At 63.2% G+C, this 57,671-nt stretch carries 52 protein-coding genes (1 of these 52 running past the window's edge); 19 read left to right on the top strand and 33 right to left on the bottom strand.

Going from position 1 to position 57,671, the window contains the following annotated elements:
- Both OJJ21_RS11800 and OJJ21_RS11805 read right to left on the bottom strand, forming a co-directional pair.
- On the bottom strand, window positions 1–1,189 hold a 1,189-nt coding region (locus OJJ21_RS11800; protein ID WP_297686429.1), incomplete at its 3' end, for a DDE-type integrase/transposase/recombinase.
- Window positions 1,190–1,235: 46 nt separating this feature from the next.
- Entirely contained in the window at window positions 1,236–1,775 is a 540-nt protein-coding gene (locus OJJ21_RS11805) for a TnsA endonuclease N-terminal domain-containing protein (protein WP_297686431.1), read from the bottom strand.
- A 215-nt stretch (window positions 1,776–1,990) separates the two neighbouring features.
- Between OJJ21_RS11805 and OJJ21_RS11810 the strand changes: the two genes are divergently transcribed.
- Complete coding sequence (locus OJJ21_RS11810; RefSeq protein ID WP_297686433.1) at window positions 1,991–2,971, top strand: hypothetical protein; 981 nt, start codon at window positions 1,991–1,993, stop codon at window positions 2,969–2,971.
- A 414-nt stretch (window positions 2,972–3,385) separates the two neighbouring features.
- Here the strand turns inward: OJJ21_RS11810 and OJJ21_RS11815 are convergent, their stop codons facing one another.
- The 3 genes from OJJ21_RS11815 to OJJ21_RS11825 all read right to left on the bottom strand — a co-directional run bounded on the left by OJJ21_RS11815 (window position 3,386) and on the right by OJJ21_RS11825 (window position 6,265).
- Window positions 3,386–4,597, bottom strand: a complete 1,212-nt coding sequence (locus OJJ21_RS11815) for a pyridoxal phosphate-dependent aminotransferase (protein ID WP_297686435.1) — start codon at window positions 4,595–4,597, stop codon at window positions 3,386–3,388.
- 235 nt (window positions 4,598–4,832) lie between these two features.
- A complete protein-coding gene (locus tag OJJ21_RS11820; RefSeq protein ID WP_297686436.1) occupies window positions 4,833–5,558 on the bottom strand; it encodes an HAD-IA family hydrolase in 726 nt (241 codons plus the stop codon).
- Complete coding sequence (locus OJJ21_RS11825; RefSeq protein WP_297686438.1) at window positions 5,555–6,265, bottom strand: GntR family transcriptional regulator; 711 nt, start codon at window positions 6,263–6,265, stop codon at window positions 5,555–5,557. The genes OJJ21_RS11820 and OJJ21_RS11825 overlap by 4 nt, the downstream gene beginning before the upstream one ends.
- Before the next feature lie 81 nt (window positions 6,266–6,346).
- On the opposite strand from OJJ21_RS11825, the gene OJJ21_RS11830 reads away from it, so the two are divergent.
- Window positions 6,347–7,315 (top strand): TAXI family TRAP transporter solute-binding subunit, encoded by a 969-nt coding sequence (locus tag OJJ21_RS11830; protein ID WP_297686440.1) that lies wholly within the window; start codon window positions 6,347–6,349, stop codon window positions 7,313–7,315.
- A 70-nt stretch (window positions 7,316–7,385) separates the two neighbouring features.
- The gene (locus OJJ21_RS11835; protein WP_297686442.1) at window positions 7,386–9,296 is read left to right on the top strand and encodes a TRAP transporter fused permease subunit; all 1,911 of its coding nucleotides are present in this window, start codon (window positions 7,386–7,388) and stop codon (window positions 9,294–9,296) included.
- Window positions 9,297–9,810: 514 nt separating this feature from the next.
- On the opposite strand, the gene OJJ21_RS11840 is transcribed toward OJJ21_RS11835, so the two are convergent.
- The 6 genes from OJJ21_RS11840 to OJJ21_RS11865 form a co-directional block, all read right to left on the bottom strand.
- Window positions 9,811–10,602, bottom strand: a complete 792-nt coding sequence (locus OJJ21_RS11840) for an enoyl-CoA hydratase/isomerase family protein (protein WP_297686445.1) — start codon at window positions 10,600–10,602, stop codon at window positions 9,811–9,813.
- A gap of 23 nt (window positions 10,603–10,625) precedes the next feature.
- Window positions 10,626–12,227, bottom strand: a complete 1,602-nt coding sequence (locus OJJ21_RS11845) for an AMP-binding protein (RefSeq protein WP_297686447.1) — start codon at window positions 12,225–12,227, stop codon at window positions 10,626–10,628.
- A gap of 73 nt (window positions 12,228–12,300) precedes the next feature.
- Entirely contained in the window at window positions 12,301–13,596 is a 1,296-nt protein-coding gene (locus OJJ21_RS11850) for a TRAP transporter large permease (RefSeq protein WP_297686449.1), read from the bottom strand.
- Window positions 13,593–14,105 carry a TRAP transporter small permease gene (locus OJJ21_RS11855; RefSeq protein WP_297686451.1) on the bottom strand — a complete coding sequence of 171 codons (513 nt, stop codon included), beginning with the start codon at window positions 14,103–14,105 and terminating at the stop codon, window positions 13,593–13,595. Before OJJ21_RS11855 ends, OJJ21_RS11850 begins: the two co-directional genes overlap by 4 nt.
- Window positions 14,106–14,250: 145 nt before the next feature.
- Window positions 14,251–15,354, bottom strand: coding sequence for a TRAP transporter substrate-binding protein DctP (gene dctP, locus OJJ21_RS11860; RefSeq protein WP_297686453.1), 1,104 nt, complete (start codon window positions 15,352–15,354; stop codon window positions 14,251–14,253).
- A 122-nt stretch (window positions 15,355–15,476) separates the two neighbouring features.
- Entirely contained in the window at window positions 15,477–16,313 is an 837-nt protein-coding gene (locus OJJ21_RS11865; RefSeq protein WP_297686455.1) for a PaaI family thioesterase, read from the bottom strand.
- A gap of 124 nt (window positions 16,314–16,437) precedes the next feature.
- Between OJJ21_RS11865 and OJJ21_RS11870 the strand changes: the two genes are divergently transcribed.
- From OJJ21_RS11870 to OJJ21_RS11900, 7 genes are all read left to right on the top strand, one after another.
- A complete protein-coding gene (locus OJJ21_RS11870) occupies window positions 16,438–16,884 on the top strand; it encodes a MaoC/PaaZ C-terminal domain-containing protein (RefSeq protein ID WP_297686457.1) in 447 nt (148 codons plus the stop codon).
- A gap of 62 nt (window positions 16,885–16,946) precedes the next feature.
- Window positions 16,947–18,548: a carboxyl transferase domain-containing protein gene (locus OJJ21_RS11875; RefSeq protein ID WP_297686459.1), complete on the top strand. Its 1,602-nt coding sequence runs from the start codon at window positions 16,947–16,949 to the stop codon at window positions 18,546–18,548.
- Between the two features lie 4 nt (window positions 18,549–18,552).
- Window positions 18,553–20,502 (top strand): biotin carboxylase N-terminal domain-containing protein, encoded by a 1,950-nt coding sequence (locus tag OJJ21_RS11880; protein ID WP_297686461.1) that lies wholly within the window; start codon window positions 18,553–18,555, stop codon window positions 20,500–20,502.
- Entirely contained in the window at window positions 20,502–20,957 is a 456-nt protein-coding gene (locus OJJ21_RS11885; RefSeq protein ID WP_297686463.1) for a MaoC family dehydratase, read from the top strand. Before OJJ21_RS11880 ends, OJJ21_RS11885 begins: the two co-directional genes overlap by 1 nt.
- Window positions 20,954–21,712 (top strand): SDR family oxidoreductase, encoded by a 759-nt coding sequence (locus tag OJJ21_RS11890; RefSeq protein ID WP_297686465.1) that lies wholly within the window; start codon window positions 20,954–20,956, stop codon window positions 21,710–21,712. The genes OJJ21_RS11885 and OJJ21_RS11890 overlap by 4 nt, the downstream gene beginning before the upstream one ends.
- Before the next feature lie 90 nt (window positions 21,713–21,802).
- The gene (locus OJJ21_RS11895) at window positions 21,803–22,432 is read left to right on the top strand and encodes a TetR/AcrR family transcriptional regulator (RefSeq protein ID WP_297686722.1); all 630 of its coding nucleotides are present in this window, start codon (window positions 21,803–21,805) and stop codon (window positions 22,430–22,432) included.
- A 1-nt stretch (window position 22,433) separates the two neighbouring features.
- The gene (locus OJJ21_RS11900) at window positions 22,434–23,282 is read left to right on the top strand and encodes a CoA ester lyase (RefSeq protein ID WP_297686467.1); all 849 of its coding nucleotides are present in this window, start codon (window positions 22,434–22,436) and stop codon (window positions 23,280–23,282) included.
- A 101-nt stretch (window positions 23,283–23,383) separates the two neighbouring features.
- Here OJJ21_RS11900 and OJJ21_RS11905 read toward each other — a convergent pair whose 3' ends face one another.
- Genes OJJ21_RS11905 through OJJ21_RS11950 form a run of 10 tightly spaced genes read right to left on the bottom strand, consistent with a single transcriptional unit; the run spans window position 23,384 to window position 33,347 of the window.
- Window positions 23,384–24,052 carry an aspartate/glutamate racemase family protein gene (locus OJJ21_RS11905; RefSeq protein WP_297686469.1) on the bottom strand — a complete coding sequence of 223 codons (669 nt, stop codon included), beginning with the start codon at window positions 24,050–24,052 and terminating at the stop codon, window positions 23,384–23,386.
- A complete protein-coding gene (locus OJJ21_RS11910; protein ID WP_297686471.1) occupies window positions 24,039–24,839 on the bottom strand; it encodes an ABC transporter permease in 801 nt (266 codons plus the stop codon). The genes OJJ21_RS11905 and OJJ21_RS11910 overlap by 14 nt, the downstream gene beginning before the upstream one ends.
- Window positions 24,832–25,680 (bottom strand): ABC transporter permease, encoded by an 849-nt coding sequence (locus OJJ21_RS11915; protein WP_297686473.1) that lies wholly within the window; start codon window positions 25,678–25,680, stop codon window positions 24,832–24,834. Before OJJ21_RS11915 ends, OJJ21_RS11910 begins: the two co-directional genes overlap by 8 nt.
- Before the next feature lie 2 nt (window positions 25,681–25,682).
- The gene (locus tag OJJ21_RS11920) at window positions 25,683–26,723 is read right to left on the bottom strand and encodes an extracellular solute-binding protein (RefSeq protein ID WP_297686475.1); all 1,041 of its coding nucleotides are present in this window, start codon (window positions 26,721–26,723) and stop codon (window positions 25,683–25,685) included.
- 27 nt (window positions 26,724–26,750) lie between these two features.
- Window positions 26,751–27,860, bottom strand: a complete 1,110-nt coding sequence (locus OJJ21_RS11925; protein WP_297686477.1) for an ABC transporter ATP-binding protein — start codon at window positions 27,858–27,860, stop codon at window positions 26,751–26,753.
- Window positions 27,857–29,392: an amidohydrolase family protein gene (locus tag OJJ21_RS11930; protein WP_297686479.1), complete on the bottom strand. Its 1,536-nt coding sequence runs from the start codon at window positions 29,390–29,392 to the stop codon at window positions 27,857–27,859. Before OJJ21_RS11930 ends, OJJ21_RS11925 begins: the two co-directional genes overlap by 4 nt.
- 30 nt (window positions 29,393–29,422) lie before the next feature.
- Window positions 29,423–30,433, bottom strand: coding sequence for a 2-oxoglutarate and iron-dependent oxygenase domain-containing protein (locus tag OJJ21_RS11935; protein WP_297686481.1), 1,011 nt, complete (start codon window positions 30,431–30,433; stop codon window positions 29,423–29,425).
- Window positions 30,430–31,311 (bottom strand): polysaccharide deacetylase family protein, encoded by an 882-nt coding sequence (locus OJJ21_RS11940; RefSeq protein ID WP_297686483.1) that lies wholly within the window; start codon window positions 31,309–31,311, stop codon window positions 30,430–30,432. Before OJJ21_RS11940 ends, OJJ21_RS11935 begins: the two co-directional genes overlap by 4 nt.
- Before the next feature lie 55 nt (window positions 31,312–31,366).
- Complete coding sequence (locus OJJ21_RS11945) at window positions 31,367–32,263, bottom strand: phytanoyl-CoA dioxygenase family protein (RefSeq protein WP_297686485.1); 897 nt, start codon at window positions 32,261–32,263, stop codon at window positions 31,367–31,369.
- Window positions 32,256–33,347 (bottom strand): ring-opening amidohydrolase, encoded by a 1,092-nt coding sequence (locus OJJ21_RS11950; RefSeq protein ID WP_297686487.1) that lies wholly within the window; start codon window positions 33,345–33,347, stop codon window positions 32,256–32,258. The genes OJJ21_RS11945 and OJJ21_RS11950 overlap by 8 nt, the downstream gene beginning before the upstream one ends.
- Before the next feature lie 323 nt (window positions 33,348–33,670).
- On the opposite strand from OJJ21_RS11950, the gene OJJ21_RS11955 reads away from it, so the two are divergent.
- The 3 genes from OJJ21_RS11955 (at window position 33,671) to OJJ21_RS11965 (ending at window position 37,976) form a co-directional block, all read left to right on the top strand.
- Window positions 33,671–34,960: a Zn-dependent hydrolase gene (locus OJJ21_RS11955; RefSeq protein WP_297686489.1), complete on the top strand. Its 1,290-nt coding sequence runs from the start codon at window positions 33,671–33,673 to the stop codon at window positions 34,958–34,960.
- Window positions 34,947–35,744, top strand: a complete 798-nt coding sequence (locus OJJ21_RS11960; protein WP_297686491.1) for a GntR family transcriptional regulator — start codon at window positions 34,947–34,949, stop codon at window positions 35,742–35,744. The genes OJJ21_RS11955 and OJJ21_RS11960 overlap by 14 nt, the downstream gene beginning before the upstream one ends.
- Before the next feature lie 504 nt (window positions 35,745–36,248).
- Window positions 36,249–37,976 (top strand): Na/Pi cotransporter family protein, encoded by a 1,728-nt coding sequence (locus OJJ21_RS11965; RefSeq protein ID WP_297686492.1) that lies wholly within the window; start codon window positions 36,249–36,251, stop codon window positions 37,974–37,976.
- 2 nt (window positions 37,977–37,978) lie between these two features.
- Here the strand turns inward: OJJ21_RS11965 and OJJ21_RS11970 are convergent, their stop codons facing one another.
- From OJJ21_RS11970 to OJJ21_RS12015, 10 genes are all read right to left on the bottom strand, one after another.
- A complete protein-coding gene (locus OJJ21_RS11970) occupies window positions 37,979–38,659 on the bottom strand; it encodes a phosphatase PAP2 family protein (RefSeq protein WP_297686494.1) in 681 nt (226 codons plus the stop codon).
- A 168-nt stretch (window positions 38,660–38,827) separates the two neighbouring features.
- Window positions 38,828–40,054: an MFS transporter gene (locus tag OJJ21_RS11975; protein WP_297686496.1), complete on the bottom strand. Its 1,227-nt coding sequence runs from the start codon at window positions 40,052–40,054 to the stop codon at window positions 38,828–38,830.
- Between the two features lie 43 nt (window positions 40,055–40,097).
- Window positions 40,098–40,427 carry a DHCW motif cupin fold protein gene (locus OJJ21_RS11980; RefSeq protein ID WP_297686498.1) on the bottom strand — a complete coding sequence of 110 codons (330 nt, stop codon included), beginning with the start codon at window positions 40,425–40,427 and terminating at the stop codon, window positions 40,098–40,100.
- Window positions 40,428–40,515: 88 nt separating this feature from the next.
- Window positions 40,516–40,983, bottom strand: coding sequence for a hypothetical protein (locus OJJ21_RS11985; RefSeq protein WP_297686500.1), 468 nt, complete (start codon window positions 40,981–40,983; stop codon window positions 40,516–40,518).
- Window positions 40,984–40,985: 2 nt separating this feature from the next.
- Entirely contained in the window at window positions 40,986–42,128 is a 1,143-nt protein-coding gene (locus OJJ21_RS11990; protein ID WP_297686502.1) for an acyl-CoA dehydrogenase family protein, read from the bottom strand.
- A 2-nt stretch (window positions 42,129–42,130) separates the two neighbouring features.
- Entirely contained in the window at window positions 42,131–42,679 is a 549-nt protein-coding gene (locus OJJ21_RS11995; protein ID WP_297686504.1) for a GNAT family N-acetyltransferase, read from the bottom strand.
- Between the two features lie 7 nt (window positions 42,680–42,686).
- On the bottom strand, window positions 42,687–44,645 hold the full coding sequence (locus OJJ21_RS12000; protein ID WP_297686506.1) for an acetyl-CoA carboxylase biotin carboxylase subunit: 1,959 nt from the start codon (window positions 44,643–44,645) through the stop codon (window positions 42,687–42,689).
- 160 nt (window positions 44,646–44,805) lie between these two features.
- The gene (locus OJJ21_RS12005; protein WP_297686508.1) at window positions 44,806–45,963 is read right to left on the bottom strand and encodes an acyl-CoA dehydrogenase family protein; all 1,158 of its coding nucleotides are present in this window, start codon (window positions 45,961–45,963) and stop codon (window positions 44,806–44,808) included.
- A 133-nt stretch (window positions 45,964–46,096) separates the two neighbouring features.
- A complete protein-coding gene (locus OJJ21_RS12010) occupies window positions 46,097–47,716 on the bottom strand; it encodes a carboxyl transferase domain-containing protein (RefSeq protein ID WP_297686510.1) in 1,620 nt (539 codons plus the stop codon).
- Between the two features lie 3 nt (window positions 47,717–47,719).
- Window positions 47,720–48,592 carry an SDR family oxidoreductase gene (locus OJJ21_RS12015; protein WP_297686512.1) on the bottom strand — a complete coding sequence of 291 codons (873 nt, stop codon included), beginning with the start codon at window positions 48,590–48,592 and terminating at the stop codon, window positions 47,720–47,722.
- A gap of 189 nt (window positions 48,593–48,781) precedes the next feature.
- On the opposite strand from OJJ21_RS12015, the gene OJJ21_RS12020 reads away from it, so the two are divergent.
- Window positions 48,782–49,072, top strand: coding sequence for an SCP2 sterol-binding domain-containing protein (locus OJJ21_RS12020; protein WP_297686514.1), 291 nt, complete (start codon window positions 48,782–48,784; stop codon window positions 49,070–49,072).
- A gap of 66 nt (window positions 49,073–49,138) precedes the next feature.
- Here the strand turns inward: OJJ21_RS12020 and OJJ21_RS12025 are convergent, their stop codons facing one another.
- Entirely contained in the window at window positions 49,139–49,924 is a 786-nt protein-coding gene (locus tag OJJ21_RS12025) for an FTR1 family protein (protein WP_297686516.1), read from the bottom strand.
- A gap of 250 nt (window positions 49,925–50,174) precedes the next feature.
- Between OJJ21_RS12025 and OJJ21_RS12030 the strand changes: the two genes are divergently transcribed.
- Window positions 50,175–51,944, top strand: coding sequence for a cation:proton antiporter (locus OJJ21_RS12030; RefSeq protein WP_297686518.1), 1,770 nt, complete (start codon window positions 50,175–50,177; stop codon window positions 51,942–51,944).
- A 30-nt stretch (window positions 51,945–51,974) separates the two neighbouring features.
- On the opposite strand, the gene OJJ21_RS12035 is transcribed toward OJJ21_RS12030, so the two are convergent.
- Window positions 51,975–53,555 carry a PAS domain S-box protein gene (locus OJJ21_RS12035; protein WP_297686520.1) on the bottom strand — a complete coding sequence of 527 codons (1,581 nt, stop codon included), beginning with the start codon at window positions 53,553–53,555 and terminating at the stop codon, window positions 51,975–51,977.
- A gap of 256 nt (window positions 53,556–53,811) precedes the next feature.
- Between OJJ21_RS12035 and OJJ21_RS12040 the strand changes: the two genes are divergently transcribed.
- The 4 genes from OJJ21_RS12040 to aroC all read left to right on the top strand — a co-directional run.
- Window positions 53,812–54,207 carry a hypothetical protein gene (locus tag OJJ21_RS12040; protein ID WP_297686522.1) on the top strand — a complete coding sequence of 132 codons (396 nt, stop codon included), beginning with the start codon at window positions 53,812–53,814 and terminating at the stop codon, window positions 54,205–54,207.
- 72 nt (window positions 54,208–54,279) lie between these two features.
- Window positions 54,280–55,620, top strand: coding sequence for a hypothetical protein (locus OJJ21_RS12045; protein WP_297686524.1), 1,341 nt, complete (start codon window positions 54,280–54,282; stop codon window positions 55,618–55,620).
- 122 nt (window positions 55,621–55,742) lie between these two features.
- On the top strand, window positions 55,743–56,588 hold the full coding sequence (gene fabI / locus OJJ21_RS12050; RefSeq protein ID WP_297686526.1) for an enoyl-ACP reductase FabI: 846 nt from the start codon (window positions 55,743–55,745) through the stop codon (window positions 56,586–56,588).
- 28 nt (window positions 56,589–56,616) lie between these two features.
- A protein-coding gene (gene aroC / locus OJJ21_RS12055) for a chorismate synthase (RefSeq protein ID WP_297686528.1) crosses the window boundary here: on the top strand, window positions 56,617–57,671 show its 5' portion. 55 nt of this gene lie beyond the right edge of the window; only the first 1,055 of its 1,110 coding nucleotides appear in the window; its start codon is at window positions 56,617–56,619; the stop codon falls past the right edge of the window.

The following is a 57,671-nucleotide window of genomic DNA, read 5'->3' on the forward strand; positions in this document are numbered from 1 at the left end:
CTGGTACGCCCGTAAGCACTTCAGTATTGATAATACCGAACAGCCTCTCGACAGTTCCCTTGTACCGCGGCGTTTTTCGCGGTGCGTGCTGCATACGTATATTCAGGCGCCGGCACGCCTCCTCTACTGTGGCAGCATGCAGCTCTCCACCATTATCAACCACGATAGTTTCGGGCACGCCGTACGCATCCCACGTATTCTTGATCGATGGATAGCGCGAAACAATTTCGTGCTTAGGGAAGATGATATTTCGTAGACATCGCAGGATGACAAGTGCGCTCGGAGCCGCGAAACCCAAGTGCAGACCGACTATCATTCTCGTCGCAACATCGATAGCCAGGGTAAGAGTCGGGCGGCCGATGACAGTTCCGTATTCGTCGTCGACAACCATCAGATCGAGGACAGTATGGTCGATCTCGACGCGCTCCAGCGGGCGGTAGGGCCGGGGCCCTTGATACACCGCACGGAAGTGTTGGTCGGCAGCGGCTTTACCCTCTCGCCGGGCCTTAATTTCATAAGGATCGGCAACGCGCCGGATTTCGTCGAACACCCAGCGAAGGCTGGGGAACGGCAATTGTGATGTGCGGCCAGGCCGGTTGTTCTGCTCATCGATGGCGGAAATGAGCGCATCGTAAGTCCGCCGGCCGGTGAGTTGTTCGCGGGTGAGATAGTTCTCGTAAATGACGTCCCTGGCGATCTTGAGCACCTCAGGCGGCAGTCTACGCGTACGACGACCGCGGCGGCGGGTATTTGGGAATAGCGCCCGCATGTCTCGTCCACCGGCAACATATGTCCTGTGCCAGCGACTCACCGTCGCATAGGACGGCGGCCGCTTATCTGCGTTGTCGGTGGCGACGGATTTTACAACGGCGAGAGTCCGCTCGCGTTCCAGCTCGACGAGCTGAGCGGACGTTATGGCCTTTATGTAGGCCCAGCGGCGCTCGAACACCTTTCGCTCGGCTGGACTCAGCAGCGCAATATCTGTTCGAAGCTTCTCTTCGATCGAAGGCATGGAGACGGTCTTTAGGGCAACACGGGGCGGCGGCAGTCGGAGACGAGCAACCCCGGCGCCGATATCCAGTGCGATATCGTCGCGCTTTCTTTGCAGAACTTCGCGATTATCGAACGCCCGCAGAAACACCGTTCCTTCGGGTGTTACGTTCAACACCTCGAACAGGCGGTCAGACATCCAGAGCTTCGTATCGATTTCGATTCGCTGAACAGGCATATGCCACCTATAGCCAACGGACCATTGTGCTATCAGTGAGGTCCTTATGTTCGAAGTCGGCAGAGATTAGCCCGCGATACATGAGCCCATAGATCGTGCCGCGCGTACCGCCGTACATCTTCAATGCATCGACAAGCTGCCCGAATGGACAGCCGCCAGTTGCGAGAAGGATTGCCCGCGCAGCGGTTGCCGTTTGAGGGGCAATGGGGTGTGCTGCATATCGCAGAAGGATTTCCTTGTTGCGGAGCTGCGGCTGCTTCTGGATTGCCGATTGCTTGGCGACCACGAAGCGATATCCATGACATTCGAAAAAATCCGCCGCGGCACGGAACAGGTCTTCGTTATCTTCCAGGTCGTCGTCCGGCTTGACCTCGTATACGCACGGACCGGCGGCCTCCTCAGCGTAAATGTCGGGGGTGTACCTCCTGGTCTCGCCATTTACCTCAAGAGCGAAAGTCCCTGGCTGTTCGCGGAACCGCAGAACAAGCGGATCTGTCTCAAGCTGGATCATAAAATCCCGCTCGATCATGGATTCCCAGTGCAGCATCCGGTCGCTTTTCCGACTGACGAATCGGCCCACCGTTCGGCCTTTAGAACGAGTAACCACGCGCCGCGCCCTCTCGCCATCCATTGAAATTAAAGGCATTTTTCTATTTCCGTGCCGATGTAGAAAAATACAACGATGTAGACGCTACAACGCGAATCACCCAGAGTGCAAGTCGGATTTGGCATTTTCTAGAAGCGGCCGGTGGAGGGTGCTACATGAACCAGATGGCCGTACGTCGAAATACCGATTTAGACCGCGCAATTGCAACCATCACTCAGGTTGCGGGCAATAAGCCCGATTGGCGCACGGTTGCAATTACAGTCGAGAAAATACGCAAAGATGGGAGTTGGCGCGATCGGTACGCTTCTCCGTCCGAATGGCTTAGTGCTGCTGCCGCTGCATATGACGTGCATCCGAATACCATGCGCCGGTTTATCACCGTCACTGAATTCGTTAGGGAGAAGTTGGGCGCAAAGGCCGTGCTATTCGATCCGGCCGCTGGCGAGGGCAGCCTGCCGCGTCTTGTATTCGGTACCGTCGAACTCATTAAGCGTTTACACGACATATCGCCTGACGAAGCCGACAAGGCACTCGCGAAGCACCAGGAGCGCAAGCTCTCATTTCGGGAAATGCAAAGGTGGTACGAGAATTTCGCTCCCACTTTTGACACGGTAATCGGCAATCCGCCGTATCTCGATAATGCGTACGATTCAAAGAAAATCAGCAGTAAACGTGCCCATGCAGAGCGAAGTGGGCTGGCAGGTCTTATCCAAAGCCATATAGAAATGCTGTCGGGGAATGACACCGAGCTCGAGGCAACGAAGATTAAATTCGACTACGTTAATCCTGATGCTGTTGTCATAGGTCGCAAAGGCGGCGCGGCGACATTCGTCGATGCCTTCTCGTTGAAGCGAGTACCCGCCGGCGCGCCGCGGACGCATTTAACAAAGCTGGTGAGCGAGATTGCCTTCGCATCTACGTTCTTTCGCCGATACTGGCTTCTCCTGGATGCCCCCCCTAAGGATGTCACCGAGATTGGCGAATCCATTTCCGACCTAGCTCTTAAAAATGTTGGGATCGCTGAGTACATCAGTGGGAAGCAGGACAACTTAAACCTGCGCAGATCTCCTTCCGGCAACCCTGTCCCCGACAGGCAGGAAAAGCCCCTGGAAGAACTGGCCTCTAAGCCACTCTGACGACCGCTTCGCCTTATTGTGGCCAAGCCCATGCCCAAGGTCATGTTCAAATTTTAGCTGCACACAGGATTTACACATCGATATGAGCACGCTCGGGCTGGAAACTCTGTGGAGAGGCGTTTCAAAACGGAACCCATAAATCTTCTTGTCATCGCGAAGTATGTGAACTTCAACCTTACAGGTTTTATTCTCTTCTGAAAAATCCCAGCTAGACCACAGGGCCACCAACATTCCGCTTCAGGAATTTGGCTTTCTTGTTGTTAGCCTCAAACGGAAACTTACACGCTGGGTCGATGTCGACACCAAGTTTGACCTTGATGCCTTCCTTAAGCAGACCATGCGTATCCACGCAGAAGCAAGCAAAGTTCCAACGCCCATTAGTGGCGGCGCAATGTCAAGCGAGATTGGCGGTCCTCACCTTCGGTATCGCCTGACCATCTCTATGATCCGCCTTCCGGCCGCAGTGGCTGCAGCATGATCTTGCGAGAAATTCAGCCGCATGCTCGACCAGTGCGGCCCGAATTCCGGCCCTGGTGTAACGGTCACGCCAGCCTGCATACGCAGAAGCCGCACGAAGTCGGTAATGCCAACGTCCAGGGGCGGTACCTCGGGAAACAGGTAGCTGCCTGCTTGCGGTATCCGCACCTGCAGACCGCCGGCACGAAAGATCTCGATCAGCTCGTTGCGTATGGCCTGATGTAGACGGATTCTTTCATCGAGCCATCCAGTTGGCTCAGAAAACCATGTACGCAGCACCGCTTGGTTGTAGCCAGCGGCCCGAAGCGAGACGATTGCCTGCAGCTTTTCCATCCGTTCGATGACGGCTTGCGCCCCGAAGGCAACACCAAGGCGATAACCTGATAGCGATTCAGTCTTTGACGGCCCCATGATAGTGACAACGCGGTCCTCGGCGAGGCCGGCGGCGCGTAAATGCGAATAGCAGACGCCTTCATAGCGCAGCCTCGAATACAGCTGATCCACGATGACCGTGGCATCGAACTCGGCGGCCAGCCTGGCGATCGCCTGGATCTCGGCCGGAGCGTAGACCACGCCGGTCGGATTATTCGGATTTGAAAATAGGAACAGCCTTGCGCCCGAGATGAAGGCATCACGCAGCTGCCCCAGGTCAAGTCCGGCTGCACCTTCAGACGTCATGTAATGGATCTGCACCGGCACAATCTCGCCGCCAAAGAACTGCACGAGTTTGCGATTGGCAAAATAGTCCGGCTGAATGATGGCAACGCGGTCACCGGCGGCAACCGTCGCAGCAACGGCCAGGAACAGCGCGCCCTGTGTCCCCGGTGTCAGGATAAGCCCGTCCTCGGCCGAAACTGGCGCACCAGTGAAGTCGGCGAGCTTTCCGGCCAGGTCGGCTCGAATTGCAGCCGAGCCACGATACTCGGTATACGCCTGCTGTCCGCCGGCCGCGACCGCATCAGTAAACGTCTCGAAAGCGCCCGGCGTCGGCGTAAAGGCATCGACGTCACCATGCGAAAAGTCGACCGGGACACCCACCAGGAGGTCTCCCCGCTGTAGGTTCCCGATGTCACCGGCGACTTGCCGGACTTCCTGTCCGGGCGCGTGCTCTGTCGCCAGCGCCGCGAATTTCTCTTCAATGATTGACATATCTGCTCACCAGATTGCAGTGAATGATCGGCGGGGGGATCAGGTCCAGCCATGATGGAGGGCGCGCTTGGGTCGCTGGGGGCAGAGGCCGTTGATTCAAATGGTCGCGCTGGTGAGAGTACAGCTGAACCGTAAGTCGTTGACCTTGACGCGCCACGCGCTGACTTGATCGCGCTCTCCGGCCGATACCCCCTACGACTTTTCGTGCCGCATGACGTTGAAAGCGGAGGCGGCCTCAGGCCGCCGTGGCATTCAGTTCCGCCTTGTGCAGCTGCACGAGCTCCGCCAGCGAAGTCACGGTGACGTCCGGCATTGCATCAGTCGCCAGCGTGGCACCACTGCCGCGTTTGCCAAAGCGGCGGTTTACCCAGACTGTCGTGAGGCCGAGCTGACGGCCCGGGTTGATGTCGTGATGCTTGCTCTGCGCAACATGCAGCAGCCCGTCTTTTTGGATACCAAGTGCGGCCAGTTTCTGCAGGGCTTTTTCAAAATGTGGCAGGCCCGGCTTGTACGATCCAACATCTTCTGCCGTGACCGTGAAGGTGAATGGCACTTCAAGCAACCGCAGCGTACCAGCGAGCGACGCATTGTCGACGTTCGACAGAATCACAAGCTTGTAGTGCCGTGACAGGTACTGCAGACTCTCGACCGTGTCGGCAAAGGGGGGCCATTCCGACACCGATTTCGCAAACGCTTCGGCATGGTCGGGATTCGCGTCCCAGCCGAACTGGCCTTCGATGTCCCGCCAGGTGCGCCGCATGACGTCCGTGTACAGCAGCGCCGGCCGCACCTGCTGGTGCTTGGCCTGCATCAGCGCGAAAGATGACAGGACGAGATCGACCGGGACCGGTGAGTTCATCTCGGTAAGCCACGGGCGGACCAGCGCCTCGATCCCGGTTTCCCAATCGATCAGCGTGCCGTAACAGTCGAACGACAGCGCTTTGAAGTTTTGAATTTTCATGGTTCCTTCCCGTTTGGTGTTGAGGATTGGTTGGCTTCGATCCTGCGCAGGACATCGTGGACGCGTTCGGCCGATTCGACCGCCTGACGACCGATCAGGTCCGCCGCGCCATCGATGTCGCCGTCCTTGATCTTCTGCACGATCGCCATGTGCGAACCGACCCAGTCCGCGCTCAGGCCGACCCGCGACCACAGCGGCAAGAGGTAGCGATTGATGTTCGTATACAGGGATGCGATCTGCGCCAGCTGGCGCGGCCGGCCGGCCCGGCTGTAAAGAATTCTGTGAAAGTCCCAATGATGATGGGCCCGCTCGAGCAGGTCGGTTGCGGCCTTGGCCGCATGCAGGGCTGCTTCTGCTGCGGTGAAATCCTGGTCTGTCAATTTTGGACCGGACAAGCGTAAGGCATGCGGCTCGAGCAGACTGCGCATCTCGGCAATATCGATGAAGTTCTCCGCCGAGACCGGCGTCACCATGACCCCGCGATTGGGAATCAGAGTAGCAAGACCATCGGCCACCAGGCGGCTGAACGCCTCGCGCACTGGCACAATGCTGACGCCAAAGGTCGAGGCCACCTCGGTCTGCTTGAGTTGCGCGCCGCCAACAATGCGGCCTTCGCAAATGGCCCGCCGCAGCGTGTCGGCGATATGGTCAGGGGTCGACTGCCGACCACGCCCTGCATTCACGTCGAGTAGACCTGCATTTGTCATCTTGACAAGTTCTCCGTCCTGGGCATTTGATAGATTGTAGATTATCTACTGTCAATGATCGATTGAAAAAGGAGATCAAAAATGTTGCACGGGGTCAAGGTGATGGGGGCGATCGCGGCGCTAACCCTCTGTTTTTCCACTGCCAAGGCGGCAAATTACGAATTCACCGCCGGCGATGTCGGCGGCGTGTGGTACACGACGGCGGCCGGGCTGTCACAGCTGGTCCAGGCAGCGCACCCCGACGTCGTGCTGAAGACGGTGCCGGGTGGCGGGGTCACCAATCCCGCCAAACTGCAGGCCGGTGCCAGCCAGTTCGGCCTGGTGCAGAGCATTTTTGCAACGGCAGCGGTCAAGGGGGCGACGCCGTTTGACGGTAAGCCGAATCCCAAGATTCGCTTGGTGCTGCAGGGGCTGGCCAAGAACTATGTGCATTATGTGCAGACCAAGGGAGAGACCCGCAGCATCGCCGATGCGCTGAAGCAGCCCAAGCTGCGGATTGCCCTGCCGCGGGCGGGGTCGACCGACGAATACACTTTCCGCTTCATTATGAAGCATTACGGCACATCCTACGACGCGATCCGCGCCAATGGCGGCAAGGTCGTGAATGCCGACTACAATGACATTGTCAGCGCCTTCAAGGATGACCAGGTCGACGCCTTCTTTGTTCTGCTGGGCATCCCGGGCGCGGCGATTATCGATGCGTCGCAGGGACGCGCGGCCGCACTTGGCGCGCTGCCGGCGGAGCTGGTCGAGCATCTTTCGAGCACCTACGGCTACACGAAAGCAGCAGTCCCGGCTGCCACCTATCCCGGTCTCCAGGCGCGGGATGCCGCCACGGTCGTGACCTCGACAAGCCTGTACACCAGCAGCGACGTGCCCAACGAGGTCGTCTACAAGGTCGCCGCGGCGATCTGCAAGGACGCGTCAAAACTGCCGGACGTTCACAAAAGCATGATGGGCTTCGCCTGCAATGCCGAGGCCATGGGTGACGGATCCGTACCCCTGCATCCGGGTGCGAAAGACTACTTTGCGAAAGCCGGCGTTCGCTAACACCATTTACGGGAAAAGCGGCCTGCCGTCGCAGGGCGGCAGGCCGCTTGCAATCGGGTAAGGAAGTAAGATGCGTCAGATCAACGGGAGTGTCGGCATTGCCTTGGGGATTTGGACCGGCCTATGGGCGGCCCTCCATATCTATTGGGCTGGGTTTGGATATCCAGAGCCGCTGACCACGCGTGCCTTGCATATTCTGGCTTTTCTGCCGCCTGCCTTCCTGCTGTTCCCCGCCACCGGTAGATCATCAACGGACAAGCCGTCTGTGCTCGACTGGCTCCTGGCTGCCGCATCGCTCCTGCCGCCCGCCTATGTGTACCACTATGCCAATGAGATAAATCTGCGCATTGCGCAGCTTGATCCGGTGCTGCCCCTGCATATCGTGCTTGGTCTGGCCCTCGTGGCCCTCTTACTCGAGGCGGTCCGCCGCGCCGTGGCGCCGGCGCTCATGATCATTGCCGGCATCATGGTGGTGTACCTGTTCGTCTGCGACTACATGCCCGGCTTCTTGCAGTATCGCAGCTTTTCCACTGGCGAGATTGTCGAGGGACTCTATCTGTCCGGCAACCAAGGCGTCTTTGGCTTCATCACCGGCATTTCCGCCACGGTGGTCTCTGCCTTCATCATCTTTGGCGCCTTCATTGAGGGCACCGGCAGCGGCCGCCTGTTCATGAACCTCGGCACTCGTGCGGCCGGCCGCTATGTCGGCGGCGCGGCCAAGGTTGGCGTCGTCACCTCGGGACTGTTCGGCATGATCAGCGGCTCCAGCACCGCCAATGTCGCCAGTGTCGGCAGCTTCACCATTCCGGCCATGATCCGCCGGGGCTATACCCCGACCTTTGCCGGCGGCGTCGAGGCTGCGGCCAGCACGGGCGGGCAGATCATGCCGCCAATCATGGGGGCGGCGGCCTTCATTCTGGCTGAAACCACCCAGACGCCCTATTCCCATGTCATCGCCGCCGCCGCGCTCGGCGCCGTGCTCTACTTCTTCTCGATCTACATCAACGTGCATTATGAAGCCCGCAAACTGCGCCTGGCCGGCATGCGGGCAGATGAGCTGCCGACCTGGCGGACCGTGCTGCGCGACGCCCATCTGCTGCTGCCGCTCGTTACCTTGGTGGTACTGCTGCACGGCCATTTCTCACCCAACTTCGCCGCGTTCTGGTCGCTGGTGACGATGATCGCCGTTGCCAGTCTGCGCGCCCATACGCGCCTGGGCGTGAAGGACTTTTTGGCAATTGTTGCAAAAGCCGGCCGCGCCGTGATCACGGTGGCGCTGGCCTGCACCTGCGCCAACCTTGTCGTGACCGCCCTGACCATGACCGGTATGACGCTGTCGTTCGGGTCGCTGGTCCTGTCGGTCTCCAATGGCAATCTGGTCGTCGCCGGCACGCTGCTCATGGTTGTGTGCCTGATTCTGGGCATGGGCGTGCCGACCTCGGCGGCCTATGTCATTGCCGCCGCAATCGGCGCTCCGCTGCTGATCCAACTGGGCGTACCGGAGCTCGCAGCCCATCTGTTCGTTTTGTACTTCGCCGTGTTTGCCGAGGTGACGCCGCCAGTGGCGGTGGCATCCTATACGGCAGCCGCCATCGCCAAAGCCAATCCAATGAAAACCGGCTTGCAGGCGTTTCGTTTGGCTACCGGCGGCATCATCGTCGGCTACAATTACCTGTTCTCCCAGGCGCTGCTGCTCGAAGAGGGTTGGCTGGCGGCCGTCAGTCACTTCACCATGAACCTGGCGGGCCTGACTCTTATCGCCGGTGCAATCAGTGGCCACTTCAGCGCGACCGTCACCAAACCCGTCCGTGTCATTGCTCTGGCAACAGGCATCTCTGCGTGTCTGCTGCATGACGTGCCGATCACCTATCGAGTGATGGCTGTCGTGGCGCTGCTGGCAGCGATCTACGGGTGGCAGCGCCGGCAGGCTCGACGCAGCGATGTCCTGCCGTTAGTGGAGGAGCGCGACACCGGCCGCTAATTAGAGCACCGCGCCCAGACCACTGCTGGCCGCGCTGCCTGCCGCGACCCCGGGACGGGCCCGCCTAATTGCCACCATTCGCGGAGGACCAGTCGACCAGTTAAGCCTGCGGTGCAGGTTGGCCGGCGGGTCGGAAAACGAACCGCAGCCCAACAGTTCAGTTCCTAGCCACGTATCTCGAATAAGAATTCACTTAATGCGGCACCAGCTGTGGAACGTAGTGGACTAAGTCTGCACACAATCTTCGTCGACCTAGTATCCAACCATAAAAAAGAAGCCAAGCGTAGGTTGGTGGCGCCGTGCTCAGTTGCGACGCCAGAAGTCGGGGAACCCCATCAGAAATTGTTCTGGTGGGGAAAATCCTCAAAGCCTGCCGGAAGTCCCAACAGGCAGTCGTCCACCGGTCGAACTCTGGGAGGAAGCGTCGAACTCTCGGTGCCAAGAACCCGATATCAAAACCCGTTAGCTTGGCAGCCAGTTACATCTCCCTTCGCGAGGAGAAGGGCGCACTTGCTCAACCGAATTTCGGCGGACGTTTGGCGTGGAAGGCAGCGATGCCTTCGGTCCAGTCGGCGCTGCCGATCAGCAGGCTCAGGGCTTCCAGACCGAAGCGGCGGGCGCTGCGCAGATCGGCATCTTCCGACAGGTAGACAGCGGCCTTACTCTGGGCGATCGCCCGCGGGCTCAATGCCTTGAGTCGCTCAGCCAGTGCCAGGGCCTCCTGCAGCAACGCCTCCGGTTCGGTCATGGCATAGAGCAGTCCGCGCCGCTCGGCCTCCTCGGCCGAGACATGGCTGGCAAGTAGGATCCATTCCAGCGCCTTGGTGCGGCCCACATGGCGGACCAGTTTCTGCACGCCACCGGCGCCGGCGATGGCACCGAGTTTGACCTCGGGCAGGCCGATGCGCGCCGTCTTCGACATGATGCGGAAATCGCAGGACAGTGCAAGCTCGCCACCGCCGCCCAGCGCAAAGCCGTTGATCGCGGCTATCACTGGATAGGGCTGTTCCTCGAGGCTGTCAAAAACCCGGGCGATGCGATCGAGATAGGTGTCCCGCAATATGAAGCCAGCGTCGCGGCCGAGCTGGTCTTCGATGAAGTAATCCAAATGCGCACCGCAGCAGAAGGCGCGGCCGCTGCCGGTGATGATCAACGCGCGCACGCCCGAACCCTTGAGTTGGACAATGGCTCCTTCCAGGCCATCCAGCAGGGCATGCGTCAGGGTGTTCATTTCGGAGCCACGGGTCAGGGTGATCTGCGCCACACCCTCGGCCGGCCAGGTCAGTTCCAGCGCTTCATTCTTCATCGGATTCCTTCCTTCGACACGGCTCAGCGCGTCACCTTGATGCCAGCCATCTCACGATCCCAGAGCTTGCCCATATTCTCGGACGCCCATTGGCGCAGCTTGTATTTCTCGATCTTTTCCGAAGCCGTCTTGGGCAGCTCGTCGAGGACATGCAGATACCGCGGCACCATGAAATATGGCATGTTGGCGTCGCAGAAGGCGATGATCTCGGCGAAATCGACCTTCGCATCCGGATTGGCGACGAGGCAGACCAGCACATCGTCCTCGCCGAGTTCCGAGGACACAGCCACTGCCGCGGCCTCGCGCAGCGCCGGATGCCGTGAGATGATCATCTCCAGTTCATAGGCTGAGATATTCTCGCCGCGGCGCCGGATCGCGTCCTTCTTGCGATCGACGAAGTAGAGATAGCCATCCTTGTCGAGATAGCCGCGATCGCCGGTATGGAACCAGAGGCTCGACATGGTGCCCAGGGTTTCCACCGGCATTTCAAAATAGCCCTGCATCATGATACCCGGCGCGCGGGGGCGTACGGCGATCTCGCCGACTTCGCCCGGTGGGAGGAACCCGTCCTCGTCGTCGAGAATCGCCACTTCGGTATAGGGATGGCCACGGCCCGCGGATCCGGCCTTTTCCGCCGGCTCGTCCGGTCCGTGGAGCGTCACCGCGAAGGTTTCAGTCTGGGCGAACAGGCTGGTGAGCTTGATGCCCATGTCGCGGAAGGGTTTGCCCGCCTCATAGTCGAGGGCTGGAACCACCATGCACTGGCGCAGCTTGAGACGGCTGCGATCCAGCTGGCCCAGCTCCTTCATCACGATATTGGCCATGGCGCCGAGCGCATTGGCCTGGGTAGCGCCGCTGTCCACCACTTCCTGCCAGAAGCGCGAGGCCGAGAAGCGCCGCGAAACCACCAGCGTCGCGCCGCAGAGAAATGCCGGCATCATCGAATACCAGAGGGCATTGCCGTGGAACAATGGCAGACAGGTATAGAGGATGTCGGCGGAGGTATAGCCATAGACGTTGACAAGCTGGTCGCCAACGCTCAGCCCTTGGGAATGCGGCGCGATCACGCCCTTCGACGGGCCCGTCGTGCCGGAAGTATACATCAGAAACATCGGGTCCCGGTGCGACACCTCCACGGCGGGCGGCGTATCGGGCGACTCCTCCAGCGCGGCGAAAGGTATGATAGGGAGTTCGGTCACCGCGGCCGCATCGCCTCGGGCGGGGCTGGGCACAACGATAACGGTGTGAATCGCCTTGCTCTTCAGCAGGTAGGCTTCGGCACGGGGCAGCAGTTCCGCCTCGACGATCAGGACGCTGACCCTGGAATGGCCGAGTAAATAGCCAAGCAGCTCACCCTTGGCCGCAGTATTGAACGGCACCGCCACGGCGCCGAGCTTGCCGAGGCCGAAGACCGACCACAGGAATTCCGGGCAGTTGCCCAGCAGCAGGCCGACATGGTCGCCCTTCTTCACCTTTGCCTCGTCGCGCAGGCCATTGGCAATCCGGCTGGCCTGACGGTCGGCAAAGGCATAGCTGTAGCTCTTGCCTTCGAAGGAGAGGAGGGTCTTTTCGCCGAACGCGGCGGCGTTCCTGACCAGAACCTCGCCGAGGGTGCTCCGAACCACGCCGTAGGGCGCGTTTGTGTGTACTCCCACCATCTACCCGTTACCTTCTTTCGACGGTCTGACTTGTCGGCCGTTACAGCGGCCAGAGAATGATCTCGGGCACCATCACCAGCAGGATGGTCAGGCCGATTTCCAGCAGCACGAAGGGAATGCATCCGATGAATACATCCCGCAGCGGCAGATCCGGCACGGCACCCTTGACGACGAAGACATTGAGTCCGACGGGTGGCGTGATCAGGCCGATCTCGACTGCTTTAACAACCAAGATGCCGAACAGGATCGGATCGATGCCGGCGTGCTGGATAATGGGAAACACGATCGGCATCGTCAGCAGCACCATCGAGAAACCGTCGATGAAGGCGCCGAGAAACAGGAACGGCACGAGGATCAGAAGCACGAGCGCCTGCGGCGGCAGATCGAAGCCGGCCGTCCACTGTGCAATCTCCATCGGCAGCCGACTCGTCGTGAGTGCCATGCTGAATATTCCGGCGCCGATGATCAGGCCGAAAACGGCGCAGGTAACCGAACCGCTCTGCCGAAGTCCATCCCAGAGGATGGACACGCGCTTGGGCCGGAACACCGTCAGGAGAATGGCCATGAAGGCGCCCACGGCCGCCGCTTCATTGGGCGTGGCGATGCCGAGATAGATGGAACCGATGACCAGAACGAACAGCAGCGCGGCTTCCCAGGTCATCAGCAGGCTTTTGAAGCGATCGGCGATCGTAACGCCGCTGCGCCGCGGCTTCCCACCCACGCTGCGAGGGCTCAGATATCCCACGACCGTGATGCCGATGATATAGGCGACGGCCGTCAGGATGCCGGGAATCAGCGCGCCGATGAAAAGCTGCACCACCGACGTGCCGGTTGCCAGGCCGTAGATGACCAGAATGCTGCTCGGCGGGATCAGCACGCCAAGCGTACCGCCGGCCGCCACGCAGGCCGCGGCAAGGCGGTTGCTGTAACCGGCCGCACGCATCTCCGGGATCGCCACATTGGCGATCGACGAGGCGGTGGCGATGCTCGAGCCACTGACCGTCGAGAACACGGCGCAGGCAAAGACGGACGCCGTGGCAAGGCCGCCGCGCAGGCCGCTGGTCATGATATTGGCGGCCTCGAAGGCACGGCGCGACATGCCGGTAACGAAGGCCATCTGGCTCATGAACATGAACAATGGCACGACGATCCAGGCGAAGTTCGCGATATACGAATAGGGGAAAGTCGCCAGGACATATTCGAAGCCGGACGGGCCACGGGCGATGAAGATGCCCAGGAAGCCGCTCGCCATCAGCGCGAAGGCGATGGGCATGCCCAGCAGGAGAAGCACTAGCAGGGCGCAAATGATGATGATTCCCAGTTCGATCGGCGTCACTGGCCCACTCCCTTGATTTCGGCATCCTCTCCGGCCGGCGCAGGCAGTCCGTGGAAGATCAGACGCAGCGCGTCACACACAAGCTGCAGCCACAAAATGGCGAGGCCGAAAGTGACGATGATGCGGGACGGCCAGACCGGGAAGATGATCGCCCCAAAGGTCATTTCGCCGCGCATGGTCGACGTCCACGCCTCTTTGCCTGTGAACCAGACCAGCAGGCCGATCGCCGCCGCCGACAGCAGCGTCACCAGCGCCTCCTGCACGCGGCGCACCGATGGCGGCAGATGCACGACGATGATCTCGACGGAGAAGTTCGCCTTGCCGGCCTGGACCGAGGCCAAGCCTAGGTAAACCAGCGCCACCAGCAGCAATGTGCTGAATTCGGTCGCACCTGGGATCGGCGCGTTCAGCAGCGTCCGCAGCGCGATATCCAAAATAACGATGACAGTGATGACCAGGGTGGTGAAACCGGACAAACCACCCAGGAAGTCGCTGATCTTTTCGATCAATCGGAAAACGTGCCGCATACAGGAGACCCACCCACCCGGACCGCTGATCGCTCAGTAACAAATGCTGACTATCTGCTCCTTGCCGGGCCTGATGGCGAACGGAAGGAGAAGGCCCGGCTGATGCGCCGGGCCAACTTCGAAGGAATTACTTCTTTTTCTTGGCGTAACGCTCGAGGCCCGGCAGGTAATTGTGATTGCCTACATGCTCCGACACAAGCTGACGGTACTGGTCGAGGAAAGCCGAACCATCGATTCCCCGCTGATTTGCGGCCATTAGCCATTTATCCCACAGGGGTTTTGCCACGGCGTCACGGACGCGCGCCTTCTCCTCCACACTCATCAGCACGACCTGCGTCTTACCTGCGGCGATCACCGCATCCACTGCTTTGTCGACCATGCCGTCCATGATTGCCGCGTAATGGTCGGGGACCTTCGCAGCCACCTCTTCCATCACCTTCTGCACGTTCGGCGGCAGCTTCTTCCAAGTATCGAGATTGATGGACGTGCTGGACACGGCATAGACGCCCATGCCGCCGCCATCGGACACATACGGGGCAAAGTCATGCAGACCGACCGAAATGCTGGTCAGGAAAGGTGCAGACGAAAAACCATCGATAACCTGCCGCTGGAGCGCGCCGACGGCGTCGCCAAATCCCATCGACACCGGCACCGCGCCCAGAATCTTGAGGCCATCCGCGATGCTCATGACGGAGCGGATGCGCATGCCCTTGAGATCCTCGACCTTCCTGATCGGCTTCGTCGACCAGATCGTGTTCTCGGAGAAGCCGAGCGCATAGAGCAGCTTGACGTTCTGGTTGGCATATTCCTTCTGCAGCGCGGGCGATTTCTGAGCCAGCTGGTTGAAGGCATAGGTCACAGCGACCGAGTCGTCGGTGATATACGGCAGCGTGACGTTGCTCAGCACGTAATCCGTCGGCTGAAAGGCCGCGGGCACGCTCATCCCCATATCCACCGCGCGCCGGGACATTCCGGGATAGATTTCCGGCCCACCGAACATGGCGCCGCCCAGAAAGGTGTCGAACTTGACCGCACCGTTGGTCCGCTTCTCCACCTCTTTCATGAACCAGGTATCGACCTGGACCAGAGGGTCATTGGCGCCGAAATAGGTGGCGTAGCTCAGGGTTTCTGCGCTGTGCGCTGTACCGGCGCCCGCCAGCAGCATTCCGGCCACGGCCAGCGACGCCGCAACCCGCTTTTTCAGACTCCATGCCCTCTTGGTGCTCGACATCGGGGTTTCCTTCCCATTTCCCGGCCCCCGATCCCATATCGGGTGGCTCTATTTTCTAACAGTCGTAAGTTAGTATATGTCGATTCCGCTGGCTTGCAAGCACAATTACCGCCTGAATAAGCCTAGAGGCAAAGAAACGTGCAGGCCGCGCGGGCAATAACGCGCCCAACCTCCTGCGTCGAGGTCACCCGCACCGAAGCCACCGAAGCACCCAAGTGATCAATCTCGGCCTGCGCCAGCGTGTCGGCCGTACCGGCAAAGCGCAGAAAGCTGAAATGCGCCGTGGTCAACCGGGCCGGCCGGCCGCTGCGTTCCTTCGCCACGGCCTCGCCGGCCGCGCGCTGCAGATGGGCCGCGACCGCCCCACCATGCAGCGACGGCAGCGAGCCATTGCCCACCAGGCCGGGACGGAACGGCATGCGCAGGCCGTCGGGCTGCGAGACAAATTCCATTAGCCCGCGATAATTCGGCGCCGTCGACATTGCCGCCACGGCGCCATGGCCCCGCCGCGGCTCCAGCTTGGGGAGGCGACGGCGGATAAACTCGCCGGTGGCGCAGGCCAGCAGCGTTTCCGACCCGGTTTCGCGCGCTTCGGCGCGCATCATCACCATGCCGGCTTCGGGCTCTCCGCCGACATGCACCGCCTGCGCGGCGACATAGCAGCCGGTTTCCGGCGCCGGATCCCGCAGATAGTCGATCCGCAGATCGACCGTCGCCGTGCTCTCGCGATAACCCATGGCTGCCATCGCCCCGATCCCGCAGACACTGTCGAGCACGGTGGCCAGCGGCCCAACGCCGATCCAGGCTTCGCCGGCCTCGGCGAGGAAAGGCGCATAGGGCAGTTCCAGCACCACCCGCTGGTCGGCCGAACGCCTGTAGCGCACGCCGATCTCGTCATCATGGGCAATCGGCCCGCCAAGGACCTGGGCCAGCCCCTGATCGATCGGAATCATCTGCATCGGCCTCTTTCCTCCCGGCTCGACCCAACGTCTGGATGTTCTTCAGGTGGTTGTTGCAGACCACCCGAGCATTCGCTATTCTAACTAACACTTGTTCTATATTTTGTCGAGAAGGGATACCGGTATGGGCCTTGCCTACGAGGAATATCGCCTTGGCCAGACCTGGACGACCCAGCGCCGCACGGTGACCGAAGCCGATGTGGTGATGTTCTGCGGCGTGTCAGGGGACTTTAACCCGCTGCATTCCGACGAGGAGCATTGCCGCGAAACCCGTTTCGGCACTCGGATTGCCCATGGCCCGCTTGGCATGTCGATGGCGATCGGCCTGATGTCCCAGCTCAACCTGATCAACGGCACCGCGCTGGGCCTCCTCAATCTCAACTGGGATTTCCGCGGTCCGATTCGTCTGGGCGACACCATTCATGCCCGCGTCACCACCGATGCCCTGCGCCCCACCAAGGCCGGCGACGGAATCGTTACCCTGCGCTTCAACGTCATCAACCAGAAGGACGAGACGGTGCAGGAAGGCACAGCCACGCTGCTGATGAAGTCCGCGTCGAAGGCCGGATAATCGGGCGACAGAATTTCGAGGACCGAGGCCGCCCCGCAAATGCCAGAAGTACAGGACAGGCAATGACCGTTTTGCATAGTTCCATCGATCCGCGCGATACAGGCTTTCTCGCGCGACAGGAAGCATATCAGCAGTTGATCGACCGGTTGCGCGAACGGCTGGACTGGGCGCTGGCCGGCGGCGGCGAGCGCATGGTCGAACGCCATCATGCGCGCAAAAAGCTGCTGGCGCGCGATCGCATTGACCTGCTGATCGACCCTGGCACGGCGTTTCTCGAACTCACGCCCCTGGCGGCATGGGGCATGTATGACGGCCAGTTGCCCAGCGCCGGCCTCATCACCGGCATCGGCACTGTGCGCGGCACCGCCTGCATGATCATCGCCAATGACGCCACGGTGAAGGGCGGCAGCTTCTATCGCGAGACGGTGAAGAAGCATATCCGCGCCCAGGAAATCGCCATGGAGAACCGGCTGCCGGTGCTTTACCTGGTCGATTGCGGCGGCGCCAACCTCAACCAGATGGAAGAGGTGTTCTACGACGAGAACCATTTCGGTGGCACCTTCTATCGCCAGTGCCGCATGTCGGCCGAGGGCCAGCCCCAGCTTGCGGTGGTATTCGGCGAATGCACCGCCGGCGGTGCCTACATCCCCGCGCTCTGCGACGAGTTCGTGATGGTCGACGGCAATGCCTCGATCCATCTGGGCGGGCCGCAGATCGTGCGTGCTGCCATCTCCGAAGTGGTCGACCGCATGGATCTGGGCGGTGCTGCGCTGCATACCTTCAAATCCGGCGTCAACGATCATATTGCGCCCGACGAGCGTTCCGCCCTCGGCCGCCTGCGCGACATGGTCGGTGCGCTGAACTATGCGCAGCCTTTCGAGCACCATCCGAAGGCGCCACGTCCACCGCTGTTTGACCCGGCCGAGATTCCGGGCATCGTTGGCACCGATCTCAGCCGCCCCTTCGATCAGCGCGAGGTTATCGCCCGCCTGGTGGACGGCAGTGCCTTCCACGAATTCAAGCCCGACTGGGGCGACACCCTGGTCTGCGGCTTCGCGCATATCGAGGGTTTCCCCGTCGGCATCATCGCCAATAACGGCGTGCTGTTCGCGGAAGCCTGCCTGAAGGGCACCCATTTCATCGAATTGTGCGACCAGCGCGGCACGCCACTACTGTTCCTGCAGAACACCACCGGCTTTATGGTCGGCAGCGAGGCGGAGATCGGCGGCATTTCGAAACATTCCGCCAAGCTGGTCTATGCCATGAGCAACAGCCGGGTGCCGCGTTACACGATGATCACCGGCAGTTCCTATGGCGCCGGCAACTACGGCATGTCGGGCCGCGGCTTCCGTCCTCGTTTCCTCTTCATGTGGCCCAATGCCCGGTTGGGCGGCATGAATCCGGATGTCGGCAGTACCGTGCTGATGGATCTGCGTCGCGCCTCGATCAACAAGGAAACGGTGAACGAGGAAGAACTGGCCCAGTACGAAGCTAAGATTCGCCGCATGTTCGACGAAAAGTCGGATCCCTATTTCTGCACCGCGCGGCTGTTCGATGACGGCATCATCGACCCACGTGACACCCGCCGAATTCTGGGGATCTGCCTTGCACTGGGCAACATGCGCCCAACGCCGCGCCCGACTCGGCCGGTGTACAGGATGTGATGACATGACCGCGTTTCTGACCGCACCATTTCCGATCCGTACCGTTCTGATCGCCAACCGGGGCGAGATCGCCTGCCGCGTCATCGCCACCTGCCGGCGCCTCGGCCTGCGCACAGTCGCCGTCTATTCCGATGCCGATGCGAACGCCCTGCATGTCCGACTTGCCGACCAGGCCTGCCGCCTTGGCCCGCCGGCGGCCTCCGAAAGCTATCTCAACATCCCGGTAATCATTGCCGCCGCCCGCGCCAGCGGCGCCGATGCGGTGCATCCCGGCTACGGCTTCTTGTCGGAGAATGCCGGTTTCGTCCGCGCCTGCGCCGAGGCCGGGCTGATCTTCATCGGGCCTTCGGCCGAGGCGGTGCAAGCGATGGGATCGAAAATCGAGGCACGCCGCATCGCAGAAGCCGCTGGCGTGCCGGTGGTGCCGGGCTTCGACGGCGTTGGCGCCTCCACCGAAGAGCTGATCGCGGCGGCCGAACGCATCGGCTATCCCGTGATGGTCAAGGCCAGCGCCGGTGGCGGCGGCCGCGGCATGCGCCGCGTCGAAACGGCTGAGGCATTGCCGCCCGCGCTGGCCAGTGCCCGCGCCGAGGCCGGTTCTGCCTTTGGCGATGACACTGTCTTTCTGGAGAAACTGATCCAGTCGCCGCGCCACCTGGAAGTCCAGGTGTTCGGTGACGGCAAGGGCGGCGCCCTGCATTTCCACGAGCGCGACTGCTCGGTGCAGCGGAACCACCAGAAAGTCATCGAGGAAGCCCCCGCGCCCAATCTGCCGGAGGCGGTGCGCGAGAAACTGTTCTCGAGCGCGCTCAAGCTTGCCCGTGCCATCAACTATGCCGGCGCCGGCACCGTCGAGTTCATCATGGAAGGCGGCGGAAGCGAGCCGTATTTCCTCGAGATGAATACCCGTCTGCAGGTTGAGCATCCGGTTACGGAATGTATCTGCGGCGTCGACCTGGTAGAGTTCCAGCTGCGCCAGGCCGCGGGCCTGGCCCTGCCGCTGACGCAGGAGCAGATCGTACCGCGCGGGCATGCCATCGAGGTCCGCATCAATGCCGAGCGGCCCGATGAAGGCTTCCTGCCGGCCACCGGCCGTTTCCTCGATGTCGTGCCGCCGCGCGGCCTGCGTTTCGACACCGGCGTCGCCGCCGAATCCGAGGTCGGCACTTATTATGATTCCATGCTGGCGAAGCTGATCTCGCATGGCGCCGATCGCGAGACTGCACGACAGCGGCTGATCGCCGGCCTCGAGCAGCTGGCGATGCCCGGCTTATCCGTGAACCAGGCTTTCCTCGCCGATTGCCTGCGCGCCCCGGCCTTTGCCGCAGGCAATGCCACGACGGCCTTCCTCGGCGAGACTTTCCCCGATGGCTGGCGGCCGGATTCCAAGAAACTCCTGGCGTTGCGCGCGCAGGCGGCGACCGCCCTGCTCGACCAACCCTCGGAGAATCCGCTGCTGCGCACCGATGGCTTCCGCGCCACCGGTCCCCGGCGACCGGGTGCTGCGCCGCTGGCGGTCGACGACGATTACGGCCAGGCCGATCTGACGCTGCTATTCGGCGCCGAACGGTCGGCGCTGTCCGGCGGGGAGATTGTTACACTCGGCAGCCGCGATGCGGCCGTCTGGCACTCAGACGGCGTGATTCATGCCACGGCAGACGGACTTTCCGTCAGCCTCTCAGCGCGGTCGCTGGCCGAAGCCCGGGTCAATGCCCGCGCCGAAGGCCAGGCCGCCGGGCAGATCGTGGCGCCGCTCACCGGACTGATCACCGGCGTCCATGTCGCGCCGGGCGATGTAGTGAAATCCGGCGACCAGCTGCTGGTCATGGAAGCTATGAAACTGGTGCACACACTGGTGGCGCCGTTCGACGGCAAAATCATCAAGGTCGCCTGCGCCACCGGCGAAACCAAAAGCGCGAAGACAGTGTTGATCGAAATGGAGGAGAACCCCTGATGGCTGGACTTTGGTACGAGAAATTCGAGGAAGGCATGGTGTTCAACCATGAATGGACCCGAACCATCACCGAAGCCGATAACCGGTGGTTCTCTCTGCTCACCATGAACACCCAGCCGCTACATATCGATGCGCATGCCGCGGCTAAGTCGGTCTGGGGTCGGCCGCTGGTGAATTCGCTGTTCACCCTTGGCTGCATGGTGGGAATGACAGTCAACGACACCACGTTCGGCACCACGATTGCGAATCTCGGCATGACCGATGTCCGCTTTCCGCATCCGCTGTTCGAGGGCGACACCATTCGCATGCGCACTACCGTGCTGGGCAAGCGCGAAAGCAAGTCCCGCCCGAATGACGGTATCGTCACTTTACGCCACGAATGCTTCAACCAGGACGGCATCCTGTGCGGTGTGTGTGATCGCGCCGCCCTGATGATGAAGCAACCAAAGTCGTGACAGAACTGTCCGACCAACGCGTCCTGGTGGCCGGAGGAACGGCCGGCATTGGTCTGGCAATCGCCCGCCGCGCCATCGCCGCCGGCGCGCGCGTCGTCATCGCCGGCCGTGATCCCCAGCGGGGCGCCGCAGCCCTCGAGCAGCTGGGCAACCTGCAGGCTTCCTTCATCCGCGGCGATGCCGGCGATCCTGCGGAATGCACCGCCATGGTCGCGGCGGCGGCGGAAAGCTTGGGCGGCATCGACGCCCTCTTCTGCTGCAGCGGCGGCAATCCGATGCCGTGCCTGCTGAAGGACATTCCCCTGGACAAGGTCATGGGTATTATCAACCGGTCGCTGGCGCCGACGATCCTGCCGGCGCGGGCGGTCCTGCCCACCATGACGCAACAGGGCCATGGCGCAATCGTCTGCATTGCCTCCGATGCCGGCAAACTTGCCACGCCAGGTGAGGTGGCGATCGGCGCGGCGATGGCCGCCATCATCATGTTCTGCCGGGCCATGGCGTATGAGGCAAAGCGCCAGGGTATCCGCGTGAACTGCATCACTCCCTCCATTGTCGAGGGCACCGAGCTGCACGACAGTCTGATGAGCGATTCCTTCGCGGGGCGACTGTTTTCCAAAGCCAAGACGCTGGCCCATCTGGGCGTCGTCCAGGCCGAGGACATTGCCGAAGCGGCACTTTTCCTAGCCGGTCCCGGCGCCGCCCGCATCACCGGCCAGACCCTGTCGGTGACCGGAGGCATCTCGGCAATCTGAGGGCAACCGCCGATAGCCAGAGCGCCCAAACTTCGCTAGAAAAGAAGTGAGGTTATGGAATTTCACAGTAAGGGACCGAAGGCCGTGAGCATGAACGCGGACCGGGCAACCGAACGGGCTGCCGGTGGCGGCCGCCAGCGTGTCAAGGCCGAGGCAGCGCGCGCCGAGATCCTGGCCACGGCGGCCCGCATGATGCGGCGGGCAGGTTACTCCGAGATGTCGCTGCGCGATCTGGCTGCCGAGGTCAACATGAAGGCCGGCAGCCTGTACTACCATTTCACCTCGAAAGACGAGCTGGCCGCCGAGGTGATGCGCATCGGCGTTGAGGCGATCGAGGCCGTGGTGCGCAAGGGCCTCGCCGATGCGGCTGATCACTCGCCGGCGGAACGGCTGTCCATCGCCATCAGGATTCATCTGGAAACCCTGCTCGAGAAGAGTGACTTTGTCTCCTCACATATCCGTTGCTATCCCTTCGTGCCGGAGACGGTGCGCGAGCAGCTACGCGACGTGCGTCGCAGTTACGACCAGCTATGGGTGGAACTGATCCGCGACTTCCTCGGTGCCGGCGTTCCCAATGAAACCGTGCGCTACCTTCGCTTCGTGCTCATCGGAGCGCTGAACGGTTCGGTCGAATGGTTCAATCCCAACCGGGATTCCATTTCCGACTACGCGCGCATGATCGAGAAACTGCTGACCAATCCGTCATTCATAGGCCGCTGACGTGTCCTGCCGTTCCTATTTGTTCGTTCCCACCGACAGTTCCCGAAAAATGACGCGTGCGGCGGAGAGCGGGGCCGATGCCCTGATCCTCGATCTCGAAGATGCCGTGGCGCCCGCCAACAAGGTAGCAGCCCGCACGGAAGCTGCGCGTTTCCTGGCTGAGCCCGTGCCGATGAAACGCTTCGTGCGGGTGAATGCTCTGGCGACCGGACTGACCGAGGAAGATGTCGCCGCAACCATTGCCGCAGCTCCTGACTGTTATGTTCTACCCAAATGCGAGGGACCGGACGATATTGAAACCCTTTCGGGCCTGATCGCAAAGCTGGGTGGCGGTGATGGCATCGGCATCATGTCGATTGGAACGGAGACGGTCCGCGGCCTGCGCCGGCTGATGCGCGAGGACTGGCGTCATCCGCGCCTGACCGCCTTCGCCTGGGGCGGCGAGGATCTCTCTGCGGATATGGGCGCGGAACGCAACCGAGATGCGGCGGGGGCCTATCTAGGCCCGTTCTTAATGGCGCGCGACCACACCCTGCTGGCGGCACTCGAAGCCGGTGCGGAGGCTGTGGATGCGGTCTTCACCGATTTCCGCGACGAAGCTGGACTGATGCGGGAAGCCCGTCTGGCCAAGACACTGGGATTCAGCGGCAAGATGGCGATCCACCCGGCGCAGGTGCCGGTCATTCATGCCGCATTCCGGCCGGAACCGGCCGAAGTCGACTGGGCGAAAGCCGTGATTGCAGCTTTGGAAGCCACCGGCGAAGGTGTTGCCAGCCTAAACGGTATGATGCTCGATCGTCCGCATCTCATCCGGGCGCGCAAAATCCTCGAATGCGAAGCGAGATCCTGAACTCGCGAAACCACTGCAAGCTTTGTCGATGCGTTTTTATTGAAGCGCCTCCCAGCCCCATCACACTTCATGGTCTGAAGAATGCCGATCCAGCGAGACCGTCAATCACCCAAACTCTGGATGAGACCCGCTTCGACACTGTCGATGACAGCAGTGTCTGCCGGCACATTCAGCCTGGCCGCCAGACCACCAAGGCCCGCCCCACCGATGACGACGACATCGGCACCATCATGATGCCGGCACTCCCAAACCGCCCGATTTAAAGCTTGGATCGCGAGATCAGGCTGTTCGGCGATGATGGTACCGGTCGTATCGATGGTGCGAATGCCGGCCAGAACCATCTCATCATTCCGCAAAAGCGGTGCCACCATCGACGGCAGCAGATCACGCCATTGCGTGCCGGCGGTCACGATCCCCAGTCGCCGGCCACGGCGGCCCGCCGCCAGCAATGAGGCGCCGAGCAGACTGCAAACCGGAATTTCCAGCATCTGCCGTACCGCCGCGACCCCAAGCTCGGCAAAGCACCCCATGACTATCGCGTCGAAGGCCTTGCCCTGGCCAATGCACAGGTCACGCACGGCTGCGATGGCGGCCGCCTCGCCGGCCCGCATGGTCTCCATATCGCCCAGATAGGCCGGCCCACCTGCAGCGGTCACCACCTGGACAACAGCCCGACCGGTCAAAACGATGTCAGCAACATCGGCCAGCCGCTGGCTGACGGCAGCGGAACTGTTCGGATTGATCACGAGCAGACGTTTAGCGCGGGACATGGCCCAGCATGCGGCGATCCAGCACCAGGATAACCACCAGGGTGATGGCAACGATGATGCCCGAGACCGAGGCCACGCGTACATCAAGGTTGGAGTCGAGCAGGATCCACAGGTTCACCGGCAGGGTCTCGACCCGCGGATCCGACAGCATCAGCGAGACCGGCACATGGTCGATGGAGCTCAGGAAGGCGATCACGGCGCCGCCTAGCAGGCCGGGCCGGATCAGCGGCAGCGTGACATTGAAGAAAGTGAAAATCCGGCTCGCCCCCAGGCTGGCCGAACAATCGAGCAGAACCGGATTAAGCTGCTGCACCGCAGCCGAAACCATGCGGATAACAAAGGGCGTGACGATCACAGTATGGCCGACGGCCAGACTCCACAGCGCCGGCCGCATACCCAGCAGCGACAGCAGCAGCAGTAGCGCCAGGCCAAGCGACATGGCCGGAAAGACCATCGGGGACATGAACAGCGAGTCGAGCGCCACCGCCCAGGCCGACCTGCGCCCAGCGACGGCCAACGCCGCCAGAGTGCCGAGCGTGGTGGAGGCCAGCGTCGAGATCAGTGCCACCTGCAGGCTGATCCAAGCCGAAGCAGCGATCTGCGGCGAGTTCTCGAACAGTTCGATATACCAGCGCACCGACCAGGAGCGCGGCGGAAACCGCAGCAGGAAATCCCCGGTAAAAGACATTACTAGGATCACCAGTGTGGGCGCGACCAGCAGGATCACCGATGCAGCTGCCAGAAGTCCAACGACAGTCTCGTAACTGAGGTTTCGCAGTTTAAGCATCCATGCCCCGTAGATACTTGCGCGAGTAACGATTCATCGCGAACACGATGACCAGGATAGAGATGGCGAAGACAATGGAGAGTGCTGCCGCAGCATTCCATTTCTGAACACCGATCGCCTGCTGATAGATCAGCAACGGCATGAAGATCTGGCGCCCGCCGCCGACCAGAGTCTGGCTGACAAAAGCGGTGGATGATCCGGCGAAGGTGAGCAGGAAGCCGGCGATGGCGCCGGGCAGCGACAGTGGCAGGATCACGGTGCGGAAAACATAGAACCGGCTGGCGCCCAGGCCTTCGGCCGCCTTCACCAGGTTGTCGTTGATGCGTGCCAGCGAGGCGTTTATGGGCAAGGCCATCAGCGGCAGGAAAATCTGCACCAGCGCCACGATCAGGCCGGTGCGGGTGTAGAGCATACGCAGCGGCTCCTCGATCCAGCCGATGCTCATCAGCGAAATATTGATGACGCCTTCGCGACCCAGGATGATCATCCAGGCAAAGGTGCGCACCACCGTGTTGGTCAGCATCGGCAGTAGAATCAGGAATACGATGATGGCGCGCCCGCGCGGACCGCAGCGCATGAACAGCAGGCCGATCGGATAGGCCGCCAGCATGGTGGCAAAAGACACCTGCAGGCCCAGCACCAGGGTGTCGAACAGGATCCCCAGGTTGAAGCCATTGGTCAGCGCCGCGACATAATGCACAAGAGTAAAATTGAAACCGCTGGTCGATGCCGACAGGCTGATAATGACCAGGATGACCACCGGCACCAGGTAGGCGACGGTGAAAAGCAGCGCGAGCGGCGCAGCCGAGAGATATCCCGATACTGCACCGCCCGCCCGCATGATCAGACCCGGATTTCCCGATTGAACCGTTCGACCCAGCTCGGGCGGCTGGCAATAAACTTGGTCCAGTCGAGGAAAATGCCACGCTTCAATACATCGCCAACAGTGGCGCCGACATCGCGATTGAAGCCGGTCAGGGCGACTTTTGGATTGGCCGGCATCATGATCCAGGGCGCCGCCTCCAGCTGCGCCTGTACGACGGGGTCGATTAGCAGATCGACCACTTTCTGAGCCAGCTCGGGGTTGCGGGAATTCTTGATCGCCGCGGCGGTCACCGTCTGCAGCGGCAGGCCGCTGGACGGCACGGCAAAAGCGATATCGGCGCCGCGTGCCTTCAGGGCGGCGACATTGTTGAAGAAGTTCGGCGCGATATCGACCTGACCCTGGCTCAGCGCCGTGGTCAATGCGCCCGGATTGGGCGGAATGGCACCGACATTGGCCACCAGTTCCTTGAGCGCGGCAAAGCCCGGCTCGACATTGGTTTCCGAGCCGCCGCGCAGCTTGGCCACCTCGATCAGGAAAGTGGTGCCCAGCGTGGAAGCCGGGCCGACAATGCCGACGCGACCTTTATATTCAGGGTTCCATAGGTCGTTCCACGAGGTCGGCGGGGTTTTGATCTTTTTCGGGTTATAAGCAATCCCGATGGAGGTCAGCGCCATTGCCGGGCCGAAACCGTCCGGGTCGCGCAGATTGGCCGGCATGTCGGCATAGTTTGGACTGCCGCTCTCCAGGAATTTCTCAAGCAGCCCATCTTGCTTGGCCGTAATGATCGGCCCGTTGTCCCAGATCGCGACATCGAAAGGCGGATTGTTACGCGAGGCCTGGATGCGGCCGATCAGGTCGGTGTTCAGCATCGGCGAAAAGGCCGACGTGGCGCCGAACTTCTGCCGGATCTGCGGTCCAACAACGGCTTTGAAGCCCTCATCTACGCTGCCGGGGTAAGTGGCGATGAAGACCTCTTTCGACTGCGCCATGGCGGGAAAGGCCCCGGCCATGGCACTGCCGGCGAGTATGCCAAGCATGGTACGGCGATCGATCTGCATGTGATGTCCCCTTTTTTGCCTGTCTGGTTAATGGTCTGCGGAGGTGGATTGAGTGCCGGCGGAGTAGATCGTGCAGGCGGCCGGATCGCGGATCGCCATATGGATCAGCTCGCCTGCCGTGTTGCGGATGCCGCCGCGCTGATGCGGCTGGGTGAACTTGAGCACGGTGCCGGTCGCGGTTTCGGCCTCGATCACATCCATGGAACCGAGTGGCAGTACCTGGCGCACGGTGGCTGTGAACAAACCGCCGTCAGCGTCCGTCAGGCGCAGGTTTTCCGGCCGGACCGACAGATAGACGGCGCTGCCCGGCGCGTGCTCCTTGTCGCTGGGCACCGCGCAGGCCGCACCGGTGTCGAGTTCAAGGCCGACACTGCCGCCGTCGCGGCTACGCAGGGTGGCACGAAGCAGGTTGGCATGGCCGAGAAACTGGTTGACGAACAGCGTGCGCGGCCGGTCATACAGATCGGCCGGACTGCCCAGCTGCTCGATACGGCCCTGGTTCAGCACAACGACCTGGTCGGCCATCGACAGTGCCTCTTCCTGGTCATGGGTCACCAGGATCGAAGTCACACCGGTCCGCTGCAGCAGCGCCTTCACTTCGATCTGCATGTCGAGCCGCAGGCTCTTGTCCAGCGCTGAGAAAGGTTCATCCAGCAGCACGATCTTGGGTTCGACCGCCAGCGCACGCGCCAGTGCGATGCGCTGCTGCTGGCCTCCCGACAGCTCGCCAGGCAGGCGATTGCCGAATTTCTCCATCTGCACGAGCCGCAACATCTCGGCGGTGCGCTCGGCCACAACAGCGGTGGGTTTGCCGCGGGCGCGCAAGCCGTAGCCGACATTCCGGGTGACGCTCATATGCGGAAACAGCGCATAATTCTGGAACACGATGCCGATGCTTCGCTCGGCCGCTGCCATATCGTCGATGGACACGCCATCCACCAGGATCGATCCGGCCGTCTGGCGGATGAATCCCGCAATGACTCGCAGCAACGTGGTCTTGCCGCAGCCCGATGGCCCCAGCAGCGCCGTGAGGCTGCCCGGCGGAATGTCGAGTGAAATCTCGGTCAGCGCAGGCACGCCCGCATAGGCATGCGAGACGCGCGACACAGTGAGCTGGTGACCCCGCGCCACCGTCATGGCACACCCCCGGTGGCGGCAATGTTGTTGCCTGTCACCATCGCCGCGTAATAGTCATGCGCGATCGGGCAGCTCAGGGATTTGAGATAGACCGCCTCGATGGCGTGCTTGAACGGCGCCGTATCGACCTGCGACGACATCAGCTGGTCGATCAGTTCAGCATGGGCGCTCTGCGCCTCGCGCAGGACCGCTGTCTCATCAATCGTGGTCAGGCGGCCGTCACGCATGACGATCCGGCCATCAACCACGGCCAGGGCGATATTGCTGCCACGCTCACTATAGACGATCTGCCGCACGGGGTCGTTCAGTGGCGTAAAGGTGGTGGAGTCGAGCCGATACCCGACTAGATCAGCCTTCATGCCAACGGCAATACGGCCGATCTCATTGCCCATGCCGAGCGCTGCCGCGCCGCCTTCGGTGGAGGCGCGAAGGATTTCCGCCGCAGTCAACCACTGCTTCATGTCCGGGCTGGCCAGATTTGGCAACACCGCGCCTATGCCCATAGCGTTCAGCATATTGACGCCGAATGGCAGGCCGACACCGTCGGTACCCATGCTGACATTGATCCCGGCATCCAGGCAGGCGCGCACCGGCGCGATGCCGGCGCCGATGATGGCGTTGCTCCAGGGATTGTACTGCACGGTGGCGCCGAGGTCGGCAATCAGGGCGATGTCGCGCTTCGACAGCCAGACGCCATGGATCAGCGTGGTATCTGGCTTGATGAAGCCGATCTCTGCCATATGGGCGACCATCGACTTGCCGTAGAATTCATGACCCGTCACGATCTGCATGCGGGTTTCCTGGCAATGCGTCATCACCGGCAGGGCCAGATCGTCAGCCAGCCGGCGGCAGCGCCGCAGGAAATCGTCGGTGCAGCGATGCGGTGCCGATGGTGCCACCAGCACGCCGACGCGCGACGAGGCAGGATGATGGCTGTCGGCCAGATCGGTCACCAGATCCAGCAGGGTGTCGGCCTGCGGTCGCGGCAGTGCGCGCAACTCGGCCAGCAGGTCCGCCGGGAAGCATTCGTCGAGATAGGGATAGCTGTCGACCACGGCGCGGTCGATCATGCTGAAGCCTACTAGCGCGCGCACGCCGGCATCCGAATAGGCCTGCAGTGCGGCATCCACATGCTCGCGCGAAAAGGTCTGGCCCAGCGACAGGTCGTCCACCAGGGTGGTGGCGCCGGTGCGCAACGATTCGATGGCGCCGATCATGGTGCGCAGATACATCTGCCGCGGCGTGATCTGCACCGGACGGCGCGGCCGGATCAATGCCATGGCCACTTCCATGGTCAGGTTTTCCAAGCAGCCCTTCAGGTAGTGGTCCCAGGAATGCAGATGGCCGTTGACCAGGCCGGGAGCCAGCAGCAGGCGCGTCGCATCAACAAACGTGTCGGCGGCCGTGGCCGGCGCCGTGCCAGCCGGTTCGATGGCAGCGATGCGGCCATCCCTGATCACCAGGTCGGCGGGCCGGGCCGCACTGCGACTGTCCGGCAATACCTGCGCTCCTGAAAGTACCGTCACCGTCACTGCGTCAATCCTCCGGGCATGGCATTCCCATCACGAGGCGATGGCTTCTATCTTCACATTGTTGGCCTTGGCGAATTTCATGCGCTTGTGGTCGCCCGAAGTGATGGGCGCATAGCGTGCCGCACCGCCGTCGGGCTGGCAGCCCGGGATACATTCGATCACCGCGTCGTAGTTGGGCTGGTGGAAGAAGGCGATCGACAGGCGCCGTGAACCGAGACGGCGATCGACCGGCGGGTTGACCACGCGATGCAGCGTCGACACCCAGCGGTCGTTGGTCCATTGCGCCATCAGGTCGCCGATGTTGATCATAAATCCGCCGGGCGGAATCGCCGCATCGATCCAGTCGCCGTCCCGAGTGCGGACCTGCAGGCCGCCGGGAGAATCGTCCCCGCGCAGGATCGTCAGCGCGCCGTAGTCGGAATGTGCCCCGGCCCGCAATTGGCCGGGCTGCGGTGGCGTCGGCTGGTCGGGATAGTTCTGCGCCCGCAGCAGGCTGATGCATTTGTCGGTCTTGTCGGCAAACCAGGATTCCGGCAAATCAAGCGCCACTGCGAAGATGCGCATGATGTCGTCGGCCAGCCGGTGCATGGTGCGGAAATACGATATCCAGGCTGTCCGCAGGTCCTCGGGCCGCTCGGGCCAGATATTGGGCACAAAATGCGGATAAGATTTCGGCCCTGCGTAATCCGGATCGGCCGGCAGGTCGACCGGACCGATGGCGAAGGTTTCCTTCAGGTCGAAGGGCGCCGATACATCGAGGCTGTAGGCAAGCGATTCGCGACCGACGGCGTTGTAGCCGCGGCTCGCCTCCGGTGACGGCCGCTTGACCAAGTCCTTTTCATCGAAGGAAAGATCGAAGAAACGATAGGCTGCATCATAGGCGGATTTGTAGGCGCTGTCCGGAACGCCGTGACCGGTGAGGGCGAAAAAGCCGATGCTCTCGTTGGCGGTTGCAATGGCAGCAGCGACCTGGGCCTTGTCTGCGGCTGATCCGTTCAGGAAGCCCGAGATGTCCACCGTGGGAATGCTCTGCCTGTTCATGCGGATTCCTCCATGACGGGGCGCGCCTGCGTGGGGAACTGTTCGGCCCAGAGTGTCGCCAGATCGATGCGGCGCGGCACCCAGATCTGGTCGCCGTAGCTGTCGAGCAACTGCAGAATTCGGCGAAAAGCAGCGAAACGCGCCGGACGGCCGATGATGCGCAGATGGAAGCCGATATTGAGCAGCTTCGGACAGCCGGCAGCGCCTTCGGCCAGCAGCACCTCGATGGCGTCCTTCACATAGGCCACCATCTCGTCGGCAAGCACGAAGCCGTTCGGATGGAAGAACTTCATGTCATTGGTGTCGAAGGTGTAGGGCACCACCAGCAACGGCCGCGCCGGCTGCGTCGCATCCCAGTAGGGCAGATCGTCATCCAGCCCGTTGCTGGTGTAGGTGAAGCCCAGTTCGCGCAGAATGTCGCGCGTCCAACGGCTTTCGCTGCCGCGGCAGAAAAATCCGACCGGCCGTTCGCCCGTGGCCAGCCGGATCACTTCGACGCAGCGCTTCAGGTCGGCGCGTTCGGCGTCCGGGCTGTCGTAGTGGGCATGCGGCAGCCAGCGCCAGCCGTGACAGGCCGCTTCATGGCCGGCGGCCACGATGCGACGCGCAATCTCGGGCGAACGCTCGACCGCACGGCCGCACATGTAGAAGGTGGCAGGCCGACCATGCGCTTTCAGCGCATCCAGTACCCGCCAGATGCCGGCGCGCATGCCATAGGCGAAGATCTGCTCGGTACCCTGATCCCAGCGGCCTTCCGGCACCACGCTGGCCACTTCGGAGATGCGCTCGCTGCTGGCATCGCCATCGCCGGTGGCCAGCTCGGCACCTTCCTCGAAATTTACCACTAGCGAGACAGCCAGCTGAGCATCGTTCGGCAACCGTAAAACCGGCGGCTCCGACCCATAACCATGAAGATCGCGTGCGCTCACCGGTTCACCCGTTCTTTGCAGTATCGGCGCGGAAAAAGCGCTTGGTGAACTGCTGCTGCAGGTCGTAGATCATGCCCTTGGTCTGGCGCGGATAAGGCATGCGGATCGGCGTATCCGACAGGCGCGGCCACTGGCTGGACTTGCCGCGCACCATGCGGCTTTCGTACTCATCCCAGTCTACGCCATAGAACAGTGGCCAGGCGTCGGCGGCGGCGTATTCAAAAAACAGGATGCGGCGCGATCCCGCACTGGTGTTGTGGCCGGAACCGTGGATGACCAGCGGGTGATGGATCGACATCGCGCCCGGCGGACCGAGCAGGGTTTCCGCCGCTGTCGTATCGATCTTCTCCGCGTCCGTATCGATGGCGCCAAAAAAATAGCCGCCGTGATGATGGTCACGCAGCCCCGTCAGGTGGGTGCCGGTCAGCAAATGCAGCGGGCCGTTCTCCGTCGTGCAGGCATCGATGGCGATCGATACGAAGGCCATGGACGGATTGGTGTGCGGCACGAAGGCCCAGTCCTGGTGCCATTCCAGCGGCGAGCCCACAGATGGCATCTTCACGTTGATCTTGGAATGATGCAGTCGGATATCGGGACCGATCAGCTCTTCGACGATATCGAGGATTTCCGGCGCCCGCGCCAGTTCGGCAAAGAAGGGGTTGATCTCGTGCGGTCGCTTGATGCGCTGGATCACGGGCTGGCCGTTCAGCTTCTCCGGTTCGAAATCGAAATGGGCATCGCCCGGGCTACGGCCCTCGCCGTCAGCCATCAGTGCGTCGGCGGCCTCGCGCATACGCGCAACCGTTGCGGCCGAGAGCTGATCCTGCAGGATCAGGCAGCCATTGGTCTCGAACGCCTGGCGAAAGCCGCTGGTGTTTTTTGCAATCGCAGCTTCAGGCATTGCTTGCCTCCCTGGAGAAAACCACCAGCACGCCGCCCCCTTCAGGACCCTGGTGCTCGGCGCCGCCGGCGCAGAAGACGCGCGTATTGCCGAGCAGGCTGGACAGCATGCCGCCGACGGCGGCGCGCACATGGCGCGGTGGCTGGATATCGCTGTCGCGCCAGATCACGTGGCGACGGCCGCGGATGACCTCGGCAGCCGGCGGATCGCCCTTGAACAGCACGCCATCAATCCGCGTGCTCTCCGTGACCGCCAGTTGCGGATCCGGTGTGAAACCTAGCCGGCGCAGCAGACCGGTGGCCGATTTCAAGTCGATCAGGTCCTGTAACGCGGTGGCACCGACGCGATGCGGCCCGATCCAGCCCGACGCATGGCCGAACACGATGATATCGCAACGCATGTCGGTATTACCTGGCGTCACGATGGCGCGGCTGGTCTGCAACCGGCCGTCCTCTAGCGAGGCATCGTTCAGACCGGCCATGTCGACCTCGCCGAGGGCCGCAGCCACGCCGATGGCGCAGGCCGCCCGGGTTAGCGGTTTGGAGGCATGCGGCCGTATGGCGCGAACTTCCACCTTGCGGCCCATCGCATCGGCGATGGCGGCATCGGTGAGCAGAGCTGCCTTGATTTGTACGAAGGCGACGTCAGCCGCTGTCATGCCAGCGTCCTGCATGGCTGTCTCAACTGCTTCGGCCGTTGCCCTCACCTGCCCCAGCGTGCCGATCTCTTCCGGCGCCAGCAGACGGGTGCGCGCATGACCGACGGCCAGCGCACGCGTATCGTCAGTCTGCGCATCCTGGACGTCGCGCCGCTGCACGACGATGTAATGCGGCGACAGCACACCCTCGCAGCCACCCGAGGCGATCAGCACTGGTGCCGCGCCGTAGCGGGAGAAAATGCCCTGCAACGTCATTGCGGCGACATCGCGGCTGAAGTCGTTGTCCTGGCCGTTGCCTTCCGTCTTCACGTAAATGCAGACCACGGCGACCGGATCGATCCGGCCTTCGGCAATGGCGGCAATGAGCGCCGACATATCCGACGGCGCAGTCATCCCGAAACTGAACACTTCGCCCAAACGCGGCATCACAGCTCTCCGAAGGAAGTCCTCCATCCGGTCGAATTGCAACCGCCGTGCCAGAGCCCGGGCGAGACTGCGGAATATCGGGAAGTGGCTGATTTACGGGAGTATTCGGATAATGCGGCTGGCGGCGCGGATCTGTCGGCCAAAACCTGCCCAGCCCAATATGTGCACATTCATTCGGTGAATGTGCACATATTTGCGACACAGATTCTGCCGCCGAATGCGCCAGCCTCCCAAATCACGGAGAAAAAAGCGTGCCGCGGTCGGCATGGAGATTGCAACGCCCAGTGTATGAAAACGCCGCCTCAGGACGCGAGTGAAGAAACATGAGCACCAGCGGATTGGACGCCGATCTCACGGCGGAGATCGACCTTGCGGCAACGCTGTTCGACAGCCTGCGCGACAGATCGCGCAGCCGGCTCGGCGTCACCCGCGCCTCCTATGGCGAGGGCGAGCAGATGGCTCACGATCTGATGAGCCAGCTGGGAGAGACCCTGGATCTGGAGCGGCGCATTGATGCAGCTGGCAATCTGTACCTGACGCTGCCCGGCCGCGACCGCAGCCTGCCGGTCATCATGACCGGTTCTCACCTTGATTCAGTGCCAGAAGGCGGCAATTACGACGGCGCCGCCGGAGTGGTCGCCGGTATGGCGACGCTGGCGCGCTGGCGCCGCGCCGGTCGGCAGCCGCACCGCGACATTACCGTGATGGGCGTGCGTGCCGAGGAGCTTTCCTGGTTCCCCGCCCCATATATCGGGAGCCGCGCCGCTTTCGGCCTGTTGGAACCCGAGGCCCTCGACGCCTGCCGCCGGCCGGATACCGGAAAGACCCTGGCCGAGCATATGGTGCTGGCCGGTTTCGCGCCCGACCGCATCCGTGCCGGCGAGGCACAGATCGCCGTTGATCGGGTGCACTGCTTCCTCGAACTGCATATCGAGCAGGGACCCGTGCTGGTGCAGCGCGCGTTGCCAGTCGGCATCGTCACCGGCATCCGCGGCAACCTGCGCTATCGCCATTGCCACATCGCCGGGCGTTATGGCCATGCCGGGGCAGAGCCGCGCGAGAGCCGTCAGGATGCCTTGCTGGCCGGCGTGGACTTCATCCACCGCCTGGAATCTCTGTGGCTGGAGCATGAACGCGATGGCAAGGATCTGGTCTGCACGGTGGGGCAGTTCCATACCGACACGGCCGTACATACCATGACCAAAATCCCGGGCGAACTGTGGTTCACCATGGATCTCCGTAGCGAGGACAACGATGTGCTGCTCGCCATCGACCGCCGCCTGCGAATCCATGCCGACGAGATCAGCCAGCAACGACGCGTCCGGATGGACCTTGGTGACTACACCAATGCGCTACCGGGCCCAATCGATCCGGCCCACTTGCAGAGGCTGACACAGCTGGCTAAGACCTTGGGGATTCCAGCCATGACGATGGCCAGCGGCGCCGGTCATGATGCGGCCGTCTTCGGCAACAGGGGCATTCCGACCGCCATGATCTTCATCCGCAACGAGCATGGCAGCCACAATCCCGATGAGGCGATGGAGATGGCGGATTTCGCCCAGGGCCTGAAGCTCCTGGTGGCCGCCGTGGAGGATATTGATGCCGCCCTCTAAAACGAAAGGCGCTGCGACTAAGCCACGGAAAAAGGGCGACGTCGATACTGATGAAGCGATCTACAACGCCATTCGGCAAGCCATGCTGATGGGCAAGCTGCCGGCCGGGCTCAACCTGCAGGAGCCGACGCTGGCACGGGCGCTGGGCGTCAGCCGCGAACGCGTGCGTAAGGCGCTGCACCGCCTGGCGCATGAACGCTGGCTCGACATGATTCCCAATCGCGGCACCTTCGTGCCAACGCCAACCATCGAGGAACTGCACAATATTTATGAGGCACGGAAGATTCTGGAGGTCGGCATCGCCCGAAAGCTGGCGACACGTCGCGCTTTCATCGATACCGAGCGTCTGAACCAGCACGTCGCATCGGAAAAGAAAGCGATCAAGACAGACGACCGTGGGCGGTTATTCAGACTATCGGCCGAATTCCATTTCCTGCTGGCCGAACTGAGCGGCAACGACCAGCTCATCGACATGCTGCGCGGACTTCTGACCCGATCATCGCTGCATTTCTCGCTCTTCGCACCCAAACGCCTGCATAACTGCGCCGGCCCGCATGAGCATGAGGATATCGCTGATGCCATCCTGGAGGGTGACACCACTCGAGCCGCGAAGCTAATGCTGGACCATCTGGTCGGACTTGAAACAATGCTGTCGGTGCGCGATCGCGTCGACAACTTCACCAGCCTGGAGGATGTCTTCCGGTGTACGGCAGTGGGCCGCGGCAGGACATCCCTGGCTACCGGCAAAAAGCAAGGCGGAAGATCGGACGGTAAGAAGTCCTAATCGGATGCTCCCCTAAGGATGTCGCCGAGATTGGCGAATCCATTTCCGACCTAGATTTTAAAAAATGTTGGGATCGCTGAGTACCTCAGTGGGAAGCAGGACAACTTGAACCTGCTCAGATCTCCTTCCGGCAACCCCTGTCCCCGACAGGCAGGAAAAAGCCTCAAGAACTGGCCTCTAAACCACTCTGACGATCAGCTTCGCCTTATTGTGGCCAAGCCCAAGGCCTAGGTCATGTTCAAATCTTAACTGCACACAGGATCAGTGTTAGCTGCACTGTGTTCACTTAATGCCTCACGCGACACCCCTCATTAGCCACATTTAAACCCTTGGGCTTTATGTCATATGGGTGTAATGAATCTGTCATAATTGAGTTTTAAACTTGAAAGCCCCTCAGAAAATGCCTGTTTTCCGCGATCCTGACCCCGACCCCGACGGTACCCCGGACGCGTCCGCGCCCCCCGCCAGCTTTTTCCTGGCGCGCCATGACCGGGGGGCCGCGCGATGACCAGCAGTGCAGGCGCGACCGAACTCCTTCTCCATCTCGTCGCCGGCGTGGCGCTCCTGCTCTGGGGCGTGCGCATGGTGCGCACCGGCATGACACGCGCCTTCGGCGCGCCGCTGCGGCGCTATCTCGGCCAGGCGATGCGCAACCGTTTCCAGGCCTTCCTCGCCGGCGTCGGCGTCACCGCCCTGCTGCAGTCGAGCACGGCCACGGCGATGATCGTGTCGTCGTTTGCCGGCCGCGGCCTGATCGTCGGCGGCGCCGCCATCGCCGTGCTGCTGGGTGCCGGCATCGGTACATCGATCACCGCGCAGTATCTCTCGCTCGACCTGCACTGGCTCGGGCCGCTCTGCATCATTCTCGGCGTGATCGGCTTCTTCGCCTCGGAAAGCGGCCTGCCGCGCCATGTCGGCCGGCTTCTCATCGGTATCGGCCTGATGCTGCTGTCGCTGGAGATGATCATCGGCGCCTCGGCGCCTCTGCGCGACGCGCCGGGTCTCGCCGTGGTACTGCATCCGCTGGAACGCGAGCCCGTGCTCGGCGTGCTGCTGTTCGCGCTGCTCACCTGGCTGAGCCATGCCAGCCTCGCCACCGTGCTGCTGGCCGCCTCGCTGGCCAAGGCCGGCACCGTGGATGCGACGCTCGCCGTCGCCCTGGTGGTCGGTGCCAATCTCGGCACCGCGATCTCGCCGCTGGTGGCCAGCTCCGGTCAGCCGCCGGCGGCGCGGCGCGCCCAGCTCGCCAACCTGATCACCCGGGTGATCGCCACCCTGGTGGCGATTCCGTTCCTGAGCCAGATTCCGCAGCTGCTGGCCTGGGCCGGCGAAGATGGCGCGCGCATGGCGGTGAACGCGCATACCGCCTTCAACATCGCCATCGCGCTGGCCTTCCTGCCGTTTGTCACACTGCTCGACAGGCTGGCGCGGCGCCTGCTGCCCGATCTGCCGGCAACCGAGGCTGCCGGCAAGCCGCGCTATCTTGACAAGTCGGCGCTGGAAACGCCGACCGTGGCGCTCGCGGCCGCCGCGCGCGAAACCCTGCGCCTGAGCGATGCCGTGTCGCGCATGCTGGACGACACCATGACGGTGTTCACCCGCGACGATTCCAAACTGGCCAAGGCGGTGGAACAGGCCGACGATGCGGTGGATGGCCTCTACGAGGCGATCAAGCTCTACCTCACCGAACTCTCCAAACATGGCCTGGATGAAGCGGAAAGCCGCCGCTATGTCGACGTGCTGACCTTCACCACCAACCTGGAGCATATCGGCGACATCATCGACAAGAACCTGATGGAGCTGGCGCAGAAGAAGATCAAGAACAAGCTGGCCTTCTCGAAGGAGGGCCTGGCCGAACTGACCGACTTCCACCATCGCGTCGCCGCCAACCTGCAGATGGCCTGCAACCTGTTCATGTCGGGCGATGTGAAAATGGCGCGCCAGCTGCTGCAGGAAAAGGCCGATCTGCGCCTGGCCGAGCAGCAGGCGGCGGAGAACCACTACCAGCGCATCCGCGACGGCCGCGCCGAAAGCATCGAGACCAGCGCGATCCATCTCGACCTGATCCGCGATCTCAAGCGCATCAACAGCCATCTGACGGCTGTCGCCTATCCGATCCTGGAACAGGCCGGCGAACTGACGGCGACCCGGCTGCGCGCCGACGAGCGGCCCGACCGCTCCTCGCAGCGGATGGCCCAAACCAGCAAGACCGATCGCACCAGCCTGGCCTGAACCTACAGGGACAACCGTCTGGCCAGGAGCGGTGCACTCCTGGCCCAGGCGGCCTGCACGGCCTCGCTGACCATCAGCGCCAGGAACAGGCTGATAAAAATATCCGACAGGAAATGGTGATGCGCCATCATGCGCTGCACCGCCACCACCAGCGCCAGGCCGAAGAAGACCGCGCGCAGTTCAGGCCTCAGCCGCGACAGCACCGCCGCCATGGCGAAAGCCGTGAAGGCATGCGAGGACGGCAGGGAGGTGAACGGCTCGCCGCTGAACGGATCGGCGAAGCCATGACTGCCATCCTCCATCAGCTCCAACGGACGCAGCCGCGCCACGGTTTGCTTCAGCAGGAAAACCAGCAGATGGCCGACCGCCAGCGTGCCGGTGATCAGCGCCCCCGCGTGTAACAGTGTCCAGCCATGCCGGCCGGTGCGCTGCCGATGCACCATCCAGCCGCCGAGCAGGAGGCCGGGAATGCCAAAGGCAAGGTAATATTCACCGCGGCCCAGCTGCGAGACCGCCTCCAGCAGCGCGCCTGAATCGGTGACTCCCGTGCTCGACAGCCGCAGCGCCAGCGGCAGGTCGACATAGCGGATCAGCAGCAGCGCGACGACGCTGACCACCGCGATCTCGATGCCATACGGGCGCAGGAGCGCTGCAGCCGCCGCTGCAAGGCTTCGTTTCGTCACGCTGCATTCCTTCCGGCTCAATGCGCAGGCAGGGCATTGGCCCGTGCCCCCCCCTCTAGCAGATTGGGAGCAGGTGGCCGATGTCATCCGCGTAACATCGTGTTTCGGAATATGTCAGCGCTCTGTGGCAGGCCTGTGACAAGGCAACTGCAGCTGAGACGGCGCCGGTCAGGCCGCGCTGACCGCCGTCCGGCGCTGCCCGCTCTGCCGCGTCAGCAGCCACAGCGCGATCAGCACATTGACCAGGTTGAAGGCAATGCCGTTCAGCAGGGCGGCCTGATAGGAGCCGGTGAGATCGTAGATCTTGCCCGACATCCAGCCGCCGAGCGCCATGCCGGCCAGCGTGGACGAAATCGCCAGGCTGACACGGAAACCCGCCTGGTTTGCCGGAAACAGCTCGCGCACGATGAAGGCATAGCTCGGCACGATGCCGCCCTGCACCAGGCCGAAAATCGCCGAAATGACATAAAGCGACATCAGTCCGTCGAACGGCAGGTAGAGCGCCAGCGCCAGCATCTGCAGGGTCGACCCGAGCAGCAGCGTCTTCAGCCCGCCGATGCGGTCGAGAATGTAGCCCGAGGCCAGCCGGCTGATGATGCCGAAGCCGAGCATCAGCGACAGCATTTCGGCACCGCGCGCCGGGCCGTAGCCGAGATCGACGCAATAGGCGACGATATGCACCTGGGGCATCGACATGGCGACGCAGCAGCCCAGCCCCATGATGACGATACAGGCCTGGATGACATTCGGATGCAGGCCGAGCGGTCGCACAAAGCCGGCGGCAGCGGCCGCCTCGGTGGCGGGTTTCAGCAGCGGCGGTTTCGGCCGCAGGATCAGCGCCAGCGGCAGCATGGTGATCAGGCAGAACAGGCCCGTGTAGAGATGCGTCTGGCGCCAGCCGATCTCGGCGATGAAATGCTCCAGCACCGGCGGCCAGAGCGTGCCGGCGACATAGTTGCCGGAGGCGCAGAGCGCGATCGCCAGGCCGCGCCGCTTCTCGAACCACAGCGAGGTATCGGCCAGCAAAGGCGCGAACAGCGCCGCGCTGCCCAGCATGCCGATGGCGACGCCGGAGACGATGGCGAAGATCCAGAAGGTCGGCGAATAGGCGGCGACTGCGTAGCCGATCGACATGACCACTGTGGCGATCAGCAGCGGCGTCATGATGCCGCGCTTGTCGGCCAGCCGGCCCATCAGCACGGTACCGAAGACGAAGCCGATCATGGTCAGCGTATACGGCAGCGCGGCCTCGGCACGGGCGATGCCGAATTCGGCCTGCACCGCCGGCACGACGACCACCGGCGACCACATGCCGACGCCGCCGATGGTGCCGATCACCATGGCGGCCACCAGCCTGATCCAGGCATATCCGGAATCGACACGGCTCTCGGTCACGGGCAGTCCTCCGGGGTGGCGGGTCTTTTCTTGTTTTTACAGTTTAGTCGACAATGAACAGGCTGGCACCGGTCGCGGTACGCGAGCGATGCGGCTCGGCATTGTCGGCCACTTGATACGATTGCCCGGCTTTCATGACGAATTCGCGGCCATCTTCGAGTTCGGTGACCAGCTCGCCGTCCAGCACGAACAGGATATGACCCTTTACGCACCAGTGGTCGGCCAGGTAACCCGGCGTGTAATCGACGCGGCGCACCCGGATGCCGCCAAAGGTCTGCGTGCGCCAGGTGGCGCTGCCGGTCTCGCCCTTGTGATGGGTCGGCTCGATTGTCGACCAGTCGGTGGTGCCGAAGGGAATGTTGCTCATCTGCATGGCGATACGGGCTCCTGAAATCCATCCGCTTCTAGGCCCGGATTCCACGCAAATCCAGCGCGGAATTGTCAGGCGACAATGTGGCTGCTTAATGCGCCCCGAAAACCGCACCGCCGATAGTGATGGCACCGACCAGCAGCAGGATCAGGTGCAGCCGCCAGGCCCAGGCAAAGCTCGCATCAGAATCGCGCGCGGCCCAGCGCCGGAAGGCACGATGCAGCCACAGCGGTTCGAGGACAAAGAGCACGAAAACAAACAGCAGCCACAGCACCGCCATCGCCTGCATCCACCAGTAGGTCGCAAGAGACTGCATGGTGAAGCGATGCCACAGATCAAGTCGCCACAGCAGCCAGAAGCCGCTGGCCCCGGCGATGACCACGGCCCAGCGCGCGATCTCGCCGAACGGTTTCTCCAGGCTTTCAAACAGCGCCAGCCGCGCCCCGGCCGGCAGGCGGCGTGCCTGCGGCAGCACCACGAAGGTCACGAAGGCGATACCGCCGAACCACACGACAATCGACAGCACATGCAGCAGGCGGGCAAGCAGCAGATCGTCCATCGCTACCAGCCGAGCTGGCGGCTGGCGAGATCCTTCATGATTTCCTCGGCGCCGCCACCGATGGCATTGACCTTGACCTCGCGATAGATGCGCTCGACCCTTAGCCCCCGCATGAAGCCGGCGCCGCCGAAAATCTGCACGGCCTCGGAGGCGCAAAACGCCATGGTCTGCGTCGCCTGGTTCTTCAGCAGGCAGAGCGCGGCAATCGGGCTTTCGCCGTTGTCCAATGACCATGCTATGCGCTCCAGAAACGCCTGGCTCGCCTCGATGCGCTGTGCCATGTCGACCAGCTTGTGGCGGATCACCTGGTGGCGGATCAGCGGTTTGCCGAAAGTCTCGCGCTGTTTGGCATAGTCCAGCGCATCCTCGTAGGCCACCTGGGCGAAGCCGATGGCCGAGGCGGCCAGCCCGAGCCGCTCGTCGTTGAAATTCAGCATGATGCCGCGGAAGCCGGCATTCTCCTCGCCGATCAGGTTCTCGGCCGGCACGCGGCAGTCGTCGAAATGCAGCGTCGCGGTATCGGAGGCCCACCAGCCCATCTTTTTCAGCGGCGTGCGGGTGAAGCCCGGCGTGTCGCGCTCGACCAGCAGCAGCGAAACGCCAGCCATGCCCGGCCCGCCGGTACGCACCGCCACCGTGTAGTAATCGGCGCGCATGCCCGAGGTGATGAAGGTCTTCTCGCCGCGCAGGATGTAGTCGTTGCCGTCACGCTTCGCCGTGGTCTTCAGGTTGGCGACATCGGAGCCGCCACCGGGTTCGGTGATCGCCAGCGCCGCGATCTTCTCGCCGCTCAGCACGCCGGGCAGCACCTTGCGCTTCAGATGCTCCGATCCCAGCCTGGCGATCGGCGGGCAGCCGATGGTGTGGCTCATCAGCGAGGCGGCAACACCGCCCGAGCCACCGCGCGCCAGTTCCTGGCCGACAATGATGCCGTAGAAATGGTCTGCCGGCACGCCGCCGAATTCCTCTGGAAAATTCAGCTGCAGCAGGCCGATGCCGGCCGCCTTCCTGTACAGCTCGCGGGGAAACTCGCCGGCCTCGTCCCACCGGTCGGCAAAGGGCGCGATCTCTTTCGCCACGAAACGGCGCAGCTGCTCGCGGAAGGCCTCGTGATCCGGCGTGTAATACGGTGAGGCGCCGAGCATGCTCAGCTCCCGCTCTGCGGTTCGGTTTTTGGGGGCCGCAGCCGCGCCATCATGATGATGTCGTCGTATTCGCCATCCAGCTTGCGGGCGCGGCTTTTCACACCTTCGGTGACAAAGCCGAATTTGCGATAGAGCTTCACGGCGGATTCATTGCTGGCATAGACCTGCAGCTCGACCCGCTCGATACCGACACGGCCCGCCGTGTCGAACACCGTCTGCAGCATGAGCCGCCCCAGGCCCTGGCCACGCCAGGCGGCATCGAGCCCCATGCCGACGGTGCCGACATGGGCAAAGCCGTTGCGATGCGGCGTCTGCGGCTGCACATGGATGTTGCACCAGCCGACGACCTGCCCCTGCGGATCGACCGCAACGATAAACGGCAGGCCGCGCTGCAGCATGGCCTTGAGATAGAATTTCACCTCCGGCAGTGCCGGCGCCTCGGTGAAGGCGAGATAGCGCCGCTCGGCCGCCACGCGATTCAGGCAGGCGCGATAGCCCTCGGCATCGGCTTCGGTGATCGGGCGCAGGCTGGCTGCCGGTTTGTCACTCATCGCACACTCACTCGGCCGCAGCGGCCGGCGTCAGCGTGGCCAGCAGCTGGCGCGTCGCCACCTGGTCGCCCACCCTGACCGGCAGGGCATCCACGGTGGCATCCGCCCGCGCCACCATTTCATGCTGCATCTTCATCGCTTCCATGATCACCAGGCGCTGACCTTTCCTGACCTGATCGCCGACGGCGGCCAGCACGGCGACGATCCTGCCGTTCATTGGTGCGCGCAACTCGCGTTCGGCGGCGCCCTCGGCTTCCGCCGGCGGCGCCCAGGTCAGGTCGCGGCAGCTAAGATCGCGCGCGCCGCAGGCCAGATGCAGGTCATCGCCAGCAAAGGCATAAACCACATCCCGCGCGATGCCGCCAGCGGCAACCCGCAGATGGTTTTCGCACCGCATGGTCACGACATACTCGCCATCACCGATGCGATAGCGATCCACCCCGGCCACTGCGACCGTGTGTTTTACGGCTGTGCCGCCGATGCCAAGCCTGACGGGCCAGTTGAAGCTGCCGCCGGAATACCAGCTGCGCGCCGGATCGTGACCGAACCGCGCGGCACCCTGTTCGAACCACAGCAGCGCGGCGATGCCCTGCAGCAGCGGATCGGCCGCCGGCGCGGCCACCTGCGCGAAATGCTGCGGGATGAAAGCCGTGGTCGCTTGACCGGCCGCAAAGTCTTCATGAGACAGAAGATCGATCAGGAAACCGCGATTGGTCTCGATACCCAGCGCCACGGTGGTTTCCAGCCCGGCAACCAGCTTGCGGCGGGCGTCTTCACGCGTCGCGCCATGGGCAACGATCTTGGCGATCATCGGGTCGTAATGGGGCGTCACTGCCTGGTCGCGGGAATGCAGGCCATGATCGACACGCAGACCGTCCGGCGGCTGCCACAGCGCCAGCCGGCCCGATTGCGGCAGGAAGTTGTTGTGCGGCGCCTCGGCATAGAGCCGTACCTCGATGGCATGGCCGTCGAACTGCACATCGTCCTGCACCAGCGGCAGGCGCTCGCCGGCGGCGACGCGAATCTGCAGCGCCACCAGGTCCAGCCCGGTGATGGCTTCGGTCACCGGATGCTCGACCTGCAGGCGGGTATTCATCTCGAGGAAATAGAAACGGCCGTCGGCATCGAGCAGGAATTCCACCGTGCCGGCGCCGACATAGCCGATCGCCTTCGCCGCCGCGACGGCGGCCGCGCCCATCTTCGCCCGCAGGTCTTCATCCACGGCCGGCGACGGCGCCTCCTCGATCACCTTCTGGTGCCGGCGCTGCACGCTGCAGTCGCGCTCGCCCAGATGGATCGTGTGGCCGGCATGATCGGCAAAGATTTGAATCTCGACATGACGGCCGGCGGTGATCGCCTTTTCCAGGATCAGTTCGCCGGAGCCGAAGGCATTCTCCGCCTCGGCGCGCGCCGTGCGAATCGCATCATTCAGATCGGCTGTGTCGCGCACCAGCCGCATGCCACGCCCGCCACCACCCGCCGCCGCCTTCACCATCACCGGCAGGCCGATCTTTTCCGCCTGTTTCGCCAGCGCGGCATCCGACTGGTCAGGACCCTGGTAGCCAGGCACGCAGGGTACGTTGGCGGCGATCATGCGCTGCTTGGCGGCCGCCTTGTTGCCCATGGCGGCAATCGCAGCGGCCGGCGGGCCGATGAAGACCAGCCCGGCCCCGGCGCAGGCCGTGGCAAAGTCCGCATTCTCCGACAGGAAGCCATAGCCCGGATGCACCGCATCGGCGCCGACGATTTTCGCGGCTGCGATGACCGCATCGATGCTGAGGTAGCTCTGCTTCGAATCAGAAGGGCCGATGCAGATCGCACGGTCAGCCAGCTGCGTGTGCAAGGCGCCGGCATCGGCCTCGGAATACACCGCCACGGTGCGATAGCCGAGCGCGCGCGCCGAGCGGATCACCCGGCAGGCGATCTCGCCGCGATTGGCGATCAGGATGGTGGTGAAGGGTTTCACTATACTTCACCCAACCAAAGACCGTCACCCTCGGGCTTGTCCCGAGGGTCCATCCCAACTATCCGCGCATCGGCCAATAGACCTGCTTGGGCAGATGGATCCTCGGCACAAGGCCGAGGATGACGGTTTATGTGAAACGGTCTATCCATCCTCTCGATGCCTATTTCCGCTTGCCCGGCAGGGTGCCCATGTATTTCGAGATGATGCCGAGCATCACCTCGTCGGCACCGCCGCCGATGGAGGCGAGGCGGCTGTCGCGATAGGCGCGGCTGATCGGTGTCTCGTTCATGAAACCCATGCCGCCGAAATACTGCAGGCAGGCATCGGTGATCTCGCGGGCCAGCCGGCCGGCTTTCAGCTTGGCCATCGAAGCCAGCATGGTGACGTCTTCGCCTTTGAGCATGAGATCTGCCGCGCGATAGCTGATCGAGCGCAGCAGCTCGACTTCGGTGCGCAGCTCGGCAAGGCGGAAATGCACCACCTGGTTGTCGAGGATGGATTGCCCGAAGGCCTTGCGCTGGCGGGTGTAGTCGATCGTTTCGTCGATATGGCGGTCGAAGGCCATGAGTGACGAAAAGGCGCACCACAGCCGTTCCTCCTGGAACTGCTGCATCTGGTAGACGAAACCGTGACCTTCCTGGCCGATCAGGTAGCGCTGCGGAATGCGCGCGTCGTCGATATAGACCTGCGCGGTATCCGAACTGCGCATGCCCATCTTGTCGAGCTTGCGGGCGATCTGCACGCCTCGGGTTTTCATCGGCAGGCAGAACAGCGATTTGTTCTGGTGCACCGGCCCGTCGCCGGTATTGGCCAGCAGGCACATCCAGTCGGCCTGGGTGCCGTTGGTGGTCCACATCTTGCCGCCGTTGATGACGTAGTCGCCGCCGTCCTTCTTCGCCGTGGTCTTGATGCCGGCCACATCCGAGCCGGCGCCGACTTCCGACACGCCGAGGCAGACCACCTGGTCGCCGGCAATGGCGGGCGCGAGAAACTCTTTCCGCAGTTCATCCGAGCCGAACCGCGACAGCGCCGGCGTGCCCATATCGGTCTGCACGCCGAGCGCCATCGGCACGCCGCCGCAATTGATATGGCCGAGCGCCTCGATCATTACCATCTGGTAGGAGTAATCGAGGCCGAGGCCGCCGTATTCCACCGGCTTGTTGATGCCGAGGAAACCGAGCGTGCCCATCTTCTTGAACAGGTCGTGGGCCGGGAAGATGCCATCGCGTTCCCAGTCATCGACATGCGGATTGATTTCCGCGTCGATGAACTTGATCAGGTTGCGGCGCAGGCCGTCATGTTCCTGGGTGAATTCCATTTTATGATCCTCCCTTTATTCGTTCCGAAGACCGTCACCCTCGGGCTTGTCCCGAGGGTCCATCCCAACCATCCGTGCGACGGAATCGACAGATGGATGCTCGGAACAAGTCCGAGCATGACGGTTAAAACGCCTACATCCTCGCAATGCCGAACGCATTCTCCTTGGTCACGCGGGCATCCGCCTCGCGGCAGACCGACAGACACAGTGCGAGCACGCGGCGGCTGTCGCGCGGATCGATCAGCCCGTCATCCCACAGCCGCGCGGTGGCGAAATAAGCCGTGCTCTCCGCCTCCATCTTCGCCACCACCTTGGCTTTCATCTTGTCGAGTGCGGCCATGTCCGGCTCGGCACCGGCGCGACGGAATTTCTCTTCCGCCACGATGGCCAGCACGCCGGCGGCCTGGTCCGGACCCATCACGGCGATGCGGTTGTTGGGCCAGGCGAAAATGAAGCGCGGATCATAGGCACGGCCGCACATGCCGTAATTGCCGGCGCCGAAGCTGGCACCGATATGCAGGGTCAGTTTCGGCACGCGCGCATTGGTCACTGCCTGGATCATCTTAGAGCCGTGCTTGACGATACCGCCGCGCTCGGCCTCCTTGCCCACCATGTAACCGGTGGTGTTCTGCAGGAAGACCAGCGGCATGTCGGCCTGGTCGCAGAGCTGGATGAACTGCGCGGCTTTCACCGCACCTTCGGTATCGATCGGCCCGTTATTGCCGATCAGGCCGACCGCCTCGCCCTCAATGCCGGCCTGCATGCAGACGGTGTGGCTGCCATACGTCGGCTTGAAATCGGTCAGGTCGCTGGCATCCGCCAGCCGCGCCATCACCTCGCGCACGTCATAAGGCTTGCGGTAATCCACCGGCACGATGCCGCAGAGTTCGTCGATGTCGTATTCCGGCGCCGTCCACGACTTCTTCTGTAGCTGCGGCCCGCGCTCGTTCCACGGCAGACGCGTCATGATCTCGCGTGCGATGCGCAACCCGTCAGCGTCGTCCTCGGCCATGAATTCGGCCACGCCGGACACGGTCGTGTGCATCTCGGCGCCGCCAAGCTCCTCGTCGGTGGCGATCTCGCCGGTGGCGGATTTCAGCAGCGGCGGCCCGGCGAGGAAGATTTTCGCACGGCCCTTCACCACCACCACATAATCGCTCATGCCCGGGATATAGGCGCCACCCGCCGTGCTGGAGCCATGCACCACGGTGATCTGCGGAATGCCCGCCGCCGAGAGCCGCGCCTGGTTGGCGAAGCCGCGTCCGCCATCGACGAAAATCTCAGCCTGATAGTTCAGATTGGCGCCGCCGGATTCGACCAGGTTGACCACCGGCAGCTTGTTGCGGAAGGCAATCTCCTGCGCGCGGAGAGACTTGCGCAGACCCATCGGCGCGATGGTGCCGCCCTTGATGCCGCTGTCAGACGCCGTGATCAGGCAGCGGATACCGGCAATGCTGCCAATACCGGCGATGAAACCGCCGCCCATGATATTCTCGGCACCGTCGTCATCGTGCATCTGGTAACCGCAGAGCGTCGAGATTTCCAGAAACGCCGCGCCGCGATCCAGCAGATGGGCGATGCGGTCGCGCGGCGTGATCTGGCCGCGCTTCTCGAATACCGGGCGGCGCGCATTCGAGGTGTCGCGCACGCGCTGCTCCAGCGCACGGAAGCCTTCCACCAGCGCCAGCATATCGGCGCGGTTCTGCCGGTAGGTGTCGGAGCCGGTCTCGATCTGCGAACGCCAGACAGCCATGCGCTAGTCCTCCAGCACTTTCGGCGTCACGGCGCGGTGGAAACCGTCGAACGGCTTCGGCGCATTGTTGTGTTTGGGCAGCGGATAATGCCGGCGCGCATTCGGCACGGCGGCATCCACACGCAGGGTCGTGCCGCTGATGAAGCTGGCGCCCGGCGAGAGCAGGAAAACGATGGCTGCCGAGACTTCTGCCTCGTTGCCCAGCCTTTGCATCGGCACATGGTTGCGCATGTCGCGAATGAGCGGCTTCATCCAGTCGGGGTAGGTGTCCATGCCGCTGGAGGCGATCCAGCCCGGCGCCACGGCATTGACCCGCACGCCGGAAACGCCCCACTCCGTGGCCGCCGTTTCGGTGAAATTCACCATGCCGGCGCGTGCCGCACCGGAATGGCCCATATTCGGCATGCCCATCCACATATCGGCGACGATATTGACGATACTGCCGCCATGATCGGCCATCCACTGGGTGTAGCATTCGCGCGCCACCAGGAAGCCGCCGGTGAGATTGTTGCGCACCACCGCATCCCAGCCCTTCTGGCTGATCTGGCTCAGGGGCGCGGGAAACTGCCCGCCGGCATTGTTCACCAGGCCGTCGATACGGCCGAAACGCTGGAGCGCCGCCTTCACCGTCTCGGCGACGCGCTCCTCCTCGCGGATATCGCAACTTAAGGCTTCGACCTCCGCGCCCGGATTATCGGTGCGCAGTTCTTCCGCCACTGCCTGCAGCTTGTCGATCTTGCGGCCGACCAGCACCAGCCTGGCGCCCAGCGCGGCCAGTTCATGGGCGGTGCAGCGGCCGATGCCGGAGCCGCCGCCGGTGACCATGACGACCTGGCCGGCGAAAACGGCATCACGGAAGACCGAGCGATAGGGCATCGGACTGTTTCTCTCCCTGTACGGTTCTGTGGTGAACCGCTGCGTTATTTTTATCGTGCCTGAACGCTACTTGACGCTAACGTAAGCGTCAATATAGGGTGCGAAAAACCCGCATGGCGCATGACGTTACGTCAATTCGCCCTGCCCGCAGCAATACCAAACGCAGCAATAACAAATCCGGAGCCCGAGATGTCGCTCGAACAGATCACCCAGCAGATGAGCCAGCGTGTGAAGCCCGGCGCGGTCGACGCGACGGTGAAGTTCGATTTCGGCGATGACGGCCTGATCTTCGTCGACGGCAATGCCGGCACGGTCACCAACGAAGATGGCGACGCCGACTGCACCATCACCATCTCGATGGCCAATTTCACCGCGCTGGCCAGCGGCGACCTCGACCCCACCACCGCCTTCATGATGGGCAAGCTGAAGGTGAAGGGCAATATGGGCGTGGCGATGAAGCTGCAGTCCATTCTCGGCTGAGCCCGATCCACCGCATGTGAAAAGGCCGGGCGGCAGCGATGCCGTCCGGCCTTTTTATTGCCGGCCTCAGGCCGCGGCGTCGCGGCGCGCCCGGCCCTGCGTCGCGGCAAACAGCAGTGCGCCGGCCAGCAGCGCCGCCTGCAGGCCGAGCGCCTGCAGGGTCGGATTGAAGCCGGCCTGCACCGCCCAGGCCGGCAGGCCGACATCGTCGTAAGGCAGCCAGCCGAGTTCCTGGACTTCCAGCAGGGCGCCGCCGATGAAGCGCAGGCCGAGCAGGAACAGGATGCCAGACGTTACGGCGAAGACCGGGCGCAGCGGCAGACGCAGCGCCAGTTTCGTCATCGCCAGGTAAATCAGCGCCAGCAGCAGGGCGGCCGCCGTCAGGCCCGGCAGCATGCCCGACACGCCGGTTTCCGCCTCGGCGGCCACCGCATGCAGGAACAGGATGGTCTCGGCGCCTTCGCGGAACACGGCCAGAAAAGCGATCCCCGCCAGCAGCCAGGGCCCGTCGGCCTGCAGGGCGCGGTTGGTCTGCTGCTGCAGGCGGCGCTTCCAGCCTTCCGGGTCGCGACGCAGCCAGAGCCAGCCGCTGACATACAGCAGCAGCACCGCCGCCACCGACATCACGACGGCTTCGGTCAGATCGTCATGGGCGCCGCCGAAATAGCGGTAGAAGATCCAGGCCGCCACCAGGCTGGCCAGCAGGGCGGCAACGCTGCCCCAGAGCAGGGCGCCGCGGCGATGGCCCTCGCCCGCGCGCTGCAGAAAGGCCGCAAGGGCGGCGATGACCAGCAGGGCTTCCAACCCTTCGCGCAGCAGAATGAAGAATGAGTCGACAGCGACCGACAGCATGACGGCGGCTCTCCTTTGTTTGCTTCAGGCGGGGCGGGGTCGACGCTATTGCGAAGCTTTCGCAACCACAAGACCGACACCGGTGACAAATCGCCGCGCCGCGCGCCGGATTTTGACCCTTGTCACGCCCAGCCTGCCGGCAGCCTGTCTTCACGGTCATAGCATGGCGCTGCGACGGCATGCGGGCCGGCAGCTTTGCCAGTGCCGGCAACCATTTGACCTCCGGGCCGCTGCAGGGCAAAGGTCAGATATGGAGCATAACGAGGCGATTCCCTATCTCCGCGAACTGGTGGTGTTTCTGGTCGCCGCCGGCATTGTCGTGCCGGTCTTCCACCGCCTGCGCGTCAGCCCGGTGCTGGGTTTCCTGATGGTCGGGCTGGCGATCGGGCCCTTCGGCCTCGCCCTGTTCGCCGATACGCTGCCCGCCCTGGCCTATGTCACCATCGGCGACATCGACGGCGTGCGGCTGATCGCCGAATTCGGCGTGATGTTCCTGCTCTTCACCATCGGCCTTGAACTGTCGCTCGATCGGTTATGGCAGTTGCGCCGGCTGGTCTTTGGTCTCGGCCTCGGGCAGATTCTGCTGACCGGGACGGCCATCGCCGGCATCGCCATGCTGTTCGGCAATGCCGCGCCGGCCGCCATCGTGCTGGGCTGCTGCCTGGCGCTCAGCTCCACCGCCATCGTCATGCAGCTGCTGGTCGAGACGCGGCGCAGCGCCACGCCGATGGGCCGCGCCAGTTTCGCCATGCTGCTGATGCAGGATCTGGCCGTGGTGCCGATCCTGCTGCTGCTCGGTTTCCTCGCCGCCGCCCAGCCCGGCGCGGATGGCAATGCCACGCTGCTGCCGCAGCTGGGCGAGACGCTGCTCGGCGCCGCCCTGGCCATCGGCGGCATCGTGCTGTTCGGCCGCTATTTGCTGGCGCCGCTCTATCGCCTGGTCGGCGCGGCGAAAAGCCCCGAACTCTTCATGGCACTGACCCTGCTGGTGGTGATCGCCATGGCAGCGGCCACCGGAATAGCCGGCCTGTCGATGGCGCTCGGTGCCTTTCTCGCCGGCCTGCTGCTGGCGGAAAGCGAATATCGTCACGCCGTCGAGGTCAGCATCGAGCCGTTCAAGGGCCTGCTGCTCGGGCTGTTCTTCCTGTCGGTCGGCATGGGCATCGATCTGCGCGTGGCGCTGGATCATGCCGGCTGGGTGCTGGTTTCGGTGATCGGCCTGTTCGTGCTCAAGGGCGGTATCATCGGCCTGCTGGCGCTGCTGTTCGGCCAGGGCCGCGCCGTGGCGCTGGAAATGGCGCTGCTGCTCGGCCAGGGCGGCGAATTCGCCTTCGTGGTCGTCGGCCTGGCCGAACGGCTCGGCCTGCTGCAGCTCGACGTCGCGCAGTTCATGCTGCTGGTGGTGTCGCTGTCGATGGCGCTGACACCGCTGACCGCGCAGCTCGGGCGCCGGCTGGCGCAGGCGATCGGCCATCGCACGGCCACGCGCGATCACGGCATTGCCGGACGCGATGACGAAGACCTGGAAGGCCATGTGCTGATCTGCGGCTTCGGCCGCGTCGGGCAAACGGTGGCGCGCGTGCTGGATAGTGAAAACATCCCCTGGGCGGCGCTCGACCACGATGCCATGACCGTGGCCCGCGAACGCGACGCCGGCCGTCCGGTGCATTACGGCGATGCCAGCCACGGCGAATTGCTGGGCAAGCTGGGGGCCGCGCGGGCCCAGGTCCTGGTGGTGACGCTGGACGATCCCGTGGCGGCCGGCCGTCTGGTCAGTGCGGCCCGCAGCGCGTGGCCGGCCCTGCCGGTTCTGGCGCGTGCCCGCGATATCCCGCATGCCGACCAGTTGCGCGGCCTTGGTGCCAGCGATGTGGTGGCCGAGGCCGAGGAAGCCTCGCTGCAGCTCGGCGCCATGGCGCTGGAACAGACCGGCCTGCCGGATGAAGCCGTGCGGCAGCGCATGGAGCGCATCCGTACCGCCGCCGTCAAACGCGCCGTCCGCGGCGGCCGTCCGGGCTGAGAGAGATCGGCCGCCGGCGCGGCGGCCGCGTTACGGCGCCCCGGTCGCAGCCGCAGGGAAAGCGATCATCCGGTCGGCCGGCAGCATGACGTTGACCGTGGTGCCCTTGCCGGGCGTGCTGGCGATGCCGACCGCGCCGCCATGCATTTCCACCAGCGAGCGCACGATGGCGAGTCCGAGGCCGGCGCCCTGGAATTGCCGCTTGTAGACATTGTCGATCTGCGCGAAGGGCTGCATCAGGCGCGGAATATCGGCGGCGGCGATGCCGATGCCGGTATCGGACACCCACAGGCGCAGGCCGGTGCGCGGCTCGGCCTGCAGGCCGCAGGTGATGCATCCGCCCGGCTGAGTGAACTTCACGGCATTGGACAGCAGGTTGAACATGATCTGGCGCACCGCGCGCTCATCGCCGCAGAAAGCCGGAACGTTCTCGGCGATATCGAAATCCAGCCTCAGTCCTGCTGCCGTTGCCTCGCGACGGATCACGCTGACCACATCGTTGATCACGTCGCGCAGGTCGAAACTGGATTCGTTCAGCGTGAACTTGCCCGACTCGATGCGCGACAGGTCGAGCAGGTCGTTGATGATTCCGAGCAGATGCTGGCCGCTGGCATGGATATCGGCCGAATAGGAGCGCACCAGCGATTCATTGGTGACATTGACGATGCCGGATTTCATCGCGTCGGAAAAACCGATGATGGCATTCAGCGGCGTGCGTAATTCATGGCTCATATTGGCCAGAAACATGCTTTTGGCGCGATTGGCGGCTTCCGCCTCGTCCTTGGCCCGCTGCAGGTAGCGCGCCATTTCGATCCGGTCGGTCTCGTCGGCATTCGTGCCGATCAGCTTGCGCGGCCGGCCGTCTTCATGGCGCTGCACCACCGACTGCACGCGGATATGGCGGATGCGGCCGTTTGGCAGCACCACCCGATGCTCGGTCTCGAAGCTGCCATGGCCGTCGAGCGCGGCCTTGTAGCGCGTCATCACCATGTCGCGATCCTCGGGATGGATGCGCGCCATCCAGGCATTGGCCGAGTTGTCCGGTATCAGCGGATCGCGGCCCCACAATTCCCAGACCCGCGCATCGGCGATGAATTCGCGGCTTTCGAAATCGTAGGACCAGATGCCGATCTGGCTGGCCTGGATGGCAAGCCGGAGATATTCGGCCAGCTCCTCAAGCTCGGCTTCATGCTGCTTGTGCGCGGTGATGTCGGTGATCTGCACGACGATATTCGCCATCGTGCCGCTGGCGCTGCGCGCGGCCGACCAGACCACAGCAGCCCAGAGATAGCTGCCGTCCTTTCGCCGGTAGCGCTTCTCGGCATGGTGCCGTTCCGTCTGGTTGTCGTTCAGCAGCCGATAGGCGTTTTCGGAATCGGCAATGTCATCGGGATGGGTCAGCGCGCGGAAATCGAGGTCATAGAATTCTTCGGGCGTGTAGCCAAGCAGGTCGCAGAGCGCCCGGTTGACGCGCAGGCAGCGGCCCTGCGGCGTCGCCAGCGCCATGCCGCTCGGCGAATGTTCGATGATGCTGTTCAGCGTCGCTTCGCTGTCGCTGCCAGGCTGCAAACCGGCGCGCCACTGCTGGCGGTCTCCAACTCCGATATCCACGGCCCGATCCTCTTTGCCTTTTCACCAACGTTACTAATGCAAAAACCCAGCTTGGCCGTCATATCCAATTGATTATGCGGGGTTATCTTTCAGTAATGCGTGACCGGCATGCCCGCCTCCGCTTTCCCGGTTGCATGGCATCCACCATGGGTCGGGCGATCTGCATAGGAAATTTAGCCGTATTTTGTTCTCTTTATGTATTGACATTGCCCGCGGAGATCCGCTATCCTTCCTGCAACACTGACCCGAGATAGCCATGCAGCCTCCGCCCGCCGGCATGCCGGAGAACCCGTCCGGGCCCGCCCCCACCCTGCCGCGCTCCGAACCGTTATGGCGCTGGATCGCCGGCGTGATGTTCGCCGTCATGGGCATCATCCTGCTGGTCTGCCTGGAATTCGTGATCGGCGTCGGCGCCCAGACGCTGACCAGGGGCACCGGCTATGAGAAGCCGGTCTATTACAGCCTGCGCATTGCCGCTTATCTGCTGCTGTTCGGCATGGCCGTCTGGCTCGTGCGCCAGTTCGTGGCCCCGGAGCGGCGCCGGAAATACTGGATCGGGCTGGGCATCGCGACCGCCATCATGATCAGCCCGGCCGGCCTATCCCTCTTCGCCATGGCCCTCCTGGGCGGCGTCGCCCTCTTCATCAACTGACTGATTTACGTAACTTTTATACTGAAAAGACTATTTGGAACAAAACAAGATCATACGAGAGGGGCTTTGCCAATGGTCTATAAGCCCCGCCCCTCCCGTCGCGAACAGCGGGCCGTGCTCGACCAGGCGCGCGATCGTCTTGCTGCCGGCGACATCGATGGCTACTGGGCGACCCTGGAAAAACAGGACGCCTATGCCGGCCTGGCCAGGGATGCGGCCGGCAATCGCGGCGAACTGGGCGAAACTGCCAATGCACGGCTGGAGCGTTTCGCCCGCGACCGGCGCGGCCGGCCGCTGACCGACAGCGAACGCGACGACATCCGCAACGCGGTGGCGGCCGCCGATCTGGCACAGCGCGACCGCAACCTGCAGGAGCGCGGCGATCATCGCATCACCGGCCAGCAGAGCGTGGAGTATCACGCCGCGGTTTTCGAAACGCGCGGCATTCCGAAGGAAGCCTATTTCCCGACGCTGCTGCAGCCCGATATGGGCGGCGCCTGGGGCCTGCCCGCCAATGTCGTGCTGCCTGATATCGCCGTGCCGACCGGCTTGCCGCTGACCGATATTTCCGACTGGGCACAGCAGGACTGGAAACCGGTCAGCGATCGCCGTTTCCGCGATGCGGTTAACGAGAATGCCGAGACCCTGCCCAGCCAGGGCCTGATGGAAACGGAAGGCTTTCACGGCAATGCGACGACGGAAACGCCGCTGCAGTCTGCGCAGGCAACGTCTTTTGCCGCGCAGTTCGCGACGCTGCCGCCGACACCGCAGCGCTGGCTTGATTTCACCCTGGCCAAAGCGCCGGGCGATCTGAGCGAGTCCGATCTGCATGCCCTGCAGGCGCATGATGCCTATCTGAAGCCGCAGCACCGCCGGCATGACGATGCCTTTCGACTGGTCGGCGATACCTACCGCCATCTCTATGGCGATGCGCCGCAGGAGGCCGATGCCACCGGCCGGCCGCTGCGCAGTCCGCGGCGGCAGAACCTGCCGGAAACATCGGCGATGAGCGCTGCCGAACGTCGGCGCGGCGAACAGCTGGCCAGCCTCGGCGCCCGGCTCGACCGCTGGCAGCAGGATCTCGGCGGCGACGCTGCGGCACGCCATCGCGTCACCGGCTGGCTGCAGCGCGGCCTCAACGACCTGCTCTGGCCCGGTGCGCCGGCACCCGATGCGGTGGATGCGCGGCGCCGGCCGTATCGCGGCGGGCCGCTGCTGGTCGACGGCCTGTTCGGTCCGCTGACTGCCGGTGCGCTGGATGCGGCCGAAGCCGGCCTTGGCCTTGCGCCGCTGGAACAGGGCATTGCCCGCATCGCGGCGGTCGATCAGGGCTGGACGGCCGATACCGGACCGGAGACTGCACCGGGTCCCGTGCCGGACATTGAACTGGCGCCGATTTTCTTTGCGCCATAATGGCTTAACCGACTTGGCCTGAACCGGGCTTTCAGTTACTCTCCCGCCCCAGTGTTTCGTGCCAGGAGCGCCGGCAAGGCTGCGCCGGCCGTTTCGCCAGCTACAGCCTTCAGAGGGATTTCATGTCGCAACCGCAACCGCTCATGCATGGCAAGCGTGGCCTGATCATGGGCGTCGCCAATGACCGTTCGCTCGCCTGGGGCATCGCCAAGGCGCTGCACGACCATGGCGCCGAACTGGCCTTCACCTATCAGGGCGAGGCGCTGGAAAAGCGCGTCAGGCCGCTGGCCGCCGGTATCGGCGCACAGCATGTGCTGGAATGCGACGTCACCAATGCCGCCTCGATCGATACCACCTTCGCCACGCTGGAGAAGGCCTGGGGCAAGCTGGATTTCCTGGTCCATGCCATCGGCTTTTCCGACAAGAACGAGCTGAAGGGCCGCTATATCGACACCAGCCCGGAAAATTTCGCACTGACCATGAATGTCAGCTGCTACAGCTTCACGGCTGTCATGCAGCGCGCAGAAAAGCTGATGACCGATGGCGGCGCCGCCATCACGCTCACCTATTACGGCGCCGAGCGCGTGATGCCGCATTACAACGTGATGGGCGTGGCGAAAGCCGCCCTTGAGGCTTCCGTGCGCTATCTCGCCGCCGATCTCGGCCGCAAGAACATTCGCATCAATGCCATCTCGGCCGGTCCGATCAAGACGCTGGCCGCCAGTGGCATCGGCGATTTCCGCTATATCCTGAAATGGAACGAGCTGAACGCGCCGCTGCGCCGCAATGTCAGCATCGAGCAGGTCGGCGGCGCCGGTCTGTACCTGCTGAGCGAGCTGGGCTCCGGCGTCACCGGCGAAGTGCATCATGTCGACAGTGGCTATCACAGCGTCGGCATGGTCGCGGTCGATCAGGCCGCGCAGGTCGCCGACCTGCTGCTCTCGCTCGGCAGCAAGAAGGCCGAGTAAGCCTGCGCCATGTCTGACAATAGCCCCCATGTCTGATAACAGCTTTGGCCGGCTGTTCCGCGTCACCACCTGGGGCGAGAGTCACGGCCCGGCGCTGGGCTGCGTGATCGACGGCGCGCCGCCGCGCGTGGCGCTGTCCGAGGCCGATATCCAGGACTGGATGGACAAGCGCAAGCCAGGCACCTCGCGCTTCGTCACCCAGCGCCAGGAGCCCGACTCTGTGAAGATCCTGTCCGGCACTTTCGAGGGACAGACGACCGGCACGCCGATCATGCTGATGATCGAGAATGTCGACCAGCGCTCGAAGGACTACGGCGAGATCAAAGACAAGTTCCGTCCCGGTCATGCCGACTACACCTACTGGAGCAAATACGGCATCCGCGACTATCGCGGCGGCGGCCGCAGCTCGGCGCGCGAAACCGCGTCCCGCGTCGCCGCCGGCGCCGTGGCGCGCCAGGTGCTGAAAACCCTGCTCGGCCCGCAGGTGATGATCCGCGGCGCGTTGGTGCAGATCGGCGAAAAGAAAATCGACGGCAGCACCTGGAGCTGGGACAGCGTGACGCAGAATCCCTTCTGGTGCCCCGATCCGAAAACGGCGCTGGAGTGGGAAGATTATCTCGACGGCATCCGCAAGGCCGGCTCGTCCGTCGGTGCCGTGGTGGAACTGCGTGCCTCCGGCATTCCCGCCGGCCTGGGCGAGCCGATCTACGGCAAGCTGGACGCCGATCTCGCTGCGGCGATGATGAGCATCAATGCCGTGAAGGGCGTCGAGATCGGCGCCGGCTTTGCCGCTGCTGCGCTGTCAGGTGAAGCCAATGCCGACGAGATGCGCCTGAGAGACGGCGGTGCGGCATTCCTGTCCAACCAGGCCGGCGGCATTCTCGGCGGCATTTCCACCGGCCAGGACATCGTCGTGCGTTTCGCGGTGAAGCCGACTTCCTCGATCCTCAGCCCGCGCGCCACCATCGACCGCTTCGGCACTGAAACCGAGATCATGACCAAGGGCCGCCACGACCCTTGCGTCGGCATTCGCGCCGTGCCGGTCGGCGAGGCCATGCTGGCCCTGGTGCTGGCCGACCATCT

It is taken from the genome of Ferrovibrio sp. (genome assembly GCF_025869515.1).
Classification (GTDB): domain Bacteria; phylum Pseudomonadota; class Alphaproteobacteria; order Ferrovibrionales; family Ferrovibrionaceae; genus Ferrovibrio.

What these genes read in the sequence shown, in the direction of transcription:
- OJJ21_RS11805 (WP_297686431.1), bottom strand. Translation starts at nt 1,775, where the DNA reads ATGCTGCACTGGGAATCCATGATCGAGCGGGATTTTATGATCCAGCTT.
- OJJ21_RS11810 (WP_297686433.1), top strand. Translation starts at nt 1,991, where the DNA reads ATGAACCAGATGGCCGTACGTCGAAATACCGATTTAGACCGCGCAATT.
- OJJ21_RS11815 (WP_297686435.1), bottom strand. Translation starts at nt 4,597, where the DNA reads ATGTCAATCATTGAAGAGAAATTCGCGGCGCTGGCGACAGAGCACGCG.
- OJJ21_RS11820 (WP_297686436.1), bottom strand. Translation starts at nt 5,558, where the DNA reads ATGAAAATTCAAAACTTCAAAGCGCTGTCGTTCGACTGTTACGGCACG.
- OJJ21_RS11825 (WP_297686438.1), bottom strand. Translation starts at nt 6,265, where the DNA reads ATGACAAATGCAGGTCTACTCGACGTGAATGCAGGGCGTGGTCGGCAG.
- OJJ21_RS11830 (WP_297686440.1), top strand. Translation starts at nt 6,347, where the DNA reads ATGTTGCACGGGGTCAAGGTGATGGGGGCGATCGCGGCGCTAACCCTC.
- OJJ21_RS11835 (WP_297686442.1), top strand. Translation starts at nt 7,386, where the DNA reads ATGCGTCAGATCAACGGGAGTGTCGGCATTGCCTTGGGGATTTGGACC.
- OJJ21_RS11840 (WP_297686445.1), bottom strand. Translation starts at nt 10,602, where the DNA reads ATGAAGAATGAAGCGCTGGAACTGACCTGGCCGGCCGAGGGTGTGGCG.
- dctP (WP_297686453.1), bottom strand. Translation starts at nt 15,354, where the DNA reads ATGTCGAGCACCAAGAGGGCATGGAGTCTGAAAAAGCGGGTTGCGGCG.
- OJJ21_RS11865 (WP_297686455.1), bottom strand. Translation starts at nt 16,313, where the DNA reads ATGCAGATGATTCCGATCGATCAGGGGCTGGCCCAGGTCCTTGGCGGG.
- OJJ21_RS11870 (WP_297686457.1), top strand. Translation starts at nt 16,438, where the DNA reads ATGGGCCTTGCCTACGAGGAATATCGCCTTGGCCAGACCTGGACGACC.
- OJJ21_RS11875 (WP_297686459.1), top strand. Translation starts at nt 16,947, where the DNA reads ATGACCGTTTTGCATAGTTCCATCGATCCGCGCGATACAGGCTTTCTC.
- OJJ21_RS11880 (WP_297686461.1), top strand. Translation starts at nt 18,553, where the DNA reads ATGACCGCGTTTCTGACCGCACCATTTCCGATCCGTACCGTTCTGATC.
- OJJ21_RS11885 (WP_297686463.1), top strand. Translation starts at nt 20,502, where the DNA reads ATGGCTGGACTTTGGTACGAGAAATTCGAGGAAGGCATGGTGTTCAAC.
- OJJ21_RS11895 (WP_297686722.1), top strand. Translation starts at nt 21,803, where the DNA reads ATGAACGCGGACCGGGCAACCGAACGGGCTGCCGGTGGCGGCCGCCAG.
- OJJ21_RS11905 (WP_297686469.1), bottom strand. Translation starts at nt 24,052, where the DNA reads ATGTCCCGCGCTAAACGTCTGCTCGTGATCAATCCGAACAGTTCCGCT.
- OJJ21_RS11910 (WP_297686471.1), bottom strand. Translation starts at nt 24,839, where the DNA reads ATGCTTAAACTGCGAAACCTCAGTTACGAGACTGTCGTTGGACTTCTG.
- OJJ21_RS11915 (WP_297686473.1), bottom strand. Translation starts at nt 25,680, where the DNA reads ATGCGGGCGGGCGGTGCAGTATCGGGATATCTCTCGGCTGCGCCGCTC.
- OJJ21_RS11920 (WP_297686475.1), bottom strand. Translation starts at nt 26,723, where the DNA reads ATGCAGATCGATCGCCGTACCATGCTTGGCATACTCGCCGGCAGTGCC.
- OJJ21_RS11925 (WP_297686477.1), bottom strand. Translation starts at nt 27,860, where the DNA reads ATGACGGTGGCGCGGGGTCACCAGCTCACTGTGTCGCGCGTCTCGCAT.
- OJJ21_RS11935 (WP_297686481.1), bottom strand. Translation starts at nt 30,433, where the DNA reads ATGAACAGGCAGAGCATTCCCACGGTGGACATCTCGGGCTTCCTGAAC.
- OJJ21_RS11945 (WP_297686485.1), bottom strand. Translation starts at nt 32,263, where the DNA reads ATGCCTGAAGCTGCGATTGCAAAAAACACCAGCGGCTTTCGCCAGGCG.
- OJJ21_RS11950 (WP_297686487.1), bottom strand. Translation starts at nt 33,347, where the DNA reads ATGCCGCGTTTGGGCGAAGTGTTCAGTTTCGGGATGACTGCGCCGTCG.
- OJJ21_RS11955 (WP_297686489.1), top strand. Translation starts at nt 33,671, where the DNA reads ATGAGCACCAGCGGATTGGACGCCGATCTCACGGCGGAGATCGACCTT.
- OJJ21_RS11960 (WP_297686491.1), top strand. Translation starts at nt 34,947, where the DNA reads ATGCCGCCCTCTAAAACGAAAGGCGCTGCGACTAAGCCACGGAAAAAG.
- OJJ21_RS11965 (WP_297686492.1), top strand. Translation starts at nt 36,249, where the DNA reads ATGACCAGCAGTGCAGGCGCGACCGAACTCCTTCTCCATCTCGTCGCC.
- OJJ21_RS11980 (WP_297686498.1), bottom strand. Translation starts at nt 40,427, where the DNA reads ATGCAGATGAGCAACATTCCCTTCGGCACCACCGACTGGTCGACAATC.
- OJJ21_RS11985 (WP_297686500.1), bottom strand. Translation starts at nt 40,983, where the DNA reads ATGGACGATCTGCTGCTTGCCCGCCTGCTGCATGTGCTGTCGATTGTC.
- OJJ21_RS11990 (WP_297686502.1), bottom strand. Translation starts at nt 42,128, where the DNA reads ATGCTCGGCGCCTCACCGTATTACACGCCGGATCACGAGGCCTTCCGC.
- OJJ21_RS11995 (WP_297686504.1), bottom strand. Translation starts at nt 42,679, where the DNA reads ATGAGTGACAAACCGGCAGCCAGCCTGCGCCCGATCACCGAAGCCGAT.
- OJJ21_RS12005 (WP_297686508.1), bottom strand. Translation starts at nt 45,963, where the DNA reads ATGGAATTCACCCAGGAACATGACGGCCTGCGCCGCAACCTGATCAAG.
- OJJ21_RS12010 (WP_297686510.1), bottom strand. Translation starts at nt 47,716, where the DNA reads ATGGCTGTCTGGCGTTCGCAGATCGAGACCGGCTCCGACACCTACCGG.
- OJJ21_RS12015 (WP_297686512.1), bottom strand. Translation starts at nt 48,592, where the DNA reads ATGCCCTATCGCTCGGTCTTCCGTGATGCCGTTTTCGCCGGCCAGGTC.
- OJJ21_RS12020 (WP_297686514.1), top strand. Translation starts at nt 48,782, where the DNA reads ATGTCGCTCGAACAGATCACCCAGCAGATGAGCCAGCGTGTGAAGCCC.
- OJJ21_RS12025 (WP_297686516.1), bottom strand. Translation starts at nt 49,924, where the DNA reads ATGCTGTCGGTCGCTGTCGACTCATTCTTCATTCTGCTGCGCGAAGGG.
- OJJ21_RS12030 (WP_297686518.1), top strand. Translation starts at nt 50,175, where the DNA reads ATGGAGCATAACGAGGCGATTCCCTATCTCCGCGAACTGGTGGTGTTT.
- OJJ21_RS12040 (WP_297686522.1), top strand. Translation starts at nt 53,812, where the DNA reads ATGCAGCCTCCGCCCGCCGGCATGCCGGAGAACCCGTCCGGGCCCGCC.
- OJJ21_RS12045 (WP_297686524.1), top strand. Translation starts at nt 54,280, where the DNA reads ATGGTCTATAAGCCCCGCCCCTCCCGTCGCGAACAGCGGGCCGTGCTC.
- fabI (WP_297686526.1), top strand. Translation starts at nt 55,743, where the DNA reads ATGTCGCAACCGCAACCGCTCATGCATGGCAAGCGTGGCCTGATCATG.